Below are 57,671 nucleotides of genomic sequence, written 5' to 3' on the forward strand. Positions count from 1 at the left end.
CGGACCTGCCGATTATGAGTCGGATGCTCTAACCAACTGAGCTAAGGGCCCTGATCTCTCGAACGTTCTTTATGACGTCTTAAGATGCAGAAAGTATATAAGTATACTTTCTGCGTGTCTAGGCTATATTCAATAACTTAGACAAGAAACCCGCTAACTGCTCAATTATTCATCTAAGAAGCTACGAAGCTGTTCGCTACGACTAGGATGACGTAATTTACGTAATGCCTTTGCTTCAATTTGACGAATACGCTCACGCGTTACATCGAACTGTTTACCCACTTCTTCAAGTGTGTGGTCTGTATTCATATCGATACCAAAACGCATACGCAGTACTTTAGCTTCACGGGCTGTTAGGCCTGCTAGTACGTCGTCTGTCGCGCCTTTAAGGCTATCTTTTGTTGCAGCGTCAACTGGTAAAGAGAGCGTTGTATCTTCAATGAAATCACCTAAGTGAGAATCTTCATCATCACCGATTGGCGTTTCCATTGAGATTGGCTCTTTAGCAATCTTCAATACTTTACGAATACGATCTTCTGGCATCATCATGCGCTCAGCCAATTCTTCTGGCGTTGCTTCACGGCCCATCTCTTGCAGCATTTGACGCGAAATACGATTCAGTTTATTGATTGTTTCAATCATATGCACTGGAATACGGATTGTACGCGCTTGGTCAGCAATAGAACGTGTGATTGCCTGACGGATCCACCATGTAGCGTAAGTCGAGAATTTGTAACCACGACGGTATTCAAACTTATCTACGGCTTTCATCAGACCGATGTTACCTTCCTGGATTAAATCGAGGAACTGTAGACCACGGTTGGTGTATTTTTTTGCAATTGAAATTACTAGACGTAAGTTCGCTTCAACCATTTCTTTTTTCGCACGGCGGGCTTTTGCTTCACCAATACTCATACGACGGTTGATGTTTTTGATCTGTGAAATAGACAGACCTGTAGTACTTTCTACTAATTTTAATTTGTTAATGCAACGGCGTACGTCAAAGTCGATGCGTTGTAATGCTTGCGCATAAGGTGCCGCTGATTGTTGTGCTTTTTCAAACCAAGCTATGTCAGTTTCGTGGCCAGCAAATGCTTCAACGAATGCTGCTTTTGGCATTTTGCATTGTTCAACACACATCTTGATCACAAGACGTTCTTGAACGCGTACGTGATCCATCATGTCACGCATGCTATTTACAATGCGATCAAACTGTTTTGGGATCAGACGGAAAGTACGGAATACTTCACTTAGCATTTCAACGTGAAGACGTGTTTTCGGGTGTTCTAAACCGTCTTCTTTAATGCCTTTCAGTAATGCAGTATGGTATTTGCGTAATTCGGCAAATTTCTCAGCTGCTTCTTCAGGATCTGGGCCTTTGTTGCCTTCTTCCTCTTCTTCGTCATCATCGTCAGCATTATCAGAGTCAGTTTCTTTGGTTGGAACTTCTGAACCGATATGTGTTGCTGTTGGTGCTACATCGTCTGCATTTGGATCGATGAAACCAGTGATGATGTCACTTAAACGTGTTTCTTCAGCAAGGAACTTGTCATATTCAGCTAATAACGAGTTAATTGCTTCAGGGTATTCTGCAACGGCAGTTTGTACCGCATAGATACCTTCTTCAATTCGTTTGGCAATTTTGATCTCGCCTTCACGAGTCAATAATTCAACGGTACCCATCTCACGCATGTACATACGTACAGGATCGGTAGTTCGGCCAATTTCAGATTCTACAGAAGCAAGCGCTGCGGCTGCAGCTTCTGCGGCATCGTCATCTGGTGCCGTTGTATTTTCTGCCATCAACAAATCATCTGCATCAGGTGCTGTTTCTAGCACTTGAATACCCATGTCATTGATCATTTGAATAATATCTTCAACCTGATCTGAGTCCACAATATCTTGTGGTAAATGATCATTTACTTCTGCATATGTTAGGTAACCTTGTTCTTTACCTTTAGCTACAAGAAGTTTTAATTGTGATTGAGGGGATTCCATAGAATACTTCCACTCCGGTGACGTGGTTCAAAGATACAGACGCAAAAGCACTGCGCAAACAAAGCAGTATAGTGCTAAACGGTGCTTTTTTCTACTTGTTGGTATAATTATGTGGTCAAAATGCGCGTAATTTTAACTTTTATCACGTTATATTAGGCGAAAGCTTTTAACTCAGTGTTATAAATCGATTTAATTCGACTCTTTTTTGTTAGTTCATTAAATGGGGTTTAATGGATCATATTTCAAGCATCATGATGATTTTAATTCATCGAGAATACTTTTATATTCCAAACGCTCAGCTTTAGTCAATCCACCTTGCGCTAATTTCAATTGTAGTTCACTGAAACGTTGTTCGATGACTTGTGTTGAAAGAACAAATAAAGTATCGAAAAACTCTGCTTCGACCGCTTCATCTGCGCCATGATCCCAAACAGCTAGTTTTATTAGTGCTTTCTGCTCCGGTGTATCGCGCCAATATTCTAATAATTGTGCGGTGCTGATCTGATCGCTACTGTTTGTTTGTGCTAATAATTTTAATAAAATATTAATACCGGGTAATTTTAATTGTTTTAAATCATCGAATATCGGTAAGTTAAAACCGATCTGGGGATTTTGTAATAATAAACCAATCGCACGGCGTATCGGTGTTATTTGGAGCGCTTTTTTACTTGGTTTTGTGACAGCGACCGTCGTAAATAGTTTATTTAACTTAGCTTCATCCCAAGCTAAGAAACGGGCCAATTTTTTTAATACAATACCACGGTAGAAACCATCAGGCATTTTTTCAATCAGCGGTTTGGCTTGGCTGGCTAATTTACTGCGTCCTACATCGGTATGAGTATCGATATCTTGGCTTAAGCGACTGAATAAAAAGTCTGGCAAGGTCTGTGCGTCTTTAAAAAGTTGCTCAAGTGCATCTTTACCTTGGTTACGAACCAATGAATCTGGGTCTTCACCATCGGGTAAAAATACAAATTTGAGATCTTTACCATCACGTAATTGCGGTAAGGCATTTTCGAGCGCACGCCATGCAGCAGCACGACCGGCTTTATCGCCATCGTAACAACAGATCACTTCATTGGTATTGCGGAACAAGGTCTGCATGTGATCACCAGATGTCGATGTGCCCAGTGACGCGACTGCATAATCAATTCCAAACTGAGCCAATGCCACCACGTCCATATAACCTTCAACCACGACAATTTGTGGGATCTCTTTATAAGCCTGGCGTACTTCATATAGCCCATAAAGCTCTTTACCTTTATGGAAGATCGGCGTTTCTGGTGAGTTGAGGTATTTTGGTTTTTCATCACCCAATACACGGCCACCATAGCCAATTACACGACCACGTTTGTCACGGATCGGGAACATGACGCGTTCACGAAAACGATCGTAGCGACGTGACTGGCCTTCGTTTTCGATTAATACGCCGGTGGTGAGTAACTGTTCTTCGGTGTGTTTATCACGGCCAAAGCGTTTTAATACATTATCCCAACCAGGGGCTGCATAACCAATAGCGTATTTTTTAATGACCTCGGCAGACAATCCGCGCTGCTTCAAATAGTCATTAACGACGCGTTTATTTGGGTGTTCTTTTAACTGGTACTGATAGAAACGAGTGACACTTTCTAATAGCTGGTAATAATCTTTACGCTCGGGTGCTGTCGGACCGTTATTATTACCACCTTCTTCTCTCGGCACTGTTACACCGTAAAAGCCCGCTAAATCTTCAATGGCGTCGACAAACTCAAGGTTGTCGTATTCCATTAAAAAACCAATGGCGTTACCGTGCGCACCACAGCCAAAGCAATGGTAGAACTGTTTATCTTGGCTGACAGTAAAAGAAGGGCTTTTCTCATTATGGAACGGGCAGCAAGCATGGTAGTTTTTACCTGCTTTTTTAAGCTTTACGCGTTTTTCGACGATATCTACGATATCTGCTCGACCTATCAAGCCATCGATAAAGTCGCGAGGTATTCTACCGGCCATATGTACCTAATTAATGAGTATGAAGGTGATTGATAATAGCAATTACAGTAACAATTACAATTACAGTAAATATGTGACTTATTATTGTGAATAAATCAGTTATGTACTGTGATCGTTATAAGACTAGGATAATAAATTTTATGAGCGTTGAAAGCAAACAAGCCGTGACTCTAGGAGTTCACGGCTTGTTTATAGGCGTTATCTTCAGCTGATTAAGTTAGAAACTTGCTCAATAAGATAAGCCTAAAATGCATACAGTAGTTATACTAATAGAGATTAGTATAGACGTACGCGACGTGCATTTTCACGAGACAATTTCTTAGCTAGACGCTTAGAAGCTGCTGCTTTAGCACGTTTACGAACTGTAGTAGGTTTTTCGTAATGCTCACGACGACGTACTTCAGACAAGATACCTGCTTTTTCGCAAGAGCGTTTGAAACGACGTAGTGCAACGTCAAACGGTTCGTTTTCACGTACTTTAATTACTGGCATGTTTTCTTCCAACCTTAAGGATTTAATGGTTCCAAGTTATCTGGAACCTAAAAAAATTTTTATAGCAATTCTATAAAAATGGTGCCGAATTGTACTCTAGAACATGATTAAATGTAAAGCGCAATAATTTGGCGCTGGAGAAATAAGTATAGCGCAGGTACTATTGTGCAGTCATACATAAGGTGAATGAATAAAATGCGCGTAATAGGAATAGAAACATCATGTGATGAGACCGGCATTGCAATTTATTGTGATGAACAAGGGCTAATGGCTCATCAACTTTATAGCCAAGTAAAACTGCATGCTGATTATGGCGGTGTGGTTCCGGAATTAGCGTCACGTGATCATGTGCGTAAAATTATTCCACTGATTAAAGCCGCATTAGCAGAAGCGGGCTGTACTAAAGATGATATTGACGGCATTGCCTATACAACTGGGCCAGGACTGGTTGGTGCATTAATGGTGGGGGCGACAGTTGGTCGTAGTATCGCTTATGCGTGGGATATTCCGGCATTAGGTATTAATCATATGGAAGGTCATATGTTAGCGCCAATGCTCGAAGAGCAAACCCCTGATTTTCCTTTCTTAGCGATGCTAGTGTCGGGTGGTCATACTCAGATCGTACGTGTTGATGGCATTGGTCAATATGAATTACTGGGTGAATCAGTTGATGACGCTGCCGGTGAAGCATTTGATAAAACAGCTAAGTTGCTGGGTTTAGATTATCCTGGTGGCCCAAGATTATCAGCGTTAGCAGATAATGGTGTTGCTGGACGTTACAAGTTTCCACGTCCAATGACTGATCGCCCTGGTTTAGACTTTAGTTTCTCGGGGTTAAAAACATTTGCGGCGAATACGATTGCTAAAGAAAAGAAGTTAGCAGAAGAAGCGGGTGCTGACGGTGTCGATGAACAAACCCGTGCAGATATTGCGTTTGCATTCCAAGAAGCGGTTGTAGATACCATTTCGATTAAGTTAAGACGGGCAATTAAAGAAACCGGGATTAGACGTCTGGTTGTTGCTGGTGGTGTAAGTGCCAATAAATATTTACGCATAAAATTAGCTGAAATGATGGATAAGCAAAACGGTGAAGTATTTTATCCACGTATTGAGTTTTGTACTGATAATGGCGCGATGATCGCGTATGCCGGTTTACAGCGTCTACGTCACGGTGGTGATGACAGTTTAGAGATCACTGCTCGTCCTCGTTGGCCATTAGATCAAATGGATGCGATATAAGTCATAACTATTTGATTTTTTAGTTGTCATACTTACCGATATCGGTAAATCTGAACAACATAAACCAGACTATCGGTAGGTAGTCTGGTTTTTTTATATCTGCGTATTGGGTGCGCGAGCGTATTTGGTTAAATATTATTTTAAATTATAATACGATATATTATCTAAACACTTTTTAAGGATAAGTTAATCATGAAAATAGCAGCATTGAAAGTTACTGTCGCGGCCGGAATAATGGCTTTATTATCAGCATGTTCTAGTCAAACTAGCATTGACAGCGACTTAGGTGTTAGTGGCGCACCTGATTGGGTTAATATCGGAACACAAGCAGTTGAAAATGATTCTGGCCGTTTATTACACGGTGTAGGAATGTCAAATGGCATTGCTGACGAATCTTTACAAAAATCTGTTGCAGATAATCGTGCACGTGCCGAAATAGCGCGTATCCTAGCGACATCTGTTGATGCGATGCAGGCTGATTATACTGCTGCGGCCAATGGTGAAGTAAGCGCAAATGTTGAGCGCGAAATTAAAGCTAAAACGAAATTAGCACTGAATGGCGTGAAAATTATTGGTCGTTGGAAGAACCCTGATAATGGCGATATATATGCCTTTGCAGAATTAGACTTGTCTGATCTTGAAGCGGCAATTAAGCGTGCTGCTGCATTAGCACCAAAACAGTAAGCGTATTTATTAAGTTATTAATAGTAGTTCGTCAAATTGGAAAGGAAAATAGCAATGAATAAGTTATTCAAATTAGTATTAGGCTCGATCTTAGTCTCGACATTATTAGCCGGCTGTAGTACCTCTGTAGAGCGTATTGATGCGGGTCAAACTGTGGATCTAAGTGGTGCTTGGAATGATACTGATTCACAGATGGTAGCGCAGGAAATGATCAGTGATGCGCTTGCGCGTCCTTGGTATAGCAACTTCGCGGCAAAAACAGGTAAAGCACCTGCTGTGATCGTGGGTACAGTGCGTAATTTAAGCCATGAACATATTAATACCAAAACATTTGTTAATGAAATGGAACGTGAGTTAATTAACAGTGGTCGTGTTGAGTTTGTTGCATCAAGTGATGAACGTAGCGAGATCCGTGAAGAACGTATTGACCAAGATTTAAATGCGTCTGAATCAACACGTAATGCAGCAGGCCAAGAGAAAGGTGCAGACTTTATTCTAAAAGGTCAGATCAACACCATCATTGATACTGCATCTAGCGACCAAGTACGTTATTACCAAGTTGATTTAAGCCTAATCAGCCTAGCGGATAACCGTAAAGTATGGGTTGGTCAGAAGAAACTGAAGAAACTCGTGTCTAACGGTAAACTACGTTATTAATAGGTCGTAATGAAAGCTGTATTAACATTCTTACGTTCGCGGCGTTATCTCGCGATTATCGCATTTAGCTTGTTGCAAGGCTGCTCGTTGCAGCAGCATCAACTTAATGATTTGGCACAAACGCTAGATAATGGTAATGCCAGCCAGGTGTTGACCGAGGTAGCGCAACGGGAGTACCCCGAGCGTGACTTGGCCCAATATAAACTGACATTAGGCTTATTACGTGCTGTAAATGGTGATTTTGCGGGGGGTATTCGTGAATTGCAAGCCGCTAAAACTGAGATAAATCAGTTGCAAGCGTTAAGTATTAGCGAAAATATTGGTGCTGTAACGGTCAATGAAACATTACGTAGTTATACCAGCACAGCCAGCGAACGCATGTTATTACAGCAGTTATTGATCTTATCTTACTTGATGGAAGATGATCTTGATGGTGCGCGGGTTGAAGTATTGCAGATGCAAGAATTAGCCAAAAGCTTACCTGAAAATGGATTATCAGGACTCGTATCAAGTAGCTATTATTTGGGTGGTTTGGTGTATGAACTTGGCGGTGAAACCGATAATGCCATGATCAGTTATCGCCAAGCCTACCAAGTAATGCAAACCAGTAAGATTACGATACCACTTGTATTGCAAGACAGCTTACTGCTTGCGTCAAAGCAATTAGAGCTCAAATCTGAACATGCTAAATATGTGAAAAAATTTGGCCATGATGTGAAGTCGCCTGTTCGCAATAAAAGCCAGTTGGTTTTAGTGTATTGGGGCGGTGTTGTATCAGCGAAGCAACAACGTTATTTAAGTGTTTATGCACCAAATCTGGGCTATAACATTTCTTTGGCATTACCTTATTATGACAATCATTATGTTAAGCCTGTACCTTGGCATTTTAGCGTACTTGGTAAAACGGCCGAAACTGAAATATTTGATGATGTAAACTTATTAGCACGTGCCGATCTTGATGCTGAATCTGCTGATATATATGCGGCAGCATTAGCACGGGTTATTATTAAACAAACTGCATTACATGAAGTGAAGAAAAATGACGACGATGGATTAGCGACCTTGTTATTGAATATTACTAGCATGGTCAGTGAAATGGCTGATGTACGTAGCTGGAATATGTTACCGGCGAGTATTCAAGTACAACGTTTAGCATTGGAACCAGGCACTTATTATTTACAACAACCGAGCCTGACTCAAGGTTTATCTGTTACTGATATTGCGCCCGTTATACCTGTATTAGTTAATGCAACCGCAAGTATTACCGATAAGGTTGCCAATAGTGCCGCAGAATCTGACAACGGGTTTAGTTTACCGCAGTCAAATACAACACTTGCTGATGATAAAGATAACCTTGTTAGTATGGATGACCCGAGTTCAGAGACGGTAGCAATGACGAATATTACCGATGTTCCGGTTGTTGTTGGTGCGAAGCCTTTGGTATTGAAGCCGGGTAAAACTGTTTTACTATTTTATTCAAGTGCCGCTAAAAAGGCATACTACACCTTATCACCTTAGTTATTCATGAATTGCTGGTCCTGTATTTAATGTGGGCTAGCGTTCAGTAACGGCTTGTTACAGGACTCGAACATATGATAAATAAATTCTTTTCTACTAGTTTAATTTCTGCTGCTGCAATCTTGATGAGTGCGTGTAGTAGTAGTACCCCTGAACGTCCAACTTGGTTAGATGGCGCAGATATTAACTATCCTGCTAACGTTTATTTAACCGCGTCTGGTCAAGCGAAATCGGCCAGTGTGGCAGATAATCGTGCATTAGCTAATTTAGCTAAAATTTTTGAAGTATCGATTGCTGATGAAAGTATTGATTTTAGCGAAGCAAGTATCAGCCAAAGTAATGCTAGTGGCAGTACTATTCGTCAGGTCGATAATAAGCAAACCTTATCTCGTTTTGTAAATACGCAAGCGCAGCAAGTACTGCAAGGCACCCGTATTGTCGAGCGCTGGCAGGATCCGATTAGTGGTCAACAGTCTAGTCTCGCTGTCATGAAGAAAGCACCAGCTGCGGCATTATTTATGCAGTCAATACGTGCAGCAGATGAGCAAACAAGCGCGGCAGTGAAATATGCAGAGCAGCAAGCACCGAACCCTTTGATTGCCCTTAGTTCATTAGAAACTGCGCGTCAGCGTCAAATCACACGCTTAAATGATAATAATAATTTACGTGTTGTGACGGGGAATGATATCAATGTTGAATATTCGGTAGAAACCTTAACGCAGATGATTAAAAGCCGTTTAGCTGCTTTATCATTTTCAACGTCGGCCACAGATGATCAAGCATTATTATCTTTGCAAGGAGGGGCATCAGAGGTTGGCGTACAGCTAAAAGATGATAGCCAATACAAATTAGTATTAACACTTGATAAAGGCGCTGTAGAGCAACGTCAGGCGTGGTACTGGCTACGTGGAAACATTGTATTGAATGTGATGGATGGCAACCGCAGTATTAGTAATAAACGTTGGCCATTTAAGATCTCAGCACAAAGTAAGCAATTATTAGAACAACGATTAGCGACTAAGTTGAGTACGGCATTACCAGATTATGTATATCAAGTATTAACGCCGGAAATATAATTTATTCATTATATGCCACATCTTATTTTGTGTATAAAAAAAGCCAGCCCTGATAAATCAGGGCTGGCTTTTTATTACACTACGTTATGACAATGACGCTTAGTTCATACCGTAACGTTTTAGTTTCTTCCGAAGAGTACCACGGTTGATGCCCATCATCACAGCTGCGCGGGTTTGGTTACCGCGAGTATACTGCATAATGATATCTAGCATTGGCGCTTCAACTTCTGCTAATACCAAGTCATAAAGGTTTTCTACGTCTTGGCCATTTAATTGTGCAAGGTAATTTCGTAGTGCTTGTTGGACAGAATCACGTAATGGTTTCTGTACAATTTGCTCAGCTTGTTGCACGGTTGCAGTAGTTGTTAGGGCACTAGGAGCCAGATTTTGTTCAAACATATATTGCTCTTCTCGTTAGCTTAAATCATCAAAATATTTCATTAATGCAAGGTGTTGTTCGGTAGAACTCTCCAATGCATTAAAGCTTTTACGAAACTCAACACCATTAGTCTGGTGTTGTATGTACCAACCGACGTGTTTGCGCGCAAATCGAACCCCCTTAAACTCACCGTAAAACTGGTGTAGGTTTTCGACATGTTGCAAAATGACTCGGCGAACTTCGTCAGCAGTTGGCACGGGTAATTTTTCACCTGTTTTAAGATAGTGATTTATTTCCCGAAAAATCCAAGGATTACCTTGAGCTGGACGTCCGATCATCAGACCGTCAACACCCGTGTACTCAAGTACCTGTTTAGCTTTTTCTGGGCTATCGATATCACCATTTGCGATCACAGGAATGCTAATGCTAGCTTTAATCGCTTTTATAGTGTCGTATTCTGCATTGCCCTTGTACAGACAAGCGCGAGTACGACCATGAACCGCGAGGGCTTGAATTCCAGCTTGCTCGGCGATTTTAGCTATCTGTGTACCGTTGCGATTTTCAGGATCCCAACCTGTACGTATTTTTAGTGTTACTGGTACATCAACCGCATTCGTTACTGCGTCTAAGATCAGTTTCACTTGCTCTGGGTGTTGCATTAATGCAGACCCAGCCATTTTTTTATTCACTTTCTTCGCAGGACAACCCATGTTGATATCAATGATCTGCGCACCATTTTTTACATTATGCTGCGCGGCTGCTGCCATCAACGCTGGATCTGCACCTGCGATTTGCACAGAACGGATCCCGGTTTCGCCAGCATGATCCATACGCTGTTGCGATTTTTCTGAAGACCAAACTCGAGGGTTACTCGATAACATCTCTGACACGGCCATACCAACGCCCAATTCACGACAAAGTTGACGGAAGGGACGATCAGTAACACCAGCCATTGGAGCCAAGAATAGTTGGTTATCCAGAAGATAAGGACCTATTTTCATCTGTTGCGGCTCATTTGCTCTAAGGCGGCGTATGTTACGCATTTTTCACCCGAGTTAAAAGGTTAATAATTAGACTATTGAATATTTTTTTAGTTAAAATCATTAAACAGTAAAAAAAACACCTCAAAATCAAATTATAACAACAGATAATCGAGCTAAATTACTTATTATTCAATTTTCACATAGGTTGAACGGAAAATTAAGATAGCTTGCATTTTAGCCTGATTAATTACTGTTCGCACGTTTTTTACGTACTTACTGTTTATTTTATCTACACAAGCCTCGTTTTTAAATTTGCTTATGTAGAATAAACGGCATGGCTAATACTATTTTATTTGGCCGTTTAAGCGTGCCCACTCATCAGATAATGTTGGTTCATCCATGATGCAGTGCTGACGATAAATTTCGTTCAATTCTGCTGCTTGGTGATCCAATATACCCGATAATGCCAGTTTACCACCAGGTTTTAAGAAGCTGACGATAAGCCCTGATAATTCGCGTAGTGGTGCTGCAAGGATATTTGCAACCACGATATCAGCTTTGATACCTTCAGGTTGATCAGCAGGTAAATATAATTCAATTTGGTCTGCAACGCCATTACGTTCAGCGTTATCACGACTTGCTAAGATAGCTTGTGGGTCGATATCTACCCCTATTACACGCTTTGCGCCGAGCTTAAGTGCTGCGATTGCTAAGATACCAGAGCCACAACCGAAATCGACAACGGTTTTACCAGCTAAATCTTGGCCATCTAACCATGTTAGGCATAAGGCGGTAGTCGGGTGGGTACCAGTACCAAATGCTAAACCTGGATCAAGCATGACGTTAACGGCATTTTCATCTGGCACTGGGCGCCAGCTTGGGCAGATCCATAGACGCTCACCAAACTGCATTGGATGAAAGTTTTCCATCCATTCGCGTTCCCAATCTTTATCTTCTAATAATTCTAATTTATAGCGGAAATTTGGACCTAATACCTTGGTTTTTGCTAAGAAAGCGAGGATTGGCTGCATGTCTTTATCTGCATCAAACAAACCTGTTACATCTGTATCACCCCAAAGCAGTGTTTCACCCGGCAGTGGTTCAAAGATTGGTGTATTTTGTGAGTCCATGAATGTGACAGCACTTGCTCCTGCGCCAGATAGCATGTTGCTTATCTTCTCAGCTGTTTCTTCGTTAGCATTAATTTTTAATTGGATCCAAGGCATCGATTTTCTCTCAGTTATTTCGTGGGCATAATTGTACGCACCTAAGTCATAAGACACCATCGGAATATGATAATTAAATGCAATTTTACGTTTTTTTATAGACCCAACTATGACGCATTAACATCTGCACCTGTGCGCTTATGGGCTAAGAGTTATTAAAATTAGTCTAACACTGACATAGTTATCAACAAATTTATGCGTTATCATTCGTTTTTGGTTATTCATCGTTATCTTTCGTCTTCTACTTTTAGAGTATAAACTCTACTCTTAGTTGTTGTTGTATAAACGTGACCGTGTGTACAGTTATTAAAAATATTACCCATCGTCATCTAATTGTTTGATATTAATGGATTAGTTAATTAAGTGATATTGGCGGGCTATGCCACAACGGCGTGATTTTAGGAATAAAGTATGAAAACAGTCTTTTATGGCGTTATTTCTGCCATTGCATTGAGTTGTAATGTACAAGCAGCTGCTATCGATTTTTCTGAAGCTTGGTATCAAGTGGTACAGAAAAATGATGCATTGCAAGCAAAAAAAGAAGAAGTGAAGCACTCTGAAGCATTACAGAGTGCGGCTAAGTCGCTCTATTTGCCGAATGTTGATATTACGGGCTCATATACTCATTTAAATAAACCGATAGAAGTCGATATATCTGAGGTTAAGGCTAAATTAAATGCAACTCCTTTAGCCGCTTACGCGAGTATGATCCCTAATAGTATCCCCCTAACGAATCAAAATGTTGCTCATTCTTCATTGAATGCAGTATTGCCGATTTATACTGGCGGTCGAATTACCGCGGCACAAGATATTCGTGAAGCACAAGTGAGTGAAGCGGAAAGTAATTATGATTTAGCGACGCGTGCGACATTTACGCAATTGGTGCAGTATTATTTTGGGGTGGTGTTATCTGAGCAAGTGTATCAAGTTCGTCTCGATGCGGTGGATGCTTTAGCCGATCACCTTAATCACGCGATCAAATTAGAACAGCAAGGCCAAATAGCCAAAGTTGAACGACTAATGGCGCAAGTCTCGTTAGACAAAGCGCAAATTGAAGCGCAAAAATCGCTACGTGATTATGAAATTGCCAAACTTGCGTTAACCAAGATGTTAAAACAGCAAGATTCGGTATTACCAACCACGCCGTTATTTGTGAATAATAGTATTACTTCTGTTACGCCGTACTTAAGCAAAACATTAACAGACCATCCTGGTATTGCGATCTTAAATGCCAAACGAGAACAAGCGAAAGGCATGGTTGAAATGGCTTCCGCTAAGCATTTACCAGAAGTGATGCTGTACGGTAATTATAATTTATATTCCGATGATTCTGTTATGGGCCAATCGGTACCTGAATGGATGGTCGGCGTTGGTGTTCGTATTCCTATTATAGAGCGTTCAGGTACTTCGCAAGAAGTCGTTGCAGCAAAAAGTTCAGTACGTCGGGTGAACTTATTACAAATGCAAATGCAGCAAGATTTATCCATTCTAGTGGAAAAAACCTATGCCGAAATGAGCCAAGCGTTAGAAGAGTATAATTCTTTGGCATCGAGCCTAGCGTTATCAGAAGAAACTGTGGTGCTGCGCCAAAAGGCATTTAGCCAAGGTCTATCAACATCACTGGAAATGGCGGATGCACAGTTATATGCAACGAGTATTCGTGTTCAGCGTCTGTCTGCAAGCTATAACTATGTTAAATCACTTGCACAATTACTATCTGTTAGCGGCGATATCGATCGCTTTATGGACTATCTACAAATCAATGGTATCGAGGTTAAATAAATGAGTAACGTTAAAACAGGCATCATTGCTGTAGTCGCACTAGCTGTCATCGGTTGGCTGGCATTTGAATTTAATAGTGCTTACGAGCCGAAAAATATATTGCTACAAGGTCAAATAGAAGCCGAGCAATACAATATATCGTCTAAGATCCCTGGGCGTATTGCCTCGGTCGATGTAAAAAAAGGCGAACTGGTTAGCCAAGGGCAATTAATTTTTTCATTGGCGAGTCCTGAATTAGAAGCGAAGTTAGCGCAAGCTAAAGCGGGTCGTTCAGCGGCAAGTGCGATGCGTAAGCAAGCTGAATCAGGTGCTCGTGAACAGCAAATTATTGCGGCTAACGATCAGTGGAAAAAAGCTCAAGCGGCAGCGGAGTTGATGGAAAAAACCTATCAGCGAGTTGATAATCTTTATAAAGACGGGGTATTGCCTGAGCAAAAACGCGATGAAGTCTACACCAAGTGGCAAGCAGCTAAATATACTCAAAATGCCGCCTATCAAGGTTATCAAATGGCTAAAGAAGGGGCGCGTAAAGAAACCAAACAAGCGGCTATCGAACAAGAGCGTATGGCGGAAGGTGTGGTTGCTGAAGTCGAGTCTTACACTAAAGATACTAAACAATACGCACAGCGTGATGGTGAAGTGGTACAGATATTATTAAAAGAGGGTGAGCTTGCACCGACTGGTTTTCCTGTGGTGAGTATTGTTGATATTAACGATAGCTGGGCGGTATTTAATATTCGTGAGGATTTATTACCACGGTTGAAAAAAGGCACGTTATTAACGGCGCGAATTCCTGCATTAGGTGAGGGGACATACCAATACCAAATATCTCATATTGCAGTGATGGGGGATTATGCGACGTGGCGCTCGACAGACAGTGCGAAAGGGTTCGATTTACGTACTTTTGAAATTGAAGCAAGACCTGTTAAGCCTATTGCTGATCTACGTGTCGGTATGAGTGTATTAGTTGAGCTGGCTCCGTCAGCGACTGCGCAGTAAGTCGGTTTGATGATGAGTTTATTTATTACTCAGGTCAAAGCGGTTTGGCAGCGGGAAAACCAGCTTATATTGGCATCGAAATGGCAACTATCACTGGTGACTTGGTTACCAATTGCTTGCATGTTGTTGGTGTATGCTATTTTTTCACAGGGTATTCCACGTGATCTTGCGGTCGCGGTTGTTGATCAAGACCACAGCCGATTGTCACGCAGTTTGGTGCGTTATATTGATGGCAGTCCTTCGCTTGCTGTGACAGCTCAATTGACAAATATTGCCGAAGGTAAAGCATTAATGCAGCGTGGTGAGGTGTATGCAGTTGTGCACATTCCGCGTGAGTTTGAAAAGCAAATTTATCTCGCGATGACTCCGGAAGTCAGTACTTTCTACAATGCGCAGTATGTATTAATTGGTAAGCTGGTATCGTCGAATATGGCGAAGACCTTTGCTACGTTTACGGCACAAATTGATGCAGTTAAAACGTTGGCAAGTGGGGGGAACCTCGCTGTGATTAAAGGGGCCGTTGCGCCGATCTCAACGCAAGTTAACCCACTTTATAATACGTCAACTAACTATGTACCTTTCTTAGTCACAGCCGCGGTTCCTGCATTATGGCAAATCTTTATTTTGGTGTCGGTGCTGTTGGCATTTGGCTTGGAATATAAAAACAATACCCAAAATAACTGGTTTCAGCGTGCGGATGGTGCCGTCGTTAGTGCTGTGATTGGCAAGTTATTACCCTATACCTTACTTTCTGTTGTCCATGGTTTATTATTTTTAAGTTTCTTTTACGGTTATTTAAGTTTACCCATGCACGGTAATTGGGGGTATTTATTGTTAATTCTGGTCGCAGGGGTATTAGCGGGGCAAGCGATAGCATTATTTATCTTTACATTAACTATGAACTTGACTCAAGCAATTAGTATGGGCGCGGCCTATTCTGCGCCTGCATTTGCATTTATGGGGGTGACATTTCCAGCCGAAAGTATGCCGCAGTTAGCACAAATATGGCGTTCGTTATTACCGATTACACATTATATGCAGTTGCAAATAGGGCAGGTTAATTACGGGCAAGACTTTATGACCTTGTTACCGCAACTCACGTCATTAGGCTTCTTTGTATTGACACTCGTCGTGGCAATATTTCGTATTAAGCGTCATCGTGATCTCGCCGTTTTGAATAATGAAAACAAACCAGCAATGGGGCATGAAGATGAATAAATTCTTGGCACTTGTTGTACTCGAAATAAAAAGTATTTTTGCCGACCGTAGTATTTTGTTGACTATATTTGGTGGCATTATTATGTACTCGATCTTGTATCCGTTACCGTATTCTCAGCAAGTATCAAGAAATGCTGAAATAGTGGTTATTGATTATGATCGCAGTTCGATGAGTCGCGAATTAATACGCATGGTTAATGCCAGTCCTGATACCCGTATTACTGGTCAAGTTGATTCTGTCAGGGATGCTGAAGCGTTAATTGAGCAAGGGGGAATTAAAGGGTTCTTAATTATTCCTGAACATTTCCGCCGTGATTTATTGATGAAAAAAGCGGTCACCTTATCGCTAGGTGGTGATGCTACTTACTTTATGACGTATTCGACCATCGCATCGGGGATCCTGAAAGCGGGCGGAACATTATCAGCGCAGATTAAAGTGGTGAGATTAACGGTTGATAAAGAAAATATCTTGTTAGCCAAGCAACAGTGGCAGCCCGCTTCGTTAAATCTACAACCTGTGTTTAATCAGGTAAATGGTTATTTGGATTATGTGGTGCCAGCGGTGTTTATTCTGATCTTGCAGCAAACGTTATTAATTGGCAGTGGTATCTTATCTGGCAGCCAAAACGAACGTTCAAGGGCGAAAGAACAAGGCTATTGGTTAACCGCGTCACCGACATTATTGTTACTAGCACGCAGCTGTGTGTTCCTCAGCTTGTATCTGGTATTTAGTTTGTATTACTTTGGTTTGGCATTGGATATTTATGGTGTTAACCGCCTGGCGGCAGCATGGGATATCCTTAAGCTACTGGTCCCTTTCTTGTTGGCCGTTGTGTGTCTTGGGGTAGCCTTAGGGCAATTGTATAACCAAGCTGAAACGGCGACGCAGGTTATCTTATTTAGCTCAATGCCAGTATTGTTCAGTAGTGGTTTTGTTTGGCCTGTGAGTGAAATTCCAACTTGGCTCGTTGCAGTATCGCAATTATTCCCAAGTACCGCCGCTATCCAAGGTTTGTTGCAATTAAATCAAATGGGCGCCAATTTTGAGATGGTAAGGCACTTTCAAACTCAATTGTTAATCCAAGGGTTTGTCTATGCACTATTAGCCATTATTTTACTGCGTTACAAACAGCGTAAATATAGAATAAGTGCAGTTTAATATCATTCGTTAAATAATGCGGTGATTAACTCGCGTTGTGGCGATTTAGCTTCCATACTTTGCTTGTTGAAAGAGTATTTTATGGAGGCTGAAATGAGTATGGCAACCAAAGTTGGCCAGTTCTTGGCTAGTCACAATATCGATTTTAGTTTAGTTAAGCATCGTCACACGGCAAGTTCATTTAATTCTGCACTATCTGCACACGTTCCCAGTTCACAAGTCACTAAAGCGGTCATTTTACGTGACATTGGCGGCGATTATCTCATGGCTGTAGTACCTGCAAACAAGCATGTATTAATTGGTGAGATTAACCGGCAAACAGGAAAGCAGTATTATTTATTGGCAGAGCATGAATTAGCGACGTTATTTCAAGATTGTGAACCTGGGGCTATCCCCTCACTCGGGCAGATTTATGGTATGGATATGCTAGTGGATGATACGTTGTTTGAACAGGAACAATTGTTTATTGAATCGGGTGATCACATGAATCTAATTAATTTAGATAAACGCCAGTTTGGCAAAGCGGTGGGCAGTTTACCGCATAGCCATATTAGCGGGTATAGCTTTAAAGAAGGGCCGTTATTTGAACGTCGTGACCTCTGAGTGATATCGATTGCTACAAAGATGAATAGGAATAAAAATGGGAGCCATATTTGGCTCCCATTTTTGTTTACACTAAAGAATCTATCAAAAACTATCTATGACCAAACATTAGCTTGCTGGTGGTGTTGGATTACCTTGTACATGCAAGTCTAATTGTGGATACGGGATCGCAATACCAGCAGCGTCAAGTGCAAGTTTAAGCTCTTCTTGCATGCTGAAATAAGCACCCCAGTAATCGCTAGTTTTAACCCAAGGGCGTACAGCGAAGTTTACTGATGAATCCGCTAATTCTAGGATACCGACTGTGTAATCTGGATCTTGTAGGGTAAATTCGTTGTTTTTAATAACATCAATTAAGATCGCTTTCGTTTGCTTAATGTCTGCGTCATACGACACGCCAACTACAAGGTCTAAACGACGTTTACCTAATGCAGAATAGTTAGTAATTGTACCATCCATGATTGCGGCATTCGGTGCGATCACAACTTTGTTATCCGGTGTGATTAAACGTGTAGAGAAGATAGTAATTTCATCAACTGTACCTGCTACACCCGCAGCCTCAATGTAATCACCGATGCGACAAGGACGGAAGATAACGATAAGTACACCCGCAGCAAAGTTGGAAAGTGAACCTTGCAAAGCAAGACCTACCGCTAAACCCGCGGCACCGACAATCGCGACCAGAGAGGCTGTTTGCACCCCAAACTGACTAAGGGTGGCAATGATAGTAAATATAAATACTAGCGACCATGCCATGTTACTTATAAAAGAGACTACCGTATCATCTATATCACGTTTTAATAGTAATTTTGAGGTTATTTTTTTCATTACGCCAGCAAGGTATTTACCGACGATAAAAATGACTAACGCTAACAATATTTTTGTACCGTAAATAGTGGCAAGCTCAGGCGCTTGCTCGAGTAGTTTTTCAAGATATTCCATGGATGAGGTTCCTATCATTTAGAGTGTTAAATATACATATACAGCATAGGCTATTCTACGACTATATTAGTCGACCTTTATTGATATGTTACATTATTTCTAATCATTGACATGGTTTATTATTAATATTTATTTTTGGCGAATGGCTTGTGCTTCAATCGTTACCGCATCGTGGCGCCAATACTCCAGATCACAATCGAGTAACTGACCATGTTGATCATAGTTCACTCGTTCTATATACATGGCTGCACAACCTGATGTCGCACGTAAAGGCGCGGCGGTATCGGCAATTAATGACGATGAACGGATACGATAATGAGTGCATTGATAAAGCGTATTGTAGTGTTGCTGATAAATATCGGTTAATGATGCTGATAGGTCGTGACTGAGTAAATTCGGTAATCGTTCAGGTAATACATAATTTGTCACGAGAACAACCGGGCGTTCATCTAAATAACGCACTCGATGAATACGGATCACTTCAGTCTGTGGTGCTATTTGTAATAATTGCGCAATCTGTTTATCGGCAGGTACCATGGTGGCACTGAGCAATTCTGTTTTCGGAATACGCTTTTGGCTAAGGGCAAGGTTGTGAAAATTGGTGGTATTGGTTGGATCGTAACGTAATGGTTCAGGGGAAATAAACCAGCCGCGACGGTCTTCACGATATACCCGACCTTCAGATTCCAATAAAGACAATGCTTCGCGTAGTGTCACGCGGGTAGTATGGAACGCTTCTGCAAGTTTGCGTTCTGACATTAACTTTTGTCCTGAGGTTAATAATCCCGATTCGATTTGTTGTAGGATTTCTTCTTTAATTTTTAGATATTGCACAAAAGCCTCTGTTATTAATGCTGTTGACGCCAAGCTTGAGTTCGCTTATTGATAAACGATGCCACAATTAAATGAATCACTTTAGCTATCGCCGCGGTGATTAAGATCATCACTGCCATCGCTGCCGCAGAACCTGTTTGTCCGGCATCATCCATATTTAATACTGACACGGATGCTGGAATGGTATCGGTCGCATACAAGAATACAACGGCTGATGTGGTGGTCAACGCATTGATAAACAAATAGGCGGCAATATCCATAATCGCAGGTGTACAAATTGGCAGTGTAATGATAAAGAATGATTTGTACTGTGGCATTTTTATCGATGCTGAAATCGCTTCTATCTCTGCTGGTAATTGTTTTAACGCCGTTAATGCTGTCATGTGACCAACGGTGTAGTAATGTACCACGGTATTAACCACCAGTAAGATCATGGTTGCATACAAGCCATTAAGTGGATTATTTATATCATTAAAAAAGAAAATATAACCCAAGCCTAATACGATACCTGGTACCGCCATTGGAATAATGGTGATCATTTGTAATAGCTGACGTATTGGTTCAAAACCACGGCCTTTTTCAATCACGTAGGCCCCAATAAAAATAATTACCGTACCGATAACAGCAACCCAGCTTGCTAACGTTAATGAGTTAAAGTAAGGGGACCAACCATAGGTGCTCACTTCACTAAAGTTATAATTGTTAAAGCTTAATGTTAAGTTCCATGGCCAGAATGTGACAAATGATGCGTATATTGCCATGCCGATAATGGTGATAATCGCCAAGCCTATCGTACTACAGAATAAGAAGCAGACACCATCTCGCAATTTATCTGGTTTGGGTGTGTAAGCGACAGAGCGTGAATCAAATAGGTTTTGTTGTTTACGCTGTACGCGACGATCAATGGCAAAAGCCAGTACTGCTGGTAATAGTAGTAACACACTGGTTACTGCACCCATGGCAAAATTTTGCTGACCAACTACTTGCTTGAAGATATCTGTTGCTAGTACGTTATAGCTGCCACCAATTACTTTGGGTACACCAAAATCACACACGACTAAGGTAAATACTAAAATGAGTGTGCTAATCACGCCGTATTTTGCTGCGGGCAGTGTCACCATGAAAAATGTTTTGACCGGATGATTTTTTAATACGGTTGCGGCTTCATATAAACGGGCATCGGAAGTGCGTAATGCAGTGGTTAAAATCATTAGCGCATGAGGGAAGGTCCAGAATGTTAGGCCGATGGTGATACCGACAACACCGTAAATGGATGCTCCACCGAGTAACTCTTTGGCAATGCCTTGATTACCGAATAAGTAAATTAAACTCAGTGCTGGTAATAATGATGGTGCTAAGATCGGCGCCGAGCCAATAATTTGAAATAAGGTTTTAAATGGCATGCAGCTACGGGTTAATGCATAAGCATAACTAAATGCTAATAGCCCAACGATCGCTGTTGTTACTAATCCCACCGTGACTGTATTTGCAATCGAGTTGAGCATAGCACTGGATGCAAAATATGCAGTGAAATTTGCTAAACCAATAAAATCACCATCAATATCTTGGACGCTTTTGGCAAACATGCTGAACATAGGCGCTAAAATGAAAAAGCCCATCAGCACGGTTAAGATAATTAAAATGCTGGCAAGAATGGCGCTATCTCGGCTAAACGCTAATGTGAGTTTTTGTATATAATTTGGCGTAGTCAGCTTTTTATTGATGCTCGTATCCATATTAAGCCTCTACCGCTTGTGTGTTTACCCTGATTGATGAGTTACTTTGTTTACGTGGAAATATATGGGTGTAATTGTCGCTATAACGAATACGGCGGAATTCACCAGTGATTAAACCGAGTGATCTTACTTCTCGAATCGGTACGTCAACTTTAATCATAGGGGCATTCATATTACCCGTTAGTTGGCACTCTGCTCGCACATAAGTCCCTTGGAATTCCATTGCTTTTACTTGTATGGGTAAATCTTGCGGATCGTCACTAAATTGAATGTCTTCAGGACGTACAGCTAAGTCAAACATGTCACCACGGTTTAACGTTTCTTTTGGTTTTGGTAGTAGGGTGTCAGCAATACGGATTTTCTGATCACTGATCACAGAGCTGGCAATGAAGTTCATGTTCCCGACAAATTCAGCGACAAAGCGTGAGGCTGGTTTATCGTAAATTTCTTGTGGGGTACCCACTTGTTCAATCACGCCGTGATTCATGACCACAATTCGGTCTGCCATCGCTAAAGCTTCTTCTTGGTCATGGGTTACCATTATCGTGGTAATACCGAGTTTACGTTGCAGGGTACGGATCTCATCACGTAAATGAGCACGCACTTGGGCATCCAACGCCGAAAGTGGCTCATCTAACAGTAATAATCCCGGTGATAACGCTAATGCACGTGCCAGTGCAACGCGTTGTTGTTGGCCGCCTGATAGTTGGTTCGGGTATTTGGGCGCGGAATCAGCTAAGCCAATAATCCCCAACCAATGGTTAACAATGTCCACTGCTTCGGCCACTGATTTACCTTGGTTGTGTAAACCAACACTGATATTTTCGGCAACTGTTAGGTTGGCGAATAGTGCATATGATTGAAATACAATGCCGAAATCGCGCTTCTCTGGCGGCAAGAAAGTGGTGTCTTTACCGTCTTGTAAAATGCAACCTGAAGTGGCTAAATCAAGCCCGGCAATAGCGCGTAATAGCGTGGTTTTCCCACAGCCTGATGGGCCTAAAAAACAGATGAACTCGCCTTGGTTTATCTGCAAGGAAATATCGTTTAATGCAGTGAAACCACCGAATTTTTTAACAAGATTATTGATGTTGAGATACGTGTTCATCTGGCTACTCATAAGTTATTTGGACTATACCAGTATGGTAGGCAGCATTAGTGACAGTTTGATGACAGTTGGAGTGTTTTTAGTAGTATTTACAATTATTTATAATATTTCATAACGAAATATTAGTCTTGTTTATGCGGATAATAATTGGCTATAAAAGATAAAGCTAAGCGTTATAAATAACGCCTAGCTTGTTAATTTTAATGCTTAATTAGCACAACTAACGATTATCTTGCTTCAGATTTTGAATCGAATTTTTCTGACCATGTATGCAGTACATCTTTACGATCATTGGCCATTTTACTAAAGTCCATCGCAACCATCGCTTTTTGTACATTTGGGTAGTTTTTCACGGTTTTACTGACATCTTTATGGCCGACTAATGCATAAGATTCATTATATAATTCATTAGCTTGTTTTGAAATTGACCAATCCACAACACGCTTGGCTGCTGCTGATAGTTTAACGAGGCCAACCGCTTCTGATTCCCAACCAATACCACCGGCAGGTAAGATCACGTCAAGTGGTGCGCCTTGGTTTTTTAGTTTCGCGCCACGTAATGCCATCGATACCCCAATCGCGACTTCGCCCATGCCAGCTTGTACACAAGGTTTAGATCCTGAGTGGGTGTAATGCGCAATATTGTCATTCAGCTTGGTCATGTAGCTCCAACCCTTATCTTCACCCATGGTTTGTAACCATGCTGATACTTGCATATAACCTGTGCCCGATGACGCTGGATTTGGCATCGCGATATGACCTTTGTAAACAGGTTTGAGTAGGTCATCCCATGATGTCGGTTTTGGTAGATTATATTGTTTGGCCACATATTCGTTAAAGCAGATAGCATTAAACCAAGCATCATTACCGTACCAAGCTTTATTTGCTTCTGGATCAATCATGCTAGAACGTAGGTTTTCGACGCCTTGTGGTGAATAAGGTTTCAGGATGCCAGCTTTTTTAAGCAGTGCCATTGATGATCCTGCGAGTCCCCAAATCACTTCTGCACGCGGGTTATTTTTTTCGGCAAGTAATTTTGCCGTCATGATACCGGTTGAATCTCGGACCCATTTGATCTCGATGTCTGGGTTCGCTTGTTCAAAGGCTACCTTGTATTTCGCTAATACATCCGTTTCAAATGAAGTGTAAACCACCACTTCTTCTGCGGCAAATACTGGTGCAGTGAATAAGGCACCTAAGGCCGCGATAGAACCTATAATCCAACGTTGTTTCATTCGTGTAACTCCAAAAATTATTAACGGTTGATTCTGGTCTGTACCAGATTTGTTGAATACGATGATAGAGCGATTTTGTGACAAAAATATGACCGATTGATGTCAATTTAATTAATTAAGCAATTGATCTATTTTATATTTTAATTAATGGCCTTGGCGTTTTATTTAGAATCCAGCTGAATATGAAGCTTTTATGAATTCTGCTGTTGGGCTATTTACCAAGCTAGCGATCCACTGCTAGAGTTTATATCAAACTGGTATAGTCCAAATGGAAGCTGAGATGAAAAACGAATATTTATTACTAACACCGGGTCCACTTTCTACTACTGCAAGCGTACGAGAAGCCATGCTAAAAGATTGGTGTACTTGGGATGATGAATATAATAAAGACATTGTTGAAGTTATCCGCACTAAGCTTGTTCAACTAGCAACCCAACAAGCGGGTTATACAAGTGTATTGATGCAAGGCAGTGGTACAGCATCGATAGAAGCGACAATCGGTAGTGTGATTCCAGCACATGGCAAGCTGCTGGTGGTTGATAACGGTGCTTACGGTGCGCGTATTACTCAGATTTCAGATTACTTAAATATCGCTTGTGATGTAATTTCGCCGGGTGAAACTGCCCAACCAAATATCGCAGACGTTGAGGCTAAACTACTTGCAGATGCCAGCATTACTCATGTCGCGATTGTGCATTGTGAAACAACTACGGGCATGCTAAATCCAATTGATGATGTAACAAAATTAGCTAAGCAATACGGTAAGATCGTGATCTTAGATGCAATGTCGAGTTTTGGCGGCATCCCGTTGGATGTAGCTGAACTGGGGATTGATTTCCTGATCAGTTCTGCTAACAAATGCATTCAAGGTGTACCAGGGTTTGGCTTTGTTATTGCGCGTCAAGTGGAACTGGAAAAATGTAAAGGATTAGCACGTTCATTGTCACTGGATCTGTATGACCAATGGCATTGCATGGAAACCAATGGCGGTAAGTGGCGCTTTACGTCACCAACCCATACCGTGCGCGCGTTCTACCAAGCGTTATTAGAGCTCGAAGAAGAAGGTGGTATTGCTGCTCGTCATCAACGCTATCAAGAAAACCAAATGACCTTAGTCGCAGGTATGGCGAAGCTGGGTTTTGATACCTTGTTAGATGCGTCATTACACTCACCAATTATTACCTCATTCTACTCTCCAACGCACAGTGATTACCAATTTAAAGAATTTTATAACCGTCTTAAAGAGCAAGGTTTTGTTATCTACCCAGGTAAGGTATCGAACGCTGACTGTTTCCGTATCGGTAATATTGGAGATGTACATCCAAGTGATATCCAGCGCTTATTAGTGGCGATGGAAATAGCCAAATATTGGGAATTAAGTGCATGAGATAAATATTGTCATACTTAACTGCATTGTTAGTAGATAAATTGTAGTCAAACAAATTTTAGTAAAGTCATTAACACTATTATTAACAAAACTTACTTTGGAAAATATTATTATGTCTAACATCGTAAAAGATCAATCAGTAAAACTTAATCATGTTCAATCCGTTATTTTTGATTGGGCGGGCACTATTGTTGATTTCGGTTCATTTGCACCGACAACTATTTTTATTGCGGCATTTAAATCGCAATATGATTTTGATATTAGCTTAGCGGAAGCGCGTGTACCTATGGGTCTAGGTAAATGGGATCACATTAAAGCTGTATCTGAATTACCTGACGTTGCAGCACGTTGGCAAGCCCAGTTTGGGTCAATGATCAGCACCGCGGATATCGATGCTATTTATGAAACATTTATGCCATTGCAAATCGCTAAAGTCGGCGAACATGCTGACCCAATTCCACATGCTCTAGATGTGGTGAATGACTTAAAACAGCAAGGTGTTAAAATTGGTTCATGCTCTGGTTATCCGCGTGTGGTGATGGACAAATTGATCCCTGTTGCTGCTGCAAAAGGTTATGTACCAGATTGTGTTGTGGCTACTGATGATTTACCAGCTGGTGGCCGTCCTGCACCGCACATGGTACTTAAAAATGTGATTGATATGGCTGTTACTGATGTTGGTGCTTGTATCAAGGTTGATGACTCAGCACCGGGTATTGAAGAAGGTCATAATGCCGGTATGTGGACGGTAGGTTTATTGTTATCGGGTAACGAAGCGGGTCTTACACTCGAAGAATACCTTGCGGCTGACGAAGCGACGTTACACCTATCACGTGAAAAAGCCCGTGACCGTTTCACGCCATTTAACGCGCATTACTTGATTGATACCATCGCAGAGCTACCACAAGTAGTGGCAGACATTGATGCACGTTTAGCTGCTGGCGAACGTCCATAATCGTAGTCTTTAGCCTCTAATTCGTCGCTAGTAATTGAAGCGTCTTGGTAATGGTTAAAGTTAATAGCTAGTTCTGTTGTTAGTTCTATGACTAATTCTAGTTAGCTATTTTTCGTTACATTAAAATAAAGTACACAGAGTGTGAGCATGACTAAACAGCCTGAGTTCCAACCTTTTTGGTTCCAACAAGCAATGGCTCTAGAAGCGGACTACCGAAATAATGTACAACCACAAACGCTTAACGCTGATACCGTCGCCGATGTGTGTATAGTCGGTGGTGGTTATACAGGTTTATGGACGGCGATTCAGTTAAAACAGCAACAACCAACACTGGATGTAATGATTATAGAAAAAAGTCTCTGTGGCAGTGGGGCATCGGGTCGTAATGGTGGTTGCATGTTAACGTGGTCGACCAAATATTTGTCGATGCAACGTTTGTATGGCGAAGCGCAGGCTGTTGAATTAGTCAAAGCGTCAGAGCAAGCTGTGGATGAAATTGAAGCCTTTTGTTTGAAATATAAAATCGATGCAGAATTACGTCGTGATGGTACCTTATTTACTGCGACTAATACTGCGCAAACCGGTGGTTTAGAGGCGACTTTAGCGGCGTTAGATAAACATCAATTAAACAGTTGGCAGGCGTGGGAAGCGCAGAAAGTACAACAGCATGCTGGATCTGAATTACATCAAGCAGGGCATTTCTCTCCCGTTGCCGCAAGTGTACAACCGGGTAAATTAGTTCGTGGTTTGAAGCGTGTGGCAGAACAACTCGGGGTACGTATTTATGAAAACACCCCGATGTTAGATATTAATGATAATTCGATTACGTCAGTCTATCGCAATAAAAATATCAAGCATAAAGTCGTGATTAATACCCCGAAAGGCGCGGTTTATGCAACGAAAGCTGTGATGGCATTGAATGCGTGGATGTTAGAGCAATTTCCACAATTTAAAAATAAGATCGTCGTGGTATCTTCAGACATGGCAATCACTAAACCAATACCAGAAAAGTTGAAAAAAATGGGGTTAGTAGACGGTAAAACGGTGCTGGATTCACGTACCTTTGTGCATTACTACCGCACTACGCCAGATGGCCGATTAATGTTAGGTAAGGGAGGTAATCATTTCTCTTATGGCAATGTAGTCAGACCTTTATTCGATAAACCTACCCGTTATAGTAAGTTATTGCGTGAGTCGTTTGATAAATTATTTCCGACGCTGGTGGATGAGGAGTTTGAAGTTACTTGGACTGGCCCATCGGATCGATCGGCGACGGGGCTGCCGTTTTTCGGTCAAATTGAAGAAAAAGGTAATATTTATTATGGTTTTGGTTATTCCGGTAGTGGCGTAGGCCAGACTTGGATAGGCGGTAAGATCTTATCATCTATGCTGCTAGGTCATGATAATAAATGGAGTAATAACGGCTTAACGACAGGGCTAAAAGGCGGGTTTCCACCTGAACCTGTGCGTTGGTTAGGCACTATGATGGTACGTAATGCCATTCGTCGTAAAGAACGTTGTGAAGATAACGAAATAACGCCTTTTTGGTTGGATAAGCAGTTGGCTAAATTTGCTAATGCGGCGGGTAAAGCGGATAAGTAACATGCTAACTAGTTAATAATTATCATGAGAAAACCAGTATCAACTTGCGCTAATACTGGGTTTTATTTTTTAGTTATGTATTTAGACAGCGTTTAGTTACCTTCTATTTTCGCCACACTCCCCATTTCCCTGTAGTGCCCGGTTCTTCCCCTTTTGTCCACCATTGCGCTGTCCATGCTGAACCGTTGTGAGTGACTTTATCTCCGCCCACATAGATGGTATCGGCTTGCCAATCACTGTCATTAATCGTATCGCTTAGCACAGTAACAATACGTTTATTAGTCATGGTTTTCTGATTATCTTGGCCGTAGGTTAATGTGTAGGTTAGCTCGTATTCACCAACAAGATTGTTATTTATTTCGCCTGTGACGAAGATATTGCCAGTGAGATCTCCTTGCGTTGGATGACTGGCACTGACACCTTGCATTGGATCAAACTGACTACCAATAACAATCGAGGTATCTGTGATACCGTCAAAGCGAGGTAATACTTCGTATATTGTCACTTTACGTATTTGGTTGGTGGTTTTGTCATTACTGCTGACACTGTACGTTAATAGATATTCACCGACTTGATTAGTCTCTACATGACCGGTTACCGCTACACTATTAGTGATGTCATTACCCTGATAATCTTTGGCGGAAATGCCTGTTAAAGGATCGAAATCACCATTAAGCTCGATACGTGTATCGACAATACCTAGCAAGGTTGGTGTCATATCAACGACTGGCGGTAATTGATTATGAATAAAATCACCATAATCTTTAATAAACTGCTGATTGTAGCTGTTGTTGGCCGCATTTGTTCCCATATCCCAGTTTACTGACCAGGTCATGACGCCACGTAGTGGTTGCCCTTGTGCTTTTAAACGATCAAACGCCCGATACAAATCTTGAGGGTTTTTGACATACCCTGTGGCAGCTGCATCATTACTTGAAGGCAGTCCAAACACCAATTTATCATGTGGAATCTTGTGAAAATTACGCGTACCGTTAATAAGAGAGTCAGCAATATAGTAAATAAACTCTTCTTTTAAATCATCATTATTTTGTGCTATCCAACCGACGCCTTCAATCCAGAGGCCGTCACCACCTTGATTATAGAATTGTGGATTAATAAAATCATAATAGCCATCGAGTGCGGTTAGATAGGGAGTATAAGCGCCATTTGCTGTTAAGTATGGAAATTCTGGCGCCATGGTGATCATGAAATTATCACCGGTTTTACGGTAATGCTCTTTCACCATTTTTAATGCGGTCGGAATAACAAACTGATTATCTTTCGCCACAATAGCAGCTTGCTCTAAGTCGATATCGAGACCATCAAAACCATAACGATCTGTAAGACGAATTATCTCTGCTGCGAGCGCATCTTCATCACCACGAGTTAACTCGATATGTGCATCGGCACCACCAAGGGCGAGTAGTACACTGCGTCCCTGACTATTCATGGCATTGATCTGTTCAATAAATTCAGCTTCACTCATACCTATTGTCGGGTCTAGCTTAAAGGTTGGGATACGACCTTCTGCGGTATCATAAACTTTCATAAATGAAATGTTGACTACGTTGTACTGTGGGTTAACTTCACTGAGGTCAACACAAGGGGCGTTCCCCCCCTTATAACCACCACCATCACACCAGTTATGCCAGTAACCAACGACTACATTGTCGTCCTGTGAGGTGATCGTCCCTGCAATACTTGCTGTTGAAAATAAGCCTGTAAAGATTGCCGCTGAAAGTATAGATTTTAGCTTCATAATATTCCCCAAATTAACGCTATTGACGTAATGAAATATCCTATCTCATTGTTAAAACCGATATTAAACTACAATAAAATGTATAGTGATTACGGGGGGCTTGTACACAGTACTTTTTTTTATGGCCGAAAAAAGAATGCCTATAGCAAATAGAGCATAAAAATTATATGCAGAATTAGGATAAATGACCTATATGAGCGGTGTTATTCACACTGTCATTTTAAGTGACTGTTTTAAAAGTTATTTATTGATGATGGTGTTAGGCTAATATTATTATTTAGTGTTTTTCGTTTATTGTTATAACGTGTTTTAGCTATTAAGCACTAATGTGAGGTGGGGAATGCAGATAAATAGGATGGTTATCATAGAGGTAATACCAGCTTATTTTTAGGCGAATAATAAAAAACCCAAGACGAATAAATCGCTTGGGTTTTTTGATATTTAATGAGGTTAGCTCTTATTACGCGTTTTTCTCTTTTAGAGCTAATTTCTTCTCTAGATAATGGATATTAGTGCCACCATTTTGGAAGTTTTCATCATTTAAAATATCTAAATGCAGTGGGATATTAGTTTTAATACCATCAATCACCATCTCACTTAATGCGTTACGCATTCTTGAGATTGCAACGTCACGATTTTCACCATAAGTGATTAGCTTACCGATCATTGAGTCGTAGTGTGGTGGTACTTTATAACCCGCATATACATGTGATTCCCAACGTACGCCATAACCGCCTGCGGCATGGAAACGTTTGATCAGACCTGGACTTGGAATAAAGCTTTCCGGATCTTCAGCATTAATACGGCATTCAATAGAATGACCCGTTAAACGTACTTCATCTTGGGATACAGATAATGGCATGCCCGCAGCAATACGTAGCTGTGCTTTGATTAAATCAATACCAGTTACCATTTCTGTAATGGTGTGTTCAACCTGAATTCGAGTATTCATTTCGATGAAATAGAATTCGCCGTTTTCATACAAGAATTCGAAAGTACCAGCGCCACGATAGTTAATATCAACACAAGCTCGACTACAACGTTCACCGATATGTCGACGAATGTCAGCAGTAATTCCTGGTGCTGGTGCTTCTTCAACTACTTTTTGGTGACGGCGTTGTAGTGAGCAATCTCGCTCGCCAAGATAGATAGCATTACCTTGACCATCAGCCAGTATTTGTATCTCGATGTGACGTGGATTTTCTAGGAATTTCTCCATGTATACCATGTCATTACCGAAGAATGAACCTGCTTCGTTACGAGTTAGCGCGATAGAATCAAGTAATTCAGATTCTTCACGAACAACACGCATACCACGACCACCACCGCCACCGGCAGCTTTAATAATGATCGGATAGCCGATGCGTTTAGCAATGTTCTTATTACGTTGAGCATCTGTATCAAGCGGACCATCAGAACCCGGAACACAAGGTACTCCGGCTTTTTTCATCGCTGCAATCGCAGATACTTTATCGCCCATTAGACGAATAGTTTCAGCTTTAGGGCCGATGAAAATAAAACCAGAATGTTCAACCTGTTCAGCAAAATCAGCATTTTCAGCTAAGAAACCGTAACCAGGATGAACGGCAACAGCGCCCGTGATCTCTGCTGCGCTTAAGATTGCAGGTACATTTAAGTAACTGTCTACAGCCGCAGGTTTGCCGATACAAACCGTTTCGTCAGCAAGTAATACATGCTTAAGTTCACGATCGGCCGTTGAGTGAACAGCAACAGTCTTGATGCCTAACTCTTTACAAGCACGAAGAATACGTAGTGCGATTTCGCCGCGATTGGCGATAACAACTTTATCCAGCATTGGAAACCCCGTAGTTATTCAATGATGAAAAGTGGTTCATCAAACTCAATAGCTTGACCGTCTGTCGCTAGGATAGCTTTTACTACGCCGGCTTTATCTGACTCGATTTGATTCATCATTTTCATTGCTTCTAAGATACATAGCGTATCGCCAACACTAACTGTTTGGCCAATAGTCACAAAAGGTGCTGCACCCGGAGATGCTGCATTATAGAAAGTACCAACCATCGGAGAGCGAACTTGATGTCCAGCTACTTCTGCAGGAGCTGCTTCAACAGCTGCTGCCGTTGGAACCGGCGCTGCCACAGGTGCTACAGGAGCGGGAGCCGCCGTGTATTGAACTTGTGGTGCCACGCTACTAAAACGATTGATTCGAACTGACTCTTCGCCTTCAGAAATTTCTAATTCTGCAATACCAGATTCTTCAACAAGTTCAATCAGTTTTTTAATTTTACGGATATCCATAATAATCTCTTTATTATTTGTTGTTAGTTTGCTTCAGCTGTTTGACAGCAGAAAGCAACGCAAATTCATAACCATCAGCACCTAACCCACAAATAACGCCTTTGGCGACATCTGACAGATAAGAATGATGACGAAATTGTTCTCGTGCGTGTACATTAGAGAGATGTACTTCGATAAAGGGGATTGAAACCCCTAATAATGCATCTCTAATTGCGACACTTGTATGCGTATATGCTGCTGGGTTGATAATGATAAAATCAGTATTTCCCATTGCTGCATGAATATGATTAATGAGCTCGTGTTCTGCGTTAGACTGTTCGTGGCGCAGATCAATATCGTGCTGAGTTGCAACATCGTTTAAATGTTCTACAATGTCACTAAGTGTTTGATAGCCGTAAGTCTCAGGTTCTCTTTTACCTAAAAGATTTAGATTCGGTCCGTTGAGTAACAATATTCTTAGTTTGTTCGACATATTGCTTCCATTGTCTGGTAAAATGACGCTAACGTCGCTAAAAGCGTTGTCTTTGCTAGCTTTTCTGAAAACTTCAATCATAAATTAATATAAAGTACAATTGTTGCTAATTCCCTACACATTATATGATTTTCGTAGAATATAACAGCATTTAACTGGTCTTATCTGATATTTTATTAAAGTTTACACTCTAAGTTTAATCTCGCTCACATCGCTTATTTAAGAGAGGTGAGGACGGTTATTGATGCGATTGTCAATAAGTTTGATTGATTAACAGTTTGATCAGCTAGAATAATTTGAGCATGCTTATTTTACGGTGTTAATAGGGCATTATGTAGAGATGATTGGATATGGATACAGAAGTTGTTAATTGGTATCGGAAATAAAAAATCGATGTAACTAAGGCGAGGGTTACACCGATAAATTGATTATGATAACGCTAGCGAATTAGTGATAGGGCTAGCGTTTATGTGTGTTATACGTTTCGCTTTTCGGCAATGAGAGTATCAACAACGCTTGGGTCTGCTAACGTGGATGTATCACCTAACGAATCTGTATCATTGGTTGCTACCTTCCGCAGAATACGACGCATGATCTTTCCTGAACGTGTTTTTGGTAATGCGTCTGTCCAATGCAAGGTATCTGGTGTGGCAATCGCCCCAATTTCACTGCGTACCCATTGCTTTACTTCGGCCAATAGTGCGTCATCCGCTTTTTCTCCGGCATTCAGTGTGACGTATGCATAAATACCTTGTCCTTTAATATCGTGTGGCACTCCGACGACAGCGGCTTCTGCAATTTTACTGTGTGCAACTAATGCACTTTCAATTTCTGCGGTACCCATACGGTGACCAGAGACATTCAGGACATCATCTACACGACCTGTGATCCAGTAGTAACCGTCTGCATCTCGTTTGGCACCATCACCAGTGCAGTACATGTTCGGGAATGTTGAGAAATAAGCTTCTTCAAAACGACTTTCGTCACCATAAATACCGCGCATTTGTCCTGGCCAAGAATCTAAGATAACTAAGTTACCTTCATTTTCGCCTTCTAATAAGTTACCTTTATTGTCGACCAACGCAGGGTTAACACCAAAGAATGGGCGTGTTGCAGAGCCCGGTTTTAGTGCCGTAGCGCCAGGCAGAGGAGTAATTAAGATCCCGCCAGTTTCTGTTTGCCACCAAGTATCAACAATTGGTGTTGATGAGTTGCCAATCTTGTCGTAATACCATTGCCATGCTTCTGGATTGATCGGTTCACCCACCGAACCCATTAGTCGAAGCGAGGTACGTTTAGTACCAGTAATGGCGTCATCGCCTTTGGCCATCAGTGCCCGAATTGCGGTCGGTGCAGTATAAAGTGTGGTGACTTGGTGTTTATCAACAACCTGACTCATGCGGGCTGTATCAGGATAGTTTGGTACACCTTCAAATAATACCGTGGTAGCGGCATTCGCAAGTGGTCCATAAACCAAGTAACTGTGACCCGTGATCCAACCAACATCGGCGGTACACCAGAATATGTCATTGTCTTGGTGATCAAAAACGTACTTAAAGGTCATGGTTGCATATACGAGGTAACCACCTGTGGTATGCAGTACACCTTTAGGTTTACCGGTCGAGCCGGAAGTATAAAGGATGAATAATGGATCTTCGGCATTCATGGCTTCAGGAGCACATTCACTTGACTGGTCTTTTACAATATCATGCCACCATAGATCGCGGCCTTCATACCAAGTAATATCTGCGTTGGTTCGTGCGAATACAATGACATTTTCAACGCTGGTTACTTGTGGTTTGGCTAAAGCATTATCAACGCAATCTTTTAGGCGGGTGATACGTCCTGCACGTAGACTTTCATCAGCGGTGATCACTAATTTCGCACCACAGTTATCAATACGATCTGCTAGTGCTTCTGCAGAGAAACCAGCAAATACAATTGTGTGTACAGCACCAATACGCGTACAAGCAAGCATTGCGATAGCGGCTTCTGGCACCATTGGCATATACAAACAAACTACGTCACCTTTTTTAATGCCTTGAGCTTTTAGCGCATTAGAAAACTGACAGACTTTTTCATAGACTTCTTGATAAGTGAGCTTTGCTGAATCTTTGGGATCATCGCCTTCCCAAATGATTGCCGTTTTGTTAGCGTTATCTTTTAAGTGACGATCAAGACAGTTGGCTGAGACATTGAGCTTGCCGTCTTGAAACCATTTAATGTCGACACTACCAGGTTGAAAACTGGTGCTTTTGACTTGGCTGTAAGGCTTGATCCAATCAACGATGTGCCCTTGTTCACGCCAAAATGCTTCCGGATCGGTAATTGAATGCTTATACATAGCTTGATAAGCACTGTCATTTAATAAACTGTTTTGCGCAAATTCTGCTGGTACCGGATATAGTTTAGTGTCGCTCATTATTCTTCCTTAATGGTATCTAATTCCTTATTTATTTTGGATGTGATATCACTATTTAGCCTGCGGTGATGCACATCTCTTGTAAATAAAAATGACACGGTGGTAAATTTCTAGCAATACGACTTTAGTATTAGCACTCAGTTTTTGTGATAGTTTGACTTACATAGCTAATATATGATTTTAAAAATGCTACTTCACGCAACGTTTTAATTTATTTTTCTTAATGATTTATTAACGATAAAAGCGCAAAATAGCTGCACTTATTACAGTGTAATTTACTAATAATTAGAGGGTTAACATGTCATATTCACTGCCATCTACCTTATGGATGGGGTTATATTATCTTGGCTTCTTTGGTGTCTATGGTGTTCTACTGCCATTTTGGGCATTGTGGTTAAAGGGCGAGGGGACGTCTACCGAAATGATCGGGACCATGCTTGCTTTTGCCTTGCTCGCGCGTTCAGCGGGGGCTTTATTGTTAACCCGTAATTTAGCGACCACAGTGTCGTTGTTACAAGCGATGCGTCGCTTAACGCTGACCAGTATTATTACTTTTGCTGGTTTTTACTTGAGCAATAATGTGTATGTGATTTTTCTGCTGGTGGTGATCACTAACTTTGTCTTTTCACCGTTAATGGCGTTAGGTGAAGCGATGGCGGCAAAGCTCGTTCGTTATAATAATATGGATTACGGTAAGACCCGCTTATGGGGCTCAATAGGCTTTATGTTGGCGAGTGCACTGACTGGAGTACTGGTTGAATCGTTTGATCATCAAATTATTTTATTCACGATTATTGTTGGCTTAGCTGCCTTATTATTATTAACTGTAACCCCTGTACGTAATTTGCCGCAAGATACTGCGGCAAGTAGTAAACGTAGTCTTAGCTTTATTGCTATTTTAAGTCGCCCAAGTTTTTGGCCATTTTTGTTAATCACCGCATTACTACAAGGCGCACATGCGGCATATTATGGTTTTGGTGCTGTGTATTGGCAGGACATTGGTATTAGTGAAACCTACATTGGTTACTTTTGGAGTATGGGTGTTGTCGGTGAGATCTTCTTTCTTGCAATCGGACGTCGATTGTTTGCCAATACCAGTATGGCGACGATGTTTGTAATTGCGACTTTAGGCAGTATTGTCCGTTGGTTAACACTGAGTTATGCGGTTGACGTGACTGTGATCATGTTATCGCAATTATTACACGGTGTGACATTTGGTATCGCGCATTTGGCGGCGATGCGTTATATATCCGAAAATGTGGCTGATGAAGATACCATGACGGTACAAGCTATTTATGCGGCAATTCCATTCAGTCTGGCGATTGCATTGCTGACATTTTTATCTGGATTATTCTATCCTGATTTAAAAGAAAATATTTTCATCTTGATGGCGATTGCCGTGTTACCAGTGTTGCTATTGGTTCGCAGTAAACACATCTAATTACAGCCCTTTACATGCTTTTAAACGGATAACGTATTAGTTATCCGTTTATATTTGCTTGTACTCTTGTATTTAACGGCCTTTCAAATTAAGTAACTGCTTAGTAAACTCCGCAAAACCGAATCCACCAGGCAGACTCATGACGATTGCAGGATGATGACTGAGTTTGTCCCAGTAATCTTGTATATTGGCAACGCCGACTGTTTTAGGCAGCGCTTCAAACATCCGCTGATCATTCATTGAATCCCCTACGTAACAAGCGTAATTCAGTATTTCGTGTGTGGACAATCCCTGTTCTGCTAAAAATTGCAGGGATGTTGCTTTTTTAGAATGTTCTCCATACCACGCATTAATATGAATGGAGCTGGCTGTTGCATGTGCACCTAGGGCATGAATTTTAGTGACAACCTCAGTAATAATTACCTCATCAACACGATCTCGATTCTGGCCAATATCAATGGCTACTTCACACAGTCGATATGACTGATCGAGTGTTAAATTTAGATCGGGATAATCCGCTAAAATCGCTTTTACTTGCTGTTTTAATATTGCTTGTTGTTGGGCAATATCATCCATAGAACGATTGGCCCGTAGGGTTAAATAGTCATTTTCCTTTTCCATAATGAACGCGCCATTTTCACCAAGTACGGCATCAACAGGCCATAGCTGAGCGATATGGTCACACCAACCTGCGCAGGCTCCGGTGACTGCCACCACTTTTATACCTGCTTGCTGAAGATCAGCCAGTGCAATCAAGGTTTCTGGTGGTAACTTTCCTTGCCAAGTGAGGGTATCATCCACATCTGTTAACACCCATTTCACATGTTTCCAGTCTGGCGTTAATTGGTTTTGTATCGAATCCATTTCATACATCCTTCATAATGTTTAGTCAATTTGGGAAAATATGACTAACCTTCTATCTTAGTATCTCAGTATTCATTGAGTGATGATTCAGATACGGGAGGAAACTGTTTATTGTGTAATAAACGTTTTTGTCATGGGTGGGTAACATAATCCCGCTACTGCACAACCTTGGTAATGAATCGTTATTTTACTTGCTGGAGCTAGCGCTGAAACGGGCACTGACAACATCAATTCATATTCAAAAATTTCGACATCGCCAAAATATTCATCATGATAATCTTTACCTTCAGGTAGCCCTATTATCGTGTGATCATTACCGTTTATTGTTACGCGCAGCTTATTCTTATATAAATAATAACCTTCGGTAATTTGCCAAAATATATTTAAGTTGTCGGCTTGTTGCAGTTGAGAAAAAACAAACGCATCCTCGACAGGCAAGAATGCAGGTGCGCTTTGTTGTTTATTTGCAAATAGACTAAAATTATTATTGGCGTGTGCTGGTATTGTGCTTTGAAATATGAGATTACTTGCTAATAATAGGATTAATTTTACTTTCATTTTTTCCAACTTTATTGATTTTTAGCTGTCGTAGTTATTGTGTTAGTTACTTAGTATTACGGACTATCTACTAGGCTATAACTTGAAAAATGGGTTAATACCCCTTATGTTACTTTATATTCTGATCGTTTTATGCTGATTTTTAGATAATTTAGTTATTACTACCATATTCAGTTGAGCTATCTACTATAACTATATTTTTGAGAGGTTAATGTGTTAGGTCGTTTATTTTTCTTGTTTACTGCGATGACATTAATTGAAGTGTATGTACTGATGTCGGTAGGTTCGTTATTAGGTGCAGAGCTGACGGTTGGTATCATTGTGTTAACGGCTTTTGTGGGCTCGTATTTAGTGCGTAGTCAAGGCGTGCAAACGGTACAAAAATTACAATCTCGTTTAGCTGCTGGTGAAGCACCTGGGCAAGAAATTGTAGAAGGCATTATGCTACTAGTTTGTGGTGTACTACTTGTAACACCGGGCTTTGTTACTGATGCTTTAGGTTTGTTGGTATTAACACCGCAAATTCGTGGTCGTTTAGCAAAAGCGATTATTGCCCAGTACAAAGATCGTATTATTCCACAATCGACGTTTACGGGTAATGCGCAAGGTTTCCATTATTCGTCACAATCGTCAACACACTCGTCGCCATTTCAACAACAGCCTGGTGCAGATAATAAGGCCAAAAATGACGGTGTTATTGAAGGTGATTTTGTTGAAGTAGACAAAGATGACAACAAGCTTAATTAGTAAGCGATAGACAAATAAATACCAAAAGGCGTGTTCGAAAGTTCGCGCCTTTTTTGATCCTGCTTCGCTTGATATAACTTATACTACACGGCTATTGGTAAGCACACTATAGGTGTGGTATTTATTAGGCCATAAATAAACATGGTAATTAAGTTACTGTGAATAGTTGCTAGCCATGAACGGCTGGCGTAGTAGCTAAGGATATAGAATGACTGGACAAGCAGTATCAACAGCAGTGAATGAGCTACAGGCCATAAGTCATACAGGGAAAGTAATTTTAGTCGGTTCGGGCCCAGGCGACCCTGATTTATTAACCGTTAAAGCATTACGTTTATTGCAACAAGCTGAAGTTGTAGTACATGACCGTTTAGTTTCTGATGAGATTATCGCTTTGATTAACCCACAAGCGGAACGTTTTTTTGTGGGAAAAAAAGCGGGAAACCATTGTGTACCACAAAGTGGCATTAACCAATTATTAGTGGATCTTGCGCAGCAAGGTAAGTTGGTGATTCGTCTTAAAGGTGGCGATCCGTTTATTTTTGGCCGTGGTGGTGAAGAGCTTGAAGCCTTATTACCTTTTAATATACCTTTTGAAGTTGTGCCGGGGATCACTGCTGCTTCTGGTTGTGCTGCATATGCAGGGATCCCGTTGACGCATCGTGATTATACTCAAGGTGTACAATTTATTACTGGGCATTTAAAAGATGATGCGCATCAGTTGGATTGGCCTCTATTGGGTAAGGCGACGCATACATTGGTGTTTTACATGGGGTTAATACAGAGTGGTGGTATTGCGAATAAGCTGATTGAACACGGAATGAGTGCTGATATGCCGGTGGCTATTGTGGAAAGAGGCACCAGTCAGCGGCAGCGTACATTGCAAGGATCGTTAAAAGATCTGAGTGATCTTGCCGCACAAGCTGAAAGTCCTTCACTGATTATCATTGGTCAGGTTACCCAGTTAGCGGCTAAGCTTGATTGGTTTAGCGCCACACTCACAACGGCGGAATAACATTATTTAAACTGTAATAAACAGGGTTGTATGAAGTTCATATAACCCTGTTTGTTTTAACTTAACGTCTGGTATCCTCGGATAAATAAACGTACAGAACTTTGTAAATAGTGCTTAATTTCCTGCTCAGATAACGACTCTTCAATATTAAACTCTAACCGTGTCCATTGCTCACCTTTAAGAACCGCCAGTAATTGTATTGCTGCTTGACGACAGTCGTTTATATCTAACTCTCCACGACGGTGGTACTCCGCTAAGCAATTTGTCAGTTTATCGATAACAAAGAGAGGACCAGCCTCAAAAAATAATCGTGATAAATGTGGATGGGCAAGACATTCTGCCGCACACGTTCGATGTACTGCCATTGAGTCTGGAGATGTGATCATGGCAAAAAAGCCTTGTGCGAACAAGGTTAATGTCGGTTCAACCGGACCAAGATTTTCTGGTAATAATTCCCCTACGCCCAATAACTCGCATTTGTAGCTGATTGCAGTAATGAATAATTCATCTTTATTGCCAAAGTGGCTATACACGGTTTGCTTAGATACTCCTGCTAATTTAGCGATTAGATCCATGCTCGTGGCTGAGTAGCCGTGCTGAGTAAATTGTAAGGTGGCTGCATCAAGTATTTGATTTCGCTTTAATTCACTCTTTGTTCTGGGTTTATTCATTTATTCATACCGCTAGTTATTTGAATATACATGTCATTATAAAATGTTACATATACGTTAATATGCACAAAATAGACTGTACGGTCTAGTTTGATTTTGCTATATTCTCGACTGGACTTTCAAGTCTAGTTTATAAATGGCTGAAACAAAAGGTTTGCGCTGTATCGCACGTAAAAAAGGACTTTTATTATGATTAGAAAGAATAACGTATCTTTGCTGCATATAAAAACAGCGCAATGGCTAAGTATAGTGCTAACAATGATCACACTGCAAGCATGTAGTGAGGTTGTTGCCGATGAAACACAGGTAGCGTCACAGTATTTACAAGCAAGCAGTGAGCAACTTACACAGCAAGACAGCTATCAAGTTGAAAATAAATTTGTCGGTAAGGTAATTGCTAAGCAAGATGCGAATTTAGGTTTCGAGTTTGCAGGCATTATTAAAACCCTACATGTGATTGAAGGGCAGCAGGTTGTTAAAGGCCAATTGCTCGCAGAGTTAAATACCCAACTGTTATTAATCGAACGGGAACAACTAGAAGCACAGTTGCAGCAGGCAGAAGCGGAATTTGATTTGATTGAAGCGAATTTATCGCGTTTAAGTTCACTAAGTAAGCGTGGTTTTACGTCAGAACAGAATATGGATGAGCTGTCGTCGCAAAAGCGTATTATTACTGCAAATATTAACAGTACTTTGTCGGCTCTCGAGGCAAGTCAGTACCGAATTGATAAATCTAAACTATTAGCGCCTTTTGATGGCATTGTTAGTAGCCGCCAAATAGCCCAAGGTGAAGTGATCGCTGCGGGAACCACGGCACTTAGATTGTTGCAAACTGGCGATTCGGAAGTGACAGTTGGTGTACCTGCTAGTTTTATAAAGCAATTACAGGGTAAAGAGCATCAACTCGAAATTGCAGGTGTTAGTTATCCCGCGACATTACTGAGTATGGGTAATGAAGTTGATACTGTGACCCGAACTATTAGCCTGCGTTTTGCATTAGCGAATAACAGCCCTGTTTATAATGGTCAGTTAGCTTATCTGGCGTTGTCGCAGGAATACCAACAACCGGGTTATTGGGTACCGCTAAGTGCGATCACTGACGGGGTGCGAGGTATGTGGAATATATATACTTTAGAAGAAAACCTTGGGTTGCGAGATCTAGAGACAAATAAGGTAAGATCGTCTGCACTATTTCAACTTAAAAGCACCACTGTCACCGTTTTACATGCCACTGAAACAACGGCTTATGTTCAGGGGGACTTAAAAGATAATCAAGCATATGTAAATACTGGAATCCATCGTTTTATGCCGGGGCAGATGGTGACGCTCAGTCATCAGCAAGCATTTGTGAATATGCCGACCAAGGATGTGATATCGGAGCATAAAATATGATCAAGGCGTTTACTGAAAATAATCGCCTGATGGCACTGCTGATTATTTTACTCATTGTAGCTGGTCTTGGCTCATTATCAACATTACCGCGTACGGAAGATCCAAGGATCACTAATCGGATTGCGAGTGTGTTGACCTTGCTGCCTGGTGCGAGCGCTGAGCGCGTAGAAGCGCTAGTGACTGAAAAAATAGAACAAAAATTACGTAAATTGGCTGATATTAACCGTATTACTTCTACATCTCGGCCGGGAATATCCATCGTGCAATTAAAACTACACGATACCATTACTGATACCGTTCCGGTGTGGTCACGAGTACGTGATCTGCTTAATGACGTAACGAGTGAGTTACCATCAGCAGCTGTTGCACCACGATTAGAAGATGATCGTGGTTATGCTTATACGCAATTAATAGCCGTTAAATGGCAAGGTAATAGTGCCGTTGATTTAACTACATTAGGTCGTTACGGCAAAGAATTACAAAACCAGTTAAAGGTGATCTCCGGTACTGATATTGTCAGTTTATTTGGCCGTGGCGAAGAGCAAATACTGGTCGAAATTGATAAACACTTAGCGGCGAATTTATCACTATCGACACAAGCTATTTCCAGTATTATTTTAGCTGCTGATGCTAAAGTATCTGCGGGTAACATCATCAATGATTATAACCAAATGCAGATCGAAGTGGCGGGATCGTTTGACTCTGTCGATCGGATCCGACAGATCCCATTGCTAAATGATAATAAGGGCGCGGTTGTTCGTTTAGGTGACATTGCGAAGATAAGTAAAAATCTGCAGTGGCCTGCGCAAGAAATTGCCTTGGTTGATGGTGAATATGCCGTCGTGGTATCAACACGTATGCTACCAAATTTACGTATTGATAAATGGAGTACCGAGGTGGATGACAAGGTTGCGGCGTTCAATCAGCAACTACCTCATTCATTAACCACTGAAGTCTTGTTTGACCAATCGCAATACACAGAAGATAGGCTAGAAGGTCTGGTAGATAACATTCTGATTGGTTTCTCGATCATTGCAGCTGTGCTGTTAGTGACTTTAGGCTGGCGCGCGGCATTAATCGTTACCTTATCTCTCCCTTTAACAGTATTGTTTACCTTGACTGTGATGAATTATTACGGCTTACCCATCCATCAAATGTCAGTCACTGGTTTAGTTGTGGCTTTAGGTATCATGGTTGATAACGCGATTGTAATGGCAGATACAATCCAAAAACGACGACAGCAGGGCTTAGATATGAGTGTTGCGGTACAAGGTGCCATTAAGCACTTATGGTTACCGCTATTAGGTTCTACGTTGACGACAATATTAGCCTTTATGCCAATTGTGCTGATGCCTGGACCATCGGGGGAATTTGTCAGTGGTATCGCACTCAGTGTTATCTTCGCCTTAATCGGTTCGTATTTAGTTTCGCATACTATTGTTGCTGGACTCTCTGGTCGTTTCCTTGCGGGAAATTCACCAAGTAAATCAGTACGCACAACGACTTGGTATAATAATGGCATTGAATTACCGGGTTTAGCACGGACTTTCCGCCAGTCATTGGTATTGGTCTTGGCCAGACCTAAGCTCAGTATTGGTTTGGTGTTTATCTTACCTTTAAGTGGCTTTATTTTAGCTAAACATTTGGATGAACAGTTCTTTCCAGCGTCGGATCGTGACATGTTCCATATTGAATTATTCATGCCTGTGCAAACCAGTATTGTTGCTACCGAGGCCATGACGAGAACGATCAGTGATTTGTTAGCACAACAGCAAGGGATCAGTAAGGTTCGTTGGTTTATTGGTAATAACGCTCCGTCTTTTTACTATAATTTGATGCCAAGTAAAGATGGTGCGCAGTATTACGCCCAAGCAATGGTCACGGGCGATAGTTTTAAACGTGTTAATGAATTGGTACCGTCGTTACAGATATTACTTGATGATGCGATCCCTGAAGCACAGATATTAGTGCGTAAGTTAGAACAAGGCCCTCCGTTTAGAGCACCAATTGAGTTACGACTTTTTGGTCCTAATTTAGATACCTTAAAAACCTTGGGTGATGAAGCAAGACGGATTTTAATTAGCACTGACAACGTGATTCATACGCGTGCGACTATTCAACCTGGATTACCTAAAATATGGTTGAAAATTAATGAGGACGTAAGTCAGTTAGCAGGCTTAACCCTGACGGATGTGGCGGCACAGTTACAATCAACCTTACACGGTACGGTAAATGGCTCGATTATTGAAGCCACTGAATCGATACCTGTTCGAGTGCGAATTGCTAATGAGCAACGTAGTAGTTTGTCTGATTTAGCTAACATTAGCCTGAGCTCTCCGCTTTCTCAAGCGAGTATTCCGCTGGTGGCATTAACAGAATTAGCGTTACGTCCAAGCCGTGGGGCTATCCCGCATTGGAATGGTGTACGTGTTAATACGGTTGAAGGATATTTAGTTGCTGGGGTATTGCCCTCAACAGTGCTCAATGAATTTTCGGCCCGTTTAATCAGTGAAAACTTTGTGTTACCGCCGGGTTATCGCATGGAGTTTGGTGGTGAGTCAGCCAAACGAAATGATGCGGTGGGTAATCTGTTAGCCAGTGTTGGTGTGATTATTATGTTACTGATTATTATCGTGGTGCTGTCATTTAACTCATTCCGTTTAGGTGGCGTGATCGTGTTATCGGCTATCCAATCTGTTGGCTTGGGTTTACTGAGTATTTATGTGTTTAATTATCCGTTTGGCTTTACCGTTATTATTGGTTTGCTTGGCTTGATGGGATTAGCGATTAATGCTGCGATTGTTATTTTGGCTGAATTAAAATCAGATCCGAAAGCGGTCGCTGGCGATACCGATGCCATTATTAAAGCCATTACTAGTTGCACTCGCCATATTACCTCAACGACGATTACAACGGTGGGCGGTTTCTTACCATTAATCTTAGCGGGTGGTGGTTTTTGGCCGCCGTTTGCCATTGCCATCGCGGGTGGTACGGTATTAACGACCTTATTATCGTTTTATTTTGTACCTGCGATCTTTGTACTAATGAGCCGTAAAAGATCTTTTGAAGTAACGGCTGTCGCCGCTTAGTTGTAAAGCGATAGTAAATAATCGCTGTACAGGTTATTTAAGATATAAAAAATCCCCGTTACTGTTTATGGCAGTAACGGGGATTTTTATTCAAGCTGCTAACTTATTTAAATTGCTTTCGCAAAACGTTGCGCAGTGTATTTTGGGTTCATTAAGTTTTCGATAGAGAATATTTCATCTAATTCTGCTTCAGATAATAAGCCTCGTTCTAGCACTACTTCACGTACACTTTTACCTGTTTCAGCACAAATTCGACCGATAGTATCGCCTTCGTGATGACCAATAAATGGATTTAAGTAAGTGATAATACCGATCGAGTTTAATACGAAGTCTTGGCATACTTTACGGTTAGCTGTAATGCCTTTAACGCATTTATCTTGTAGCGAGAAGCAGGCATTTTCTAATAAGGTTAATGATTCAAAGAGACATTGACCAATCACGGGCTCCATTACGTTTAACTGTAATTGACCGGCTTCAGCCGCCATAGTGATGGTTAAGTCATTACCACATACTTTAAACGCCACTTGATTAACCACTTCTGGAATTACTGGGTTTACTTTTGCTGGCATGATTGAAGAACCGGCTTGCATTTCTGGTAGATTAATCTCATTTAAACCAGTACGTGGACCAGAAGAAAGTAAACGTAGATCATTACAAATCTTCGATAGTTTCACTGCGAAGCGCTTTAATGCACTTGATAACATCACATAAGCGCCACAGTCAGATGTTGCTTCCACTAAATCTTCTGCAGGCACAAAGGGATGACCGGTAATTTCAGCTAATTTCGCAATCGCCAGCTCCGAATAACCCGTTGGAGTATTTAAGCCAGTACCAATCGCTGTTGCGCCAAGGTTAATTTCGAGTAGTAATTCTTGGCAACGTTTAATGCTTTTTATTTCTTCTCTGAGGGTAACCCCAAATGCGCGGAATTCTTGACCTAATGTCATCGGTACCGCGTCTTGTAATTGGGTACGGCCCATTTTTAATACATCATTAAACTCTTCAGCTTTCGTTAAGAATGTTTCGCTTAATGAGGTCAGCGCAGCTAATACAGCGTTACTACGTTCAAACAAAGCCACGCGAAAGCCGGTAGGGTAGGCATCGTTGGTGCTTTGACTTTTATTGACGTGATCATTTGGATTAATGTGGCTGTAAGCACCTTTAGCATGTCCCATTTGCTCTAGCGCAATATTGGCCAATACTTCGTTGGTATTCATGTTTACCGATGTACCTGCGCCACCTTGGAATGCATCAATCGGGAATTGTGCGTAAAATTTATCAGTCGCTAACAAAATGTCACAGGCATTCACGATCGCGTCGCTAATGTGTGGTGAGATAGTGCCTAAAATACCATTGGCGAGTGCTGCTGCTTTCTTTGTTTTTACCATGCCGCGTACAAATTCAGGACAGTCTCCGATCTTTTCACTACTGATGTGGAAGTTTTCCATCGCTCTTAATGTATGAATACCGTAATAAGCTTGCGCGGGTATTTTTTTTACACCTAATAAGTCAGTTTCTAGACGGGTTTCTTGAGTAAAGTCGGTTGCTAATACTGTCATTGGTACACTCTGCTATGTGATCAAAACGTAGGAAGGAGAACAAAATTTATGTGCGGATAATACGTTGTATTTTTTTTATTAAACGGGCTTAGATCACTTTTTTAAATAAAATTTTAAGGATGCTAAAGATATTTTTATTTGGCTTAAGAAACAGCAAGTCTGATGGATTATTAGTGTGTATTTCACCTGTAAACACGCGATTCATTGGGTGATCTATTAACACTGACCAGCTAGATGAATAAATACCCAAACTCGTTTCTGATATAGCACCTTGAAGTAGTTTGGGTATATAAACGGTTAAGCAGGGGTTTCACGGCGTAATTCATTGTGTAGTTCGAGCTGTAATTGCTGTGCGTAATATAAAGCGAGTAGGCCAACTAATACATTGGCACTGGCGATACCAAAGAAGATACCCTTTTCACCACAATAATGGGCGCCAAGACTTGATAGCGTAATGATTAACAGTGAGCGGCTTAAGCTTAGGCTTAATGCTGATATTGGTCGATTGAACCCATTTAGACTGGAAGCTACCGCCATCATAATACCCTGCATAGCAAAAGTCGCAGGGATAATATAAAGGTATAACGATAAGTGGCTGATCACTGCTACATCATCACTGAATAATGTCGCTATATAAGGGGCGGCCAAAGCAATGAGCAGATAAATGCTTAATTGTGAAATTAACGAGTAACGGATCGCCAGTTTGATCGCGGTTAAGCAGCGCTGTGGATTGTTTGCTGACGAGTTTTGAGCGATGAAAGGCGAGAGCATTGAGCTCACGGCAATCATGCCGATTAATAAAATCGCCTCCAGCCGTGTACCAGCGCCATAAGCGGCAACGGCTGTGGTGCTAAATGTCGCTAATTGCCACATCACAAAGGCATTGTTTACTGGGCTAAGCATATTTGTCAAAGAGGCTGGCAACCCTATCGCTGTAATCTTACGCCAATTTTTTAACATGTTACCTAGGCTTGGTTTGGTTAATAACAATAACTGTTCACGATAACGCAATAAGTAAATCGCCACTGCAAAGGTTATTAACCACGATAAACCAGATGCAATTGCAGCGCCTTTTACACCGAGTTCAGGAAAGGGGCCAATGCCAAAAATCAGTAACGGATCGAGTATGCCATTCATAAATCCTGCAATGATCATCACTCTGCTTGGGGTTTTGGTGTCGCCAGTGGCGCGAATAGCGGCATTACCAACCATAGGTATGACGAGGAAGGGGATCGCGATATACCAATAGAACATGTAATCTTGGATATAGACCATTAAGGATTCTGTTGCCCCTAACACCTTAAATAATGGTTCTATGCTGTTAATACCAATAATAGCAACTGTTAAGATGGTGGTAAGTGCTAACAATAAACCATCAGATGTTAACCTCGCCGCATCTTGGTGCTGCCCTTGACCTAATAAACGCGCTAAACAAGCGGATAAACCTGTGCCTAAGCCCATAGCTAATGCGGAAACAAAAAAGGTGACAGGGAAAGTAAAGCTGATCGCGGCTAATGCTTGCGTACCCAGTAAGCTCACAAAATAAGTGTCTACTAAGCTAAAGCCAAGTACAGCTAATAAACCATAGGCCATAGGCACTGCCATTTTTGTCATTACCTGAGAGACGGGTGCCGAGAGAAGACCGTGTTTATCTTTCAATACTTATTACCTAAAATGTTCGCTAACGTGATGCCTAAAAAGTCACTGAGAAGGTTTATGGACTAAATTTAGTTCGGGATATATTACGCTTTTCTTCGTCAACAAAAAGCTTTGTTTTGTACTTTTACCTGACATTTACACTTCTATTTGTAGAAACAATCTAAAAACGCTATGTAAGGTGTGAATTTATTAACTATTTTTCTTTTTTCCCTTGAGTTGGAAAGCAGTTGCCCCGATATATTACTCCATAGTCATGGTGTCGGTAAATAATCGACCATTGATATTCGCAACATGTATTCTTTAAGGAGATCATTCAAATGACAATTCGTCCACTACACGATCGCGTGATCGTTCGTCGCCAAGAACAAGAAACTAAATCAGCAGGCGGTATTGTACTTACTGGTGCATCTGCGACATTATCGACACGCGGTGAAGTTATTGCTGTTGGTAACGGTCGTTTATTAGATAGCGGTGAAGTACGTCCACTGGCTGTTAATGTAGGCGATACTGTTATTTTTAGTGAAGGTTATGGCGTTAAGACTGAAAAGCTAGAAGGCAAAGAAGTTTTAATCATGAGTGAAGCTGATATTTTAGCTATCGTTGAATAAATTTAAACATTTATTTTTGATAGACCTAATACCAAAAAATTAACAGATTTTAAAAGGATAATTAAGATGGCTAAAGACGTAAAATTCGGCTTAGACGCACGTGATAAAATGCTTAACGGCGTAAACATTCTTGCGAATGCAGTTAGAGTAACATTGGGCCCTAAAGGTCGTAACGTAGTAATCGATAAAAGCTTCGGCGCACCATTAATCACTAAAGATGGTGTTACTGTTGCGAAAGAAATCGAACTAGAAGACAAATTCGAAAACATGGGCGCACAAATGCTCAAAGAAGTTGCTTCACAAGCAAATGATGCAGCTGGTGACGGTACAACTACTGCGACCGTACTTGCACAAGCGATTGTGAACGAAGGCCTCAAAGCAGTTGCTGCTGGCATGAACCCAATGGATCTGAAACGCGGTATTGACCAAGCTGTTAAAGCTGCCGTTGCAGAACTAAAAGAATTATCTGTACCTTGTTTAGATACTAAAGCGGTTGAACAAGTTGGTACTATCTCTGCGAACTCTGATGCAAGCGTGGGAAAAATTATTGCTGAAGCAATGGATCGTGTTGGTAAAGAAGGTGTTATTACGGTTGAAGACGGCCAAGCACTAGAAGATGAGCTAGACGTTGTTGAAGGTATGCAGTTCGATCGTGGTTACCTATCTCCTTACTTCGTTACAAATCAAGAAACAGGCAGCGTTGAATTAGAATCACCATTTATCTTATTAGTAGATAAGAAAGTGTCTAACATCCGTGAACTACTACCTGTACTTGAAGGCGTAGCAAAAGCATCTAAACCACTATTAATCATTGCTGAAGACCTTGAAGGCGAAGCACTGGCTACATTAGTAGTGAACAACATGCGTGGTATCGTTAAAGTTGCAGCTGTTAAAGCACCTGGTTTCGGTGACCGTCGTAAAGCAATGTTACAAGACATCGCGATGCTAACTGCGGGTACTGTTATCTCTGAAGAGATTGGTATGGAGCTAGAAAAAGCAACGGTTGCTGAACTTGGCCAAGCAAAACGTATCATCATCACTAAAGATGAAACAACGATCATCGACGGAATCGGTGATGAAGAGACTATCAAAGGTCGTGTAGCTCAAATCCGTAAGCAAATCGAAGATTCATCTTCAGATTACGATAAAGAGAAACTACAAGAACGTGTTGCTAAACTCTCTGGTGGTGTTGCGGTAATTAAAGTTGGCGCAGCAACTGAAATCGAAATGAAAGAGAAAAAAGCCCGCGTTGAAGATGCACTGCACGCAACACGTGCAGCTGTTGAAGAAGGTGTTGTTGCTGGTGGTGGTGTTGCACTTGTTCGTGCTGCTGCTGCAATCCAAGGCCTGGAAGGTGCAAATCAAGATCAAACTGTTGGTATTAAAGTTGCGCTAAGAGCAATGGAAGCACCACTACGTCAAATTGTTCAAAACTCAGGTGACGAAGCATCTGTTGTGGCGAACAATGTACGTGCAGGCGAAGGTAGCTACGGTTACAACGCTGGTACTGGCGAATATGGCGACATGATTGAGATGGGTATCCTAGATCCAACTAAAGTAACACGTTCAGCATTACAGTTTGCTGCATCTGTTGCGGGTCTGATGATCACTACTGAAGCAATGATCACTGATGTACCTGTTGATGCATCAGCATCATCTATGCCTGACATGGGCGGAATGGGTGGCATGGGCGGCATGATGTAAACCTGACGGCGCCTAGTCATTGATTATAAGGGTTTATTTATCCTCTGTGGAGGCGTAAATAGACCCTTTTTTATTTCACTGCATGATATAGCTATGTGGTGCCTTCTATTTTATCTTCATTTTTATATAAGTCGGCTTTATTTCCAATGACAATATCTGCAATTGTATTTGCTGATTAAAAATGTCGTGAATGGTGTAACGTTTGTCTTTTAGGTTTCGAGCATCAACAAAGGTTAATGTTTTTTGTCGTAATAGCACTTCCTAGTAATGTCCTGAAAAACGTACTTTTAATATCTATTTTTAATCATTAATAAAATCGAGTGTTAGAAACAATCTACGTTCGCCTTGAGAAATGTCAGGTGAACGATGAACCAGACCTGCACCTTCATTTTTATCCCAATACTCGCCTTTAAGTAATGCAATATCACCTTGTGTTAGTTGATTAATATCATCGATATCTTGTATTAGACCTGATTGCTCATCGGTTTCTCCTTGGTATTCTGCGCCTAGTTTTGTGCGATCAATGATATTATTATTAAGCCATTGGGTGGCCATGCCTTTGTATGTTGTTACTAAACGGCAAGGTATACGGTCAACATGAAAACGGGGGCACATAGCTCGGTCGAGTATTGTTAATCTTAATCCAGCTTGTTTTAGGCCAAACAGGCAACAAAACATATCAACTAATAAGGTTATATCATTAATTAATGTTGTTATATCGTCTGATTTTCCAAATTTTTCACTCAGTACTTCAAAGCAATCTTCTGGCGTTACAATCAATAATAACGTTAATGTTGGGTTATGTTCTAACAAATGGTTAACCGCAATAGTTAATTTATTGTCAAGGTTACGCTGCCAAACCACAATGTTTGTATTATCTTGGTATATATCAGCTAATACGGTAGGAGTACTTCCTTCAACTAAGCCCCGTGAAAGCAAGTGGGGACCATCGTTGTTAGTGTGGCTCTGCGTATTAGCGTTGATGTCATTATGAATAGCTAAGGTGCTCATGAGTTCTCCCCCCATTGAGGAAAAGGGTCATTTAATGTTGTCCAGAAACGCTTACCCTTTAGTAATTCATCCTCAGTTAATAGACATTCATCTAGCGCGACCGTCATTCTTTTTTGATCTAAATTTTGGCCGATAAATACGATCTCTTGACGCATATCACCAAAGGGTTCAACCCACTGTTTTTTTATCGCATCGAGTGATTCTTGATCTGTAGGCCAGTCTTTTTCAGGGATTGATTTCCAAAACATACCTGCAAAACCATAGTGTGCTATTCCGCCAGCTTGGCTCCATTGGCCGCAAAATTGCGGACGAGAAGCCAACCAAAAGTAACCTTTGGAACGAATAAGTTTGCCAAACTGTTCTGTGTTGTGCAGAAACTGATAAAACTTTTCAGGATTAAATGGCTTTCGTGCAATATAGTTAAAACTGCTGATACCGTATTCTTCGGTTTCAGGTATTTTTTCACCACGTATTTCTTTGAGCCAACCCGGTGCTTTTTCTGCTTGTTCAAAATCAAAAAAACCAGTATTTAGCACGTCATCGATATCAACTTTTCCCAAAGATATGGGAATAACCTTAGCGCGTGTATTAAGTACTTTAAGGATGGCGCGAAGTCGTTCTATATCAGCTGGTTTAGCTAAATCTGTTTTGCTAATAAGAAGAACATCTGCAAATTCGACTTGATCAACTAATAAATCTGTTACGCTTCGCTCATCTTCATCGTTAAGAAATTCACCTGTATCACGTAGATATTTTGCTTCATCATAATCTTTCAAAAAATTAACAGCATCTACTACAGTCACCATGGTATCTAACGTTGCTACGTCTGATAACGAAATGCCATTTTCATCGGCAAAAGTAAATGTTTCAGCGACGGGGAGTGGCTCCGAAATACCTGTAGATTCTATAACGAGGTAATCAAATCGACCGTCTTTTGCTAATTTATCAACTTCTAATAGAAGGTCTTCACGTAGTGTGCAGCATATACAGCCGTTGCTCATTTCTACAAGCTTTTCGTCACTACGATTGAGTGAAACTTCATTTTTCACAAAGGCAGCATCAATGTTTATCTCACTCATGTCATTAACAATTACTGCAACCTTTTTCCCATCGCGATTATGAAGAATATGATTGAGTACTGTTGTTTTTCCTGCGCCAAGAAAGCCAGAGAGTACAGTGACAGGTAACTTTTTTTTAACCATTATTTTATCTACGTTTTCAACATTTAAATGTTATGTTATGTTATAACATAACACTATGGTGTTAAAGTAAATATTCAAAAATAGTATTATTTGATTAAAAATAAATAACTTCTCTATAAATAACAAAATATAATAACTGCGTTAATTTCCTATTTAAATATGAATAACGAGTTGAAAGCAATACACGTTATAGTTACCATCAATTAATCGTAATAATTATCATTCACCTTACCTGTGGGGATGGTCTACGCATTGTATTAATCACCAAATATATTGAGAGTAACCTTAATGACTATATTTGAACATCATATCCATTATTTACCTGCCAAACCGATGGATTGGATGATTGAAGATTATGCTGAAGAACTCGGTATCTTAGAAAAAACATGGCTGATTTTTTTGATTTTTTTGATTTTAATAAATTTTATATGAGTGATATGAACTTATGGAACTTAATAGCTCAAAGTAACTTATTAAAAAAGCCCACAGCAGAAAGTAACAAACAAGTGACTAAACTAATCGCGGGCGAAGTATATGTAGATACTTTAGGGCAAGAGCAAACTTTGACGGTTTATTCGATGGAGCCAAGCCTTATTCCGGATCCAGAGGAGTGGCTCGCTAAGATGACTGCACGCTGGGAAGTATTGATTCGACAGTTTTCCAGTGATGCAACAATCAGTGCAGAGCTGTTTGATTATGAAGGGTAGCTAAGTCCTATAAGCTACATATCTAGAAATTGAAGCCTTAATCTCGGAATGCGAAATCGTGAGTAAGGTTTTGATTCTTACACGACGGTGATGCGTGGCAGGGTAGTGCATACTTCAAGTTAAATGAAGGCGCGATGAATGCAGATATCTTAAGTATGTGTGGTATCGATGCAATGGCATTGGGTAATTTAATCGTGTTCAGTAATGTGCTCATCGCGACTGTTTAAGAAAACTTGAATTGTCGCGATAAATCGAATCCTCAGCCTTATTGACGAGACTGAGGATTTTTTTTATCTTTAATTGAGTAATTAAAGAGTATCGAGCGCTGGATAATCAGTGTAACCGAGTGTGTTACCACCAAAGAGTGTTGCACCATCCAAGTCAGCGAGTTCATTGTTGTTTTTCAAACGTGAAACCAAGTCTGGGTTTGACACGAATGGACGACCGAAGGCTACAAGGTCAGCGTAACCTTTGCTTAGTACTTCATCTGCGCGTTTTTGTGTGTAGCTACCCGCGACAATGATGGTGTTAGTGAAAATTTGTCGCAACTCAATACGGAAGCTTTCAGGGATCACGGGTGCATCATCCCAATCCGCTTCTGATAAGTGCATGTAAGCGATATCACGAGCTTGTAGTGCTTTCGATGCATCAAGGATTGTTGGGACGATATCTGGGCAATCCATATCTTTAAATGTGATGAATGGGGCAAGGCGAACACCCACTTTATCAGCACCGATTTTTTCAATGACAGCATCAACAACTTCAAGCAGGAAGCGAAGACGATTCTCACGAGATCCACCGTAGTTATCTGTACGCATATTTGAATTTGTGCGAAGGAATTGGTCGATAAGGTAGCCATTACCACCATGGATCTCAACGCCATCAAAACCAGCTTCAATAGCGCGTTCTGCTGCGTAAGAAAAATCGTTAATCACACGATCAATATCTGCTTGATTCATTTCACGAGGTTGAATGCAATCAACCATGTTGCCATTACCTTCGTCATCCGAAATCCAAACTTTAGTTTCGACAGGCGCTAGTGCTGAAGGTGCGATAGGTAGTTCACCTTTCTGGAATGTAGGGTGAGAAACGCGACCCACATGCCATAGCTGGCAAAACATAGCGGCACCTTGGTCGTGTGCAGCTTTAGTTATTGGTTGCCAGCCTTTAACTTGTTCGTCGGTGTAAACACCTGGAGTGAAAGAATAGCCCTGAGAGTCATCTGAAATTTGAGTCGCTTCAGAAATGATTAAACCCGCAGTTGCACGTTGCTTATAGTATGTTGACATCATTTCATTTGGTATGTTGCCTGGTTGACTTGTGCGAGCGCGGGTCATTGGAGCCATGACTACTCGGTTTTGTAAATCCAAATTTTTTAGGTTTGTTTTCTGAAATAATTTACTCATCGGTGTTTCCATTATTTATCCTTAATAAGTCGATAATGACTGCAGCGTAATGGATCATGCTTGGACCCGTGTAGCTTCTGTTGATGGTTGTTATTATATTCTTTCGCTTTATTATGATAATTGGGTAAAATGTAAAATCATTATTCGGATAAACTAAATGATAGGGGGATAGATGGATAAATTTTCTGATATGACCATGTTTGTGAGTATTGTTAAGCACCATGGACTTGCTGCAGCTGGTCGTGACCTTGGTCTTTCTCCCGCGACAATGACTGCAAGACTTCAGGCCCTTGAAGAAAGGTATGGTGTAAAGCTGCTTAATCGGAGCACAAGGCATGTGTCACTGACGGACTCTGGCGAGCTTTATCACAAAGCCTGCATTGAGATATTGGATAACGTGAGTGAAACTGAGAACCTTATCCTGAATGGTGTAAAAGAAGTGAAAGGCTCACTAAAAATCTCTGCGCCAAAGGATATAGGCAAACAATACATTCTGCCTATATTGTCTGAGTTCTGTAAGCTGTATCCAGATGTGGTGCCGTACCTATATTTGAACGATGATATTTCTAATATTGCTGAATCGGGTATAGATATTGTCGTTCGATATGGAGAGCTTGCTGACAGCAGTTTGATATCACGACGATTATCATCAAGCCAACGAGTGTTATGTGCATCGCCAGAATACTTAGCAAAGCACGGCACGCCACTAACGCCACATGACTTGGTTAATCATGATTGTCTTGCAATGATCCGCAGTAATGAGGAACTTAAAACATGGCACTTTCAAGATCAAGACTATAAGAATGCGATCACTGTTATGCCTAAACGATTTTCAGATGATGGTGAAGTTATTCGATGCTGGGCCTTAGAGGGGGTTGGTATCGCGCTTAAATCTGTTCTAGATGTGCAAGACGATATTCATAATTTACGCCTTGTTACCGTGCTTAATGGTTATATGATGAATTTTAATGCATCGACCTCAGCATCAAGCGCAGACTTAAATGTTGTGTATATCAGTAAGAAGTACCAAGCAAAACGAATTAGACTATTTTTGGACTTTTTGTTTGAGAGATTCAGCTGTATGACTAAAAAGCAGTAGGTTCGGATCCTACTGCTATGTAATGTTGACCTAATAACAAATTATTGCTGTAAATTAACCATCACACGACCGCGTACTTTACCTGCCATTAGCTCATGCGCTGTTGCTACAGCTTCATCTAAGCTGATCTCAGTGCCAATAGACGTAAAGTCACCGTCTGTTAATAAATTGGCTAAACGTGCCCATGCTTCTTCTCTGTCTGCAAGCGGACGCATAACACTGTCGATGCCAGCTAACGTAATACCGCGTAAAATAAATGGCGCTACACTTGCTGGAAAATCCATGCCTTGTGCTAAGCCACAGGCTGTCACCACACCACCGTATTTAAGACCTGCACATACATTGGTAAGAGTATGGCTACCAACAGAGTCAATCGCAGCTGCCCAACGTTCTTTAACCATTGGACGGCCTGGTTCTGACAGTGAATTACGATCGATTATCTCAACGGCGCCTAATGCTTTGAGGTAATCAGCTTCTTCTGGACGACCGGTTGATGCAATAACATGATAACCCAGTTTTGCTAATAAGGTGATAGCAAAGCTACCAACACCACCATTTGCGCCTGTTACTAAAACATCGCCTTTTTTGGGCGTAATACCGTGACGCTCTAATGCAATAACAGATAACATGGCAGTATAACCTGCTGTTCCGATCGCCATTGCTTGCTTTGCTGATAATCCTGCAGGCAGTTTGATTAACCAATCGCTATTGAGACGGGCTTTTTCGGCAAGGCCACCCCAATGTTTCTCGCCCACACCAAAACCATTCAGTAATACTTGATCACCAGCTTGGAATTTGTCGCTATCGCTTTGGGTCACAGTACCGACTAAATCGATACCCGGTACCATAGGAAAGCTACGCACGACAGGGCCTTTACCTGTGATCGCTAAGCCGTCTTTAAAGTTAAGTGTGCTGTAAGCTACATCAATACTCACATCACCTTCAGGCAGTTGTGATTCATCAATTGATTGTACTGAGGCTGTGTATTGATCGTCATTTTTTTCGATTAAGATGCCTTTAAACATGATTTACTCCGAATATAGACTGGTCGTCTATTTAAATGGAAAAATTTTTATAACATTGAAATTGAATTGGAAACTAATGCCTTGACCGTTATTTTAGAATAAGGCACGTATGATTATTTTAGCTGGTGGCGATGCTGGCAATAAACGTTGCGATATATAAATTCAGCGGTTGCACTGACTGTACGAGTCGCGCACGCATTACTGCGCCTTCCCAACCAATCCAAAAGTACTCAGCTTGTTGTTCGCAGTTGATATCAAGGCTAATGTCGCCTTGTTGTTGCGCAGTCTCTAAACACGCTTGCATCTTGGTTTGCCACACAGTAAAAATGTCTTGCAGCACTAAGCGATAGCTTTGCGGTAAAGTAGCCACTTCTTGGCCTAAATTACCAACTAAACAGCCGCGTTTAAACTCGAATTTAACAATGCCTTGTTTGGCTTCATCGGCGAATTTAACAATACGTTGTAACGGTGCTATAGATTCATCAAGTAAGCATTTATCAAGTTTTGCTGCGAAGTAGTTGGCGTAGTTATCAATTACTGCCTGACCAAAATCTTCCTTACTTTTAAAGTAATAGTAAAAAGATCCTTTCGGTACACCGACTTTTTTTAAGATGCCATCGATACCGGCAGCAGCAAAGCCACTTTCCGTTAATACTTCGACGCCACTGCGAATTAAAAGGGCACGTGTATTACTATTTTCACGGGGTACTTTTGGTGGCCGACCTCGACGAGGTTTAAGCTGATTACTTGTCATATTTTCCATAACAATATTATAGACCAGCCGTCTAGTTAATTGCAATGAGCAGATATCAGAAAGATCCTTAAACAGGATCTTTATTGATTTTGATCAGAAAGCAAAAAAGACAGCCGAAGCTGTCTTTTTAATGCAGAGATGAATTAAGCTTGGATTAGAAGCTGTAGTTCATTTGTGCTGAGTAGATCCACGCATCACCACTTGATTTGAACGTTACCTCTGGTACGCCAGCTGAAAGTTCTTCTTTAAAGGTGATTTCTTTACCAGCAACCAATGCTGCTGCTAGGTCAAACGAAAGTGCTTTTGTCGCTTTATAAGTTAGACCAGCAGTATACCACTGGCGATCTGTATCTGGGATACTAAGTGTTGCTTCACCAGCTTGTTCATCAAATGCATAACCTGCACGTAATGTCACAGCTTCAGAAAGGT

General features: G+C 41.1%; 49 protein-coding genes (1 of these 49 running past the window's edge). 22 read left to right on the plus strand and 27 right to left on the minus strand.

What is annotated here, in order from left to right:
• Positions 1-165: 165 nt before the first annotated feature.
• From rpoD to rpsU, 3 genes are all read right to left on the minus strand, one after another.
• Positions 166-1,998: an RNA polymerase sigma factor RpoD gene (gene rpoD, locus BT797_RS00230; RefSeq protein WP_045108805.1), complete on the minus strand. Its 1,833-nt coding sequence runs from the start codon at positions 1,996-1,998 to the stop codon at positions 166-168.
• A 249-nt stretch (positions 1,999-2,247) separates the two neighbouring features.
• The gene (dnaG, locus tag BT797_RS00235; RefSeq protein WP_045108806.1) at positions 2,248-3,987 is read right to left on the minus strand and encodes a DNA primase; all 1,740 of its coding nucleotides are present in this window, start codon (positions 3,985-3,987) and stop codon (positions 2,248-2,250) included.
• A 276-nt stretch (positions 3,988-4,263) separates the two neighbouring features.
• On the minus strand, positions 4,264-4,479 hold the full coding sequence (gene rpsU, locus BT797_RS00240; RefSeq protein ID WP_006032380.1) for a 30S ribosomal protein S21: 216 nt from the start codon (positions 4,477-4,479) through the stop codon (positions 4,264-4,266).
• Positions 4,480-4,674: 195 nt separating this feature from the next.
• On the opposite strand from rpsU, the gene tsaD reads away from it, so the two are divergent.
• The 5 genes from tsaD to BT797_RS00265 all read left to right on the plus strand — a co-directional run bounded on the left by tsaD (position 4,675) and on the right by BT797_RS00265 (position 9,653).
• The gene (gene tsaD / locus BT797_RS00245; RefSeq protein ID WP_045108807.1) at positions 4,675-5,718 is read left to right on the plus strand and encodes a tRNA (adenosine(37)-N6)-threonylcarbamoyltransferase complex transferase subunit TsaD; all 1,044 of its coding nucleotides are present in this window, start codon (positions 4,675-4,677) and stop codon (positions 5,716-5,718) included.
• Between the two features lie 192 nt (positions 5,719-5,910).
• Complete coding sequence (locus tag BT797_RS00250) at positions 5,911-6,402, plus strand: LPP20 family lipoprotein (RefSeq protein ID WP_045108808.1); 492 nt, start codon at positions 5,911-5,913, stop codon at positions 6,400-6,402.
• A gap of 54 nt (positions 6,403-6,456) precedes the next feature.
• The gene (locus tag BT797_RS00255) at positions 6,457-7,059 is read left to right on the plus strand and encodes a penicillin-binding protein activator LpoB (protein WP_045108809.1); all 603 of its coding nucleotides are present in this window, start codon (positions 6,457-6,459) and stop codon (positions 7,057-7,059) included.
• Between the two features lie 9 nt (positions 7,060-7,068).
• Positions 7,069-8,577: a COG3014 family protein gene (locus tag BT797_RS00260; RefSeq protein WP_045108810.1), complete on the plus strand. Its 1,509-nt coding sequence runs from the start codon at positions 7,069-7,071 to the stop codon at positions 8,575-8,577.
• Positions 8,578-8,651: 74 nt separating this feature from the next.
• Positions 8,652-9,653, plus strand: a complete 1,002-nt coding sequence (locus tag BT797_RS00265) for an LPP20 family lipoprotein (RefSeq protein ID WP_045108811.1) — start codon at positions 8,652-8,654, stop codon at positions 9,651-9,653.
• A gap of 99 nt (positions 9,654-9,752) precedes the next feature.
• Here BT797_RS00265 and fis read toward each other — a convergent pair whose 3' ends face one another.
• The 3 genes from fis to prmA form a co-directional block, all read right to left on the minus strand.
• Positions 9,753-10,052 (minus strand): DNA-binding transcriptional regulator Fis, encoded by a 300-nt coding sequence (gene fis / locus BT797_RS00270; protein ID WP_045108812.1) that lies wholly within the window; start codon positions 10,050-10,052, stop codon positions 9,753-9,755.
• A gap of 15 nt (positions 10,053-10,067) precedes the next feature.
• Entirely contained in the window at positions 10,068-11,033 is a 966-nt protein-coding gene (gene dusB, locus BT797_RS00275) for a tRNA dihydrouridine synthase DusB (RefSeq protein ID WP_170860696.1), read from the minus strand.
• A gap of 326 nt (positions 11,034-11,359) precedes the next feature.
• The gene (gene prmA / locus BT797_RS00280; RefSeq protein WP_045108814.1) at positions 11,360-12,241 is read right to left on the minus strand and encodes a 50S ribosomal protein L11 methyltransferase; all 882 of its coding nucleotides are present in this window, start codon (positions 12,239-12,241) and stop codon (positions 11,360-11,362) included.
• A 411-nt stretch (positions 12,242-12,652) separates the two neighbouring features.
• Here prmA and BT797_RS00285 point away from each other — a divergent pair, with 411 nt between their 5' ends.
• From BT797_RS00285 to BT797_RS00305, 5 genes are all read left to right on the plus strand, one after another.
• Entirely contained in the window at positions 12,653-14,023 is a 1,371-nt protein-coding gene (locus BT797_RS00285) for a TolC family protein (protein WP_075470795.1), read from the plus strand.
• Entirely contained in the window at positions 14,024-15,022 is a 999-nt protein-coding gene (locus BT797_RS00290) for an HlyD family secretion protein (protein ID WP_045108816.1), read from the plus strand.
• Positions 15,023-15,031: 9 nt separating this feature from the next.
• Entirely contained in the window at positions 15,032-16,240 is a 1,209-nt protein-coding gene (locus BT797_RS00295) for an ABC transporter permease (RefSeq protein WP_244534084.1), read from the plus strand.
• Positions 16,233-17,399, plus strand: a complete 1,167-nt coding sequence (locus BT797_RS00300; protein WP_045108818.1) for an ABC transporter permease — start codon at positions 16,233-16,235, stop codon at positions 17,397-17,399. Before BT797_RS00295 ends, BT797_RS00300 begins: the two co-directional genes overlap by 8 nt.
• 93 nt (positions 17,400-17,492) lie before the next feature.
• Positions 17,493-18,002, plus strand: a complete 510-nt coding sequence (locus tag BT797_RS00305; protein WP_045112363.1) for an aminoacyl-tRNA deacylase — start codon at positions 17,493-17,495, stop codon at positions 18,000-18,002.
• Positions 18,003-18,110: 108 nt separating this feature from the next.
• Here BT797_RS00305 and BT797_RS00310 read toward each other — a convergent pair whose 3' ends face one another.
• The 5 genes from BT797_RS00310 to BT797_RS00330 form a co-directional block, all read right to left on the minus strand.
• A complete protein-coding gene (locus BT797_RS00310) occupies positions 18,111-18,944 on the minus strand; it encodes a mechanosensitive ion channel family protein (protein ID WP_045108819.1) in 834 nt (277 codons plus the stop codon).
• Positions 18,945-19,073: 129 nt separating this feature from the next.
• Positions 19,074-19,778: a phosphonate utilization transcriptional regulator PhnR gene (phnR, locus tag BT797_RS00315; protein WP_045112364.1), complete on the minus strand. Its 705-nt coding sequence runs from the start codon at positions 19,776-19,778 to the stop codon at positions 19,074-19,076.
• A 14-nt stretch (positions 19,779-19,792) separates the two neighbouring features.
• Positions 19,793-21,514: a putative 2-aminoethylphosphonate ABC transporter permease subunit gene (locus BT797_RS00320; protein ID WP_045108820.1), complete on the minus strand. Its 1,722-nt coding sequence runs from the start codon at positions 21,512-21,514 to the stop codon at positions 19,793-19,795.
• A gap of 1 nt (position 21,515) precedes the next feature.
• The gene (locus tag BT797_RS00325; RefSeq protein WP_075470797.1) at positions 21,516-22,622 is read right to left on the minus strand and encodes a putative 2-aminoethylphosphonate ABC transporter ATP-binding protein; all 1,107 of its coding nucleotides are present in this window, start codon (positions 22,620-22,622) and stop codon (positions 21,516-21,518) included.
• A 227-nt stretch (positions 22,623-22,849) separates the two neighbouring features.
• Positions 22,850-23,857 carry a putative 2-aminoethylphosphonate ABC transporter substrate-binding protein gene (locus BT797_RS00330; protein ID WP_075470799.1) on the minus strand — a complete coding sequence of 336 codons (1,008 nt, stop codon included), beginning with the start codon at positions 23,855-23,857 and terminating at the stop codon, positions 22,850-22,852.
• A gap of 280 nt (positions 23,858-24,137) precedes the next feature.
• On the opposite strand from BT797_RS00330, the gene phnW reads away from it, so the two are divergent.
• The 3 genes from phnW to BT797_RS00345 all read left to right on the plus strand — a co-directional run bounded on the left by phnW (position 24,138) and on the right by BT797_RS00345 (position 27,801).
• On the plus strand, positions 24,138-25,244 hold the full coding sequence (gene phnW / locus BT797_RS00335) for a 2-aminoethylphosphonate--pyruvate transaminase (RefSeq protein ID WP_139291613.1): 1,107 nt from the start codon (positions 24,138-24,140) through the stop codon (positions 25,242-25,244).
• A 112-nt stretch (positions 25,245-25,356) separates the two neighbouring features.
• Positions 25,357-26,199, plus strand: a complete 843-nt coding sequence (gene phnX, locus BT797_RS00340) for a phosphonoacetaldehyde hydrolase (protein ID WP_075470816.1) — start codon at positions 25,357-25,359, stop codon at positions 26,197-26,199.
• A 147-nt stretch (positions 26,200-26,346) separates the two neighbouring features.
• Positions 26,347-27,801: an FAD-dependent oxidoreductase gene (locus BT797_RS00345; protein WP_075470818.1), complete on the plus strand. Its 1,455-nt coding sequence runs from the start codon at positions 26,347-26,349 to the stop codon at positions 27,799-27,801.
• 103 nt (positions 27,802-27,904) lie between these two features.
• On the opposite strand, the gene BT797_RS00350 is transcribed toward BT797_RS00345, so the two are convergent.
• The 5 genes from BT797_RS00350 to acs all read right to left on the minus strand — a co-directional run bounded on the left by BT797_RS00350 (position 27,905) and on the right by acs (position 34,734).
• Positions 27,905-29,560, minus strand: a complete 1,656-nt coding sequence (locus BT797_RS00350) for an immunoglobulin-like domain-containing protein (protein ID WP_075470820.1) — start codon at positions 29,558-29,560, stop codon at positions 27,905-27,907.
• Between the two features lie 460 nt (positions 29,561-30,020).
• Complete coding sequence (gene accC / locus BT797_RS00355; protein ID WP_045108825.1) at positions 30,021-31,376, minus strand: acetyl-CoA carboxylase biotin carboxylase subunit; 1,356 nt, start codon at positions 31,374-31,376, stop codon at positions 30,021-30,023.
• 14 nt (positions 31,377-31,390) lie between these two features.
• Positions 31,391-31,840 carry an acetyl-CoA carboxylase biotin carboxyl carrier protein gene (accB, locus tag BT797_RS00360; protein WP_075470822.1) on the minus strand — a complete coding sequence of 150 codons (450 nt, stop codon included), beginning with the start codon at positions 31,838-31,840 and terminating at the stop codon, positions 31,391-31,393.
• Positions 31,841-31,853: 13 nt separating this feature from the next.
• Entirely contained in the window at positions 31,854-32,312 is a 459-nt protein-coding gene (aroQ, locus tag BT797_RS00365; protein WP_045112365.1) for a type II 3-dehydroquinate dehydratase, read from the minus strand.
• A 475-nt stretch (positions 32,313-32,787) separates the two neighbouring features.
• Positions 32,788-34,734, minus strand: coding sequence for an acetate--CoA ligase (gene acs, locus BT797_RS00370; protein ID WP_045108827.1), 1,947 nt, complete (start codon positions 34,732-34,734; stop codon positions 32,788-32,790).
• A gap of 298 nt (positions 34,735-35,032) precedes the next feature.
• On the opposite strand from acs, the gene BT797_RS00375 reads away from it, so the two are divergent.
• The gene (locus tag BT797_RS00375; protein WP_045108828.1) at positions 35,033-36,175 is read left to right on the plus strand and encodes a 3-phenylpropionate MFS transporter; all 1,143 of its coding nucleotides are present in this window, start codon (positions 35,033-35,035) and stop codon (positions 36,173-36,175) included.
• 72 nt (positions 36,176-36,247) lie between these two features.
• Here the strand turns inward: BT797_RS00375 and BT797_RS00380 are convergent, their stop codons facing one another.
• Positions 36,248-37,039, minus strand: a complete 792-nt coding sequence (locus BT797_RS00380) for an HAD family hydrolase (RefSeq protein ID WP_075470824.1) — start codon at positions 37,037-37,039, stop codon at positions 36,248-36,250.
• Positions 37,040-37,147: 108 nt separating this feature from the next.
• Entirely contained in the window at positions 37,148-37,597 is a 450-nt protein-coding gene (locus tag BT797_RS00385; RefSeq protein ID WP_075470826.1) for a protein-disulfide reductase DsbD domain-containing protein, read from the minus strand.
• Between the two features lie 213 nt (positions 37,598-37,810).
• On the opposite strand from BT797_RS00385, the gene BT797_RS00390 reads away from it, so the two are divergent.
• Together BT797_RS00390 and cobA are read left to right on the plus strand one after the other, a co-directional pair.
• On the plus strand, positions 37,811-38,344 hold the full coding sequence (locus tag BT797_RS00390; protein WP_075470828.1) for an FxsA family protein: 534 nt from the start codon (positions 37,811-37,813) through the stop codon (positions 38,342-38,344).
• 208 nt (positions 38,345-38,552) lie between these two features.
• Positions 38,553-39,356 (plus strand): uroporphyrinogen-III C-methyltransferase, encoded by an 804-nt coding sequence (gene cobA / locus BT797_RS00395; protein ID WP_045108832.1) that lies wholly within the window; start codon positions 38,553-38,555, stop codon positions 39,354-39,356.
• 56 nt (positions 39,357-39,412) lie between these two features.
• Here the strand turns inward: cobA and BT797_RS00400 are convergent, their stop codons facing one another.
• Complete coding sequence (locus BT797_RS00400; RefSeq protein WP_045108833.1) at positions 39,413-40,027, minus strand: TetR/AcrR family transcriptional regulator; 615 nt, start codon at positions 40,025-40,027, stop codon at positions 39,413-39,415.
• A gap of 189 nt (positions 40,028-40,216) precedes the next feature.
• On the opposite strand from BT797_RS00400, the gene BT797_RS00405 reads away from it, so the two are divergent.
• Positions 40,217-41,419, plus strand: a complete 1,203-nt coding sequence (locus BT797_RS00405; protein WP_075470830.1) for an efflux RND transporter periplasmic adaptor subunit — start codon at positions 40,217-40,219, stop codon at positions 41,417-41,419.
• Positions 41,416-44,508, plus strand: a complete 3,093-nt coding sequence (locus tag BT797_RS00410) for an efflux RND transporter permease subunit (RefSeq protein ID WP_075470832.1) — start codon at positions 41,416-41,418, stop codon at positions 44,506-44,508. Before BT797_RS00405 ends, BT797_RS00410 begins: the two co-directional genes overlap by 4 nt.
• A 107-nt stretch (positions 44,509-44,615) precedes the next feature.
• Here the strand turns inward: BT797_RS00410 and aspA are convergent, their stop codons facing one another.
• Together aspA and BT797_RS00420 are read right to left on the minus strand one after the other, a co-directional pair.
• The gene (gene aspA / locus BT797_RS00415; protein ID WP_075470834.1) at positions 44,616-46,067 is read right to left on the minus strand and encodes an aspartate ammonia-lyase; all 1,452 of its coding nucleotides are present in this window, start codon (positions 46,065-46,067) and stop codon (positions 44,616-44,618) included.
• A 297-nt stretch (positions 46,068-46,364) separates the two neighbouring features.
• On the minus strand, positions 46,365-47,726 hold the full coding sequence (locus BT797_RS00420; protein WP_244534085.1) for an MATE family efflux transporter: 1,362 nt from the start codon (positions 47,724-47,726) through the stop codon (positions 46,365-46,367).
• A 317-nt stretch (positions 47,727-48,043) separates the two neighbouring features.
• Between BT797_RS00420 and BT797_RS00425 the strand changes: the two genes are divergently transcribed.
• On the plus strand, positions 48,044-48,334 hold the full coding sequence (locus BT797_RS00425) for a co-chaperone GroES (RefSeq protein WP_045108838.1): 291 nt from the start codon (positions 48,044-48,046) through the stop codon (positions 48,332-48,334).
• Positions 48,335-48,400: 66 nt separating this feature from the next.
• Positions 48,401-50,038, plus strand: a complete 1,638-nt coding sequence (gene groL / locus BT797_RS00430; RefSeq protein ID WP_045108839.1) for a chaperonin GroEL — start codon at positions 48,401-48,403, stop codon at positions 50,036-50,038.
• Positions 50,039-50,338: 300 nt separating this feature from the next.
• Here groL and BT797_RS00435 read toward each other — a convergent pair whose 3' ends face one another.
• Positions 50,339-51,049: a DUF1826 domain-containing protein gene (locus BT797_RS00435; protein ID WP_075470838.1), complete on the minus strand. Its 711-nt coding sequence runs from the start codon at positions 51,047-51,049 to the stop codon at positions 50,339-50,341.
• On the minus strand, positions 51,046-52,251 hold the full coding sequence (gene zigA, locus BT797_RS00440; protein ID WP_075470840.1) for a zinc metallochaperone GTPase ZigA: 1,206 nt from the start codon (positions 52,249-52,251) through the stop codon (positions 51,046-51,048). Before zigA ends, BT797_RS00435 begins: the two co-directional genes overlap by 4 nt.
• 386 nt (positions 52,252-52,637) lie before the next feature.
• Between zigA and BT797_RS00445 the strand changes: the two genes are divergently transcribed.
• A complete protein-coding gene (locus tag BT797_RS00445; RefSeq protein WP_075470842.1) occupies positions 52,638-52,958 on the plus strand; it encodes a hypothetical protein in 321 nt (106 codons plus the stop codon).
• 308 nt (positions 52,959-53,266) lie between these two features.
• Here the strand turns inward: BT797_RS00445 and BT797_RS00450 are convergent, their stop codons facing one another.
• A complete protein-coding gene (locus BT797_RS00450) occupies positions 53,267-54,364 on the minus strand; it encodes an alkene reductase (RefSeq protein WP_045112366.1) in 1,098 nt (365 codons plus the stop codon).
• A gap of 172 nt (positions 54,365-54,536) precedes the next feature.
• On the opposite strand from BT797_RS00450, the gene BT797_RS00455 reads away from it, so the two are divergent.
• Positions 54,537-55,463 carry a LysR family transcriptional regulator gene (locus BT797_RS00455; RefSeq protein WP_045108843.1) on the plus strand — a complete coding sequence of 309 codons (927 nt, stop codon included), beginning with the start codon at positions 54,537-54,539 and terminating at the stop codon, positions 55,461-55,463.
• 41 nt (positions 55,464-55,504) lie between these two features.
• On the opposite strand, the gene acuI is transcribed toward BT797_RS00455, so the two are convergent.
• From acuI to BT797_RS00470, 3 genes are all read right to left on the minus strand, one after another.
• Entirely contained in the window at positions 55,505-56,488 is a 984-nt protein-coding gene (gene acuI, locus BT797_RS00460; protein ID WP_045108844.1) for an acrylyl-CoA reductase (NADPH), read from the minus strand.
• 118 nt (positions 56,489-56,606) lie between these two features.
• Positions 56,607-57,242 (minus strand): acrylate utilization transcriptional regulator AcuR, encoded by a 636-nt coding sequence (gene acuR / locus BT797_RS00465; protein ID WP_045108845.1) that lies wholly within the window; start codon positions 57,240-57,242, stop codon positions 56,607-56,609.
• A 154-nt stretch (positions 57,243-57,396) separates the two neighbouring features.
• Positions 57,397-57,671: the 3' portion of an OmpP1/FadL family transporter gene (locus tag BT797_RS00470; RefSeq protein WP_075470843.1), read on the minus strand. 994 nt of this gene lie beyond the right edge of the window; 275 of the gene's 1,269 nt are visible here — the last part of the coding sequence; the start codon falls outside the window, past its right edge — the gene reads right to left on this strand; it ends in the stop codon at positions 57,397-57,399.

Origin of the sequence: Moritella viscosa (genome assembly GCF_900120065.1) — a bacterium.
In the GTDB taxonomy this organism is placed as follows: Bacteria; Pseudomonadota; Gammaproteobacteria; order Enterobacterales; family Moritellaceae; genus Moritella; species Moritella viscosa.

Excerpts from the sequence above, each read along its gene's own strand:
- BT797_RS00405 (WP_075470830.1), top strand. The coding sequence starts at position 40,217 with ATGATTAGAAAGAATAACGTATCTTTGCTGCATATAAAAACAGCGCAA.
- accC (WP_045108825.1), bottom strand. The coding sequence starts at position 31,376 with ATGCTGGATAAAGTTGTTATCGCCAATCGCGGCGAAATCGCACTACGT.
- prmA (WP_045108814.1), bottom strand. The coding sequence starts at position 12,241 with ATGCCTTGGATCCAATTAAAAATTAATGCTAACGAAGAAACAGCTGAG.
- dusB (WP_170860696.1), bottom strand. The coding sequence starts at position 11,033 with ATGAAAATAGGTCCTTATCTTCTGGATAACCAACTATTCTTGGCTCCA.
- acs (WP_045108827.1), bottom strand. The coding sequence starts at position 34,734 with ATGAGCGACACTAAACTATATCCGGTACCAGCAGAATTTGCGCAAAAC.
- BT797_RS00450 (WP_045112366.1), bottom strand. The coding sequence starts at position 54,364 with ATGAGTAAATTATTTCAGAAAACAAACCTAAAAAATTTGGATTTACAA.
- phnW (WP_139291613.1), top strand. The coding sequence starts at position 24,138 with ATGAAAAACGAATATTTATTACTAACACCGGGTCCACTTTCTACTACT.
- phnX (WP_075470816.1), top strand. The coding sequence starts at position 25,357 with ATGTCTAACATCGTAAAAGATCAATCAGTAAAACTTAATCATGTTCAA.
- BT797_RS00305 (WP_045112363.1), top strand. The coding sequence starts at position 17,493 with ATGAGTATGGCAACCAAAGTTGGCCAGTTCTTGGCTAGTCACAATATC.
- aroQ (WP_045112365.1), bottom strand. The coding sequence starts at position 32,312 with ATGTCGAACAAACTAAGAATATTGTTACTCAACGGACCGAATCTAAAT.
- BT797_RS00310 (WP_045108819.1), bottom strand. The coding sequence starts at position 18,944 with ATGGAATATCTTGAAAAACTACTCGAGCAAGCGCCTGAGCTTGCCACT.
- tsaD (WP_045108807.1), top strand. The coding sequence starts at position 4,675 with ATGCGCGTAATAGGAATAGAAACATCATGTGATGAGACCGGCATTGCA.
- BT797_RS00320 (WP_045108820.1), bottom strand. The coding sequence starts at position 21,514 with ATGGATACGAGCATCAATAAAAAGCTGACTACGCCAAATTATATACAA.
- BT797_RS00425 (WP_045108838.1), top strand. The coding sequence starts at position 48,044 with ATGACAATTCGTCCACTACACGATCGCGTGATCGTTCGTCGCCAAGAA.
- BT797_RS00445 (WP_075470842.1), top strand. The coding sequence starts at position 52,638 with ATGGCTGATTTTTTTGATTTTTTTGATTTTAATAAATTTTATATGAGT.
- rpoD (WP_045108805.1), bottom strand. The coding sequence starts at position 1,998 with ATGGAATCCCCTCAATCACAATTAAAACTTCTTGTAGCTAAAGGTAAA.
- BT797_RS00345 (WP_075470818.1), top strand. The coding sequence starts at position 26,347 with ATGACTAAACAGCCTGAGTTCCAACCTTTTTGGTTCCAACAAGCAATG.
- BT797_RS00380 (WP_075470824.1), bottom strand. The coding sequence starts at position 37,039 with ATGGATTCGATACAAAACCAATTAACGCCAGACTGGAAACATGTGAAA.
- BT797_RS00375 (WP_045108828.1), top strand. The coding sequence starts at position 35,033 with ATGTCATATTCACTGCCATCTACCTTATGGATGGGGTTATATTATCTT.
- rpsU (WP_006032380.1), bottom strand. The coding sequence starts at position 4,479 with ATGCCAGTAATTAAAGTACGTGAAAACGAACCGTTTGACGTTGCACTA.
- accB (WP_075470822.1), bottom strand. The coding sequence starts at position 31,840 with ATGGATATCCGTAAAATTAAAAAACTGATTGAACTTGTTGAAGAATCT.
- BT797_RS00265 (WP_045108811.1), top strand. The coding sequence starts at position 8,652 with ATGATAAATAAATTCTTTTCTACTAGTTTAATTTCTGCTGCTGCAATC.
- BT797_RS00295 (WP_244534084.1), top strand. The coding sequence starts at position 15,032 with ATGATGAGTTTATTTATTACTCAGGTCAAAGCGGTTTGGCAGCGGGAA.
- BT797_RS00385 (WP_075470826.1), bottom strand. The coding sequence starts at position 37,597 with ATGAAAGTAAAATTAATCCTATTATTAGCAAGTAATCTCATATTTCAA.
- cobA (WP_045108832.1), top strand. The coding sequence starts at position 38,553 with ATGACTGGACAAGCAGTATCAACAGCAGTGAATGAGCTACAGGCCATA.
- BT797_RS00400 (WP_045108833.1), bottom strand. The coding sequence starts at position 40,027 with ATGAATAAACCCAGAACAAAGAGTGAATTAAAGCGAAATCAAATACTT.
- BT797_RS00285 (WP_075470795.1), top strand. The coding sequence starts at position 12,653 with ATGAAAACAGTCTTTTATGGCGTTATTTCTGCCATTGCATTGAGTTGT.
- fis (WP_045108812.1), bottom strand. The coding sequence starts at position 10,052 with ATGTTTGAACAAAATCTGGCTCCTAGTGCCCTAACAACTACTGCAACC.
- zigA (WP_075470840.1), bottom strand. The coding sequence starts at position 52,251 with ATGGTTAAAAAAAAGTTACCTGTCACTGTACTCTCTGGCTTTCTTGGC.
- BT797_RS00255 (WP_045108809.1), top strand. The coding sequence starts at position 6,457 with ATGAATAAGTTATTCAAATTAGTATTAGGCTCGATCTTAGTCTCGACA.
- acuR (WP_045108845.1), bottom strand. The coding sequence starts at position 57,242 with ATGACAAGTAATCAGCTTAAACCTCGTCGAGGTCGGCCACCAAAAGTA.
- BT797_RS00290 (WP_045108816.1), top strand. The coding sequence starts at position 14,024 with ATGAGTAACGTTAAAACAGGCATCATTGCTGTAGTCGCACTAGCTGTC.
- BT797_RS00300 (WP_045108818.1), top strand. The coding sequence starts at position 16,233 with ATGAATAAATTCTTGGCACTTGTTGTACTCGAAATAAAAAGTATTTTT.
- acuI (WP_045108844.1), bottom strand. The coding sequence starts at position 56,488 with ATGTTTAAAGGCATCTTAATCGAAAAAAATGACGATCAATACACAGCC.
- dnaG (WP_045108806.1), bottom strand. The coding sequence starts at position 3,987 with ATGGCCGGTAGAATACCTCGCGACTTTATCGATGGCTTGATAGGTCGA.
- BT797_RS00410 (WP_075470832.1), top strand. The coding sequence starts at position 41,416 with ATGATCAAGGCGTTTACTGAAAATAATCGCCTGATGGCACTGCTGATT.
- BT797_RS00260 (WP_045108810.1), top strand. The coding sequence starts at position 7,069 with ATGAAAGCTGTATTAACATTCTTACGTTCGCGGCGTTATCTCGCGATT.
- BT797_RS00330 (WP_075470799.1), bottom strand. The coding sequence starts at position 23,857 with ATGAAACAACGTTGGATTATAGGTTCTATCGCGGCCTTAGGTGCCTTA.
- BT797_RS00455 (WP_045108843.1), top strand. The coding sequence starts at position 54,537 with ATGGATAAATTTTCTGATATGACCATGTTTGTGAGTATTGTTAAGCAC.
- BT797_RS00325 (WP_075470797.1), bottom strand. The coding sequence starts at position 22,622 with ATGAACACGTATCTCAACATCAATAATCTTGTTAAAAAATTCGGTGGT.
- BT797_RS00435 (WP_075470838.1), bottom strand. The coding sequence starts at position 51,049 with ATGAGCACCTTAGCTATTCATAATGACATCAACGCTAATACGCAGAGC.
- BT797_RS00250 (WP_045108808.1), top strand. The coding sequence starts at position 5,911 with ATGAAAATAGCAGCATTGAAAGTTACTGTCGCGGCCGGAATAATGGCT.
- aspA (WP_075470834.1), bottom strand. The coding sequence starts at position 46,067 with ATGACAGTATTAGCAACCGACTTTACTCAAGAAACCCGTCTAGAAACT.
- groL (WP_045108839.1), top strand. The coding sequence starts at position 48,401 with ATGGCTAAAGACGTAAAATTCGGCTTAGACGCACGTGATAAAATGCTT.
- BT797_RS00350 (WP_075470820.1), bottom strand. The coding sequence starts at position 29,560 with ATGAAGCTAAAATCTATACTTTCAGCGGCAATCTTTACAGGCTTATTT.